The organism is Myxococcus llanfairpwllgwyngyllgogerychwyrndrobwllllantysiliogogogochensis, assembly GCF_006636215.1.
Lineage (GTDB): Bacteria > Myxococcota > Myxococcia > Myxococcales > Myxococcaceae > Myxococcus > Myxococcus llanfairpwllgwyngyllgogerychwyrndrobwllllantysiliogogogochensis.
This window is the reverse complement of record NZ_VIFM01000007.1, coordinates 1-56,035: the sequence shown is the minus strand read 5'-3', so window position 1 is coordinate 56,035 and position 56,035 is coordinate 1. Positions and strand designations below refer to the sequence as shown.

The following is a 56,035-nucleotide window of genomic DNA, read 5'->3' as shown; positions in this document are numbered from 1 at the left end:
TAGGACTCCAGCGCGTGGGAGAGCACGTCCAGGCCGCTGGCGGCCACCACTTCGCCCGGCAGCGTCGCGGTGCAGTCCGGGTCCACCAGGGCCTCGGTGGGACGCAGCGCGTGCGAGGCGATGCCCGTCTTCGCGCCCAACGAGAGCAGATCGAAGATGGTGATGCCCGTCACCTCGCTGCCGGTCCCCGACGTCGTGGGGCAGGCGATGTGGGGCTTGAGGGGACCGGGCACCGGCCTGCCCTCGCCCACGGGGGCATTCACGTAGGTCAGGAAGTCCGAGGGCCACGTCGCATAGAGGTTCGCCGCCTTGCACGTGTCGATGACGGAGCCGCCTCCGAGTGACACGTAGCCATCCGGGCGCAGGTCCGCGGCGAACCGCACTGCCTCCAGGAAGGAGCGGTCCGTGGGCTCGACGCGAACGTCCGTGAAGACGCCGACCTCGAGTCCGGCCGCGAGCAGCGAGGCGCGCACCTTCTCGAAGTGCGGCAGTCGGGCCACGCCCGCATCCGAGAACAGCGCCACGCGCCTCATGCCGAGCGCCCGGGCCCGCTCGCCCACCTCCGACAGACACCCTCGGCCGAAGGTGACGCGCGACGCATCCATCGTGAAGGCGGAGTCACACCCCTCGCCCACCGACTGGTAGTGGCAACAACCAAAGCCCATGACAGTCCTCCCACGCCGGTTGCAGCCGCAATCTAGCGTGGGTGGGAGGAAGAACGGGCGACATCCTCCAGGTCCAGGGTCTCGCGGCGGGAAAGAGGTACGGACGGCACAGCCCATCCCGAAGCGCGGGAGGGCCATCGAACCCCTCCGCGCTCGTGGCTCGGGGTCCTGCATTCAACCCCTGAGGACTCCACCAAGCCGTGCTCAGCAGTCGTGGTTCGGAGGCGTGCCTCCGTCCGCCGAGCCCCTCCACACGCGTGGCGAGGAACTCCATCGAGCCGTGCTCAGCAATCGTAGTTTGGAGGCGTGCCGCCGTCCTCGACGGGCACCGGCGCGGGTCCGCCCTGCTTCGCGAGCGACTCCCCACAGTCCAGCGAGGCCTCTCCCGAGAGCGTGCGATAGAGCACACACGACGCCCGCTCGACGAAGAACGCCTGTCGCGGCCAGTCCGGTCCGCGCGCCGCGAGGATGGCCACCGCGTAGTGGCCACCATCCGGCAGCCGCACCAACCCCACCTCGTTGAGCACGTTGTAGCGCGAGTCATCCGAGCAGCACCCTGGAGGCAGCCAGCCCGCCTTGTGGCGCATCGAGGCCCGGACCTTCGCGGGCAGGAGCGTCCCCAGCCAACCACCACACCCCTCGCGAGGCGTCAGCTCCATCCACGCGAGCATGCGCGAGGTGGGCTTCGGCTTCAGCAATTCGCCCGCGCTCAAGCGATGCAGGAAAGACACCGCGTCCGCAGCACAGAGGTAGTTGTCATTCCCCATCACCTGGGGCGAGTTCGTCGCGCGGCGCGGCTTGCCGTAGTTCCACTTCGTCAGCGCGGTGTTCTTCACGTCCAGCGAGCGCAGATAGTCATTGATGGCGTCCGGCCCGCCCACCAGGTCGATGACCGCGCCCGAGGCCTCGTTGTCCGAGGTCCGGAAGACCTTCTCCGCCAGCGGCGCCACCTTCGACTCCTCGGCCTTCTTCAAGGCCGCCGCCACCCAGAACACCTTCGCCGAACTGGCTGAGATGTGCGGCACCGTGTCGGAAGACCCCGCGTACTCTCCGGTGCGCAGGTCCTTCACCGCGATGGCCACGTCCGCTCCCGGAGCCAGGCGCGCGGCCTCCGCCGCCAGCGAATCCACAACGGACCGAAGTGCCTCGCGCTTCGGAGCCCCTGCTGCCGGAGCCGCCAGGGCGCTTCCCATCGTGAGCCAGGACAGCGCCAAGGCCCCAAACCAACCACGCGGCACGAACCACGTTGTCATCATCGTCCTCCAGGAAGTGCTGCCCCCCCGCGGGAGCCGCCGAGCCCGCCACGAAGGCCCCCAGGGCATCCGCGACGCCCAGCCGGGACGCTCTCTCGTAGTCGAAGTCCACCACGCCCGCCAGGGACACACCAGCGCCACCACGACCAAAGCCGGGGACGTAACGCGCCCGTCCGAGCGCGTGTCCAGTCACTGTTGACTCCCGGGTGACAACGACAGCCCTGCTTCAAGATTTCTCGGGAGTCTCGTGGAAGAGCCGCGCGAGAAAGCGCGTAAAGCTGAGGGAATCGCCCGAGGAGACGGCCCGTTCCGCTTCCAGCTCTCTCCAACAGAGGGTGATGCACTCGCGCCGGAGGCGGGCGATCTCCTGGTCCACCTCGACCAGCTCCACATGGTGCTCCCTCAATTGGTCGATGATTTGCTCGGCATGCGTCAGGGCCTTGCGGAACTCCCTCGACAGGATGCCATCCGCTCGCATCTGGACCGCCGCGGAGTCTTCTTCCAACTCCAGGGATTCACGCCGTGCGTCGAAGCGGGCCGCGAGCTCGTCGGCCTCGCGCTTGAACCGCAGTCGCACCTGTCTCTTCTCTTCGTCGGGGAGCCGGGCCTGGAGCGCCGCGTCTTCCTCCCAGCACTTGTGCTCGGCCTCCAGGTCCTTTCGAGCGTTGAGTTCCTCTCGGTCCACCTGGACACGCCGTCCGTCGACGCGGTCGAGCGCCGAGCGATCCACGTCGTGGTTGCGCTCACGAACCTCCTCCATCCAGCCATGGAGCGACTCCTGCTCACCCAGGAGTCGCGCGTGGGCCGCCTGGGCGCGCTGCGCCACGGCCGGTCGGTCCACTCGAAGCTGTTGAAGTCGCGCCTCCACATCGCCTCGGGACGCACGGGACTCGGCCCATTGCCTTTCCAACCGCAGGTGTTCCTGGGCCACGGGCTCCTTCCGATACAGCAAGAGCGCGCGCGAAAGCCCCAGTCCACCCACGAGCCCCGCTCCCACCAACCACCACGGAGAAAACACCACGCCGGGGATGAGCCCCAGGATCGCGGTGACCAGCACGCCCCCGGTCATGCCGCGCTCCAGAGAGTCCTCACGAGAAAACTCGCGGGGGGCCAGCGAAGCTGGAGCGATGAAGCGCGCCAGCGCCCGCGCGTGGGCTTGCGCGCGCGTCGGCTGCGGTCCGGGCTCCGGAACAAGTCGCTTGTCCAGTCCTTCGTCCAGGGTCAGCTCCGGCAAGCGCGAGGGCGCGAGTGCCAGCAGGGACAACAGGGTTCTCGGCACGTACTCGCGGATTCGAGCATGAGGCGAAGTCAGTAGCGCCTGGAGCAATGGAGAACGGGTCGGCTCGACAAAGTCCTTCCGCCGGAACAGGAGGCAGTCGTCGCCCCCCTGGAACCGCTCCCAGAGCGACGGGTCGTGCGCGAGCGCGACCAGCGAGAGCCAGACCCCCCACGCGGGGAAGAGGTCCAACTGGAGGTTGAGCGAGCCCGAGTCGCGCGCTGGATGCTGGTAGTTGGCGTGCCCCCGCTCATGGCTCTCGCGCCCACGCAGCGAGAACACACACATTCCATCGTAGTCGATGAGCCGCAGTCCTGAGTCGGTGACGATGACATTGCCATGCTGGAGATCACCATGCGCGACAGCGGCGCGGCTCAGCGCCTTCACCAGGTCGAACCACTCGGCGGCGAGCTGGAACAGCTTCGCGGGCTCATGCAGGTGGCGCCCGACATAGCTCTCCAGGGACTCTCCCTGGACCCACTCCATCTTGACGATGGGCACCCACCGCCCTCGGACGTGGATGCCTCGGGGAAGGAACGTGAAGCCAACCATGTACGGCAGCCAGTGCTGCTCCAGATGACGTTGGATCTCCAGGTAGCGGGACTGCAAGTCGTAGGGAAACGGGCGGGTGAAGCAGCGCACGGCGTAGACCTTCTCGCCACACGTCACCTTGTAGATGGTCGCGAAGTTGCCCGCGCGCGGCCGCGGCAGGCCCGCCATCGCGCCCGTTCCCAGCTCGACGACACCCTCTCTCAACTCGGGGTCGGCGAACGCCTGCCGAGGATGCTGGAGCGCCGTCTGGTAGTCGCTGTCCGAAGGGAGAATCACGACCTCACGCTCCCACCGTCAAGCGAAGCAACGTGACGTCATCGTTGCGGATGACCTTGTCCGTCCGCAGGCCATCCACGAAGCGAGCAAAGGACACCGAGAGGTCCTCCGAGGTCCGCGTGGGAAGCGCGAGCCAGGGCGCGCCGCCCCGTTCGTGCTCGGACAGGAACCAGTGGGCCAGCGCATCGGTCATCAGCAACAGGAGGTCCCCGGGTCGCACGTCCCCCACTTCGCTCCGCGCCGCTTCGCCCACGCGCGCGTTCTGACCGGACTGAGTGGACACCAGGAACGGACGCGAGCCGAACGACGCGGCCGTCTCCAGGGGAAAGGACCGCACCAACCGGTCTCCTCGGACCTGGAAGAGACACGAATCCCCCACCGCCAGCGCCGTCCAGGCGCCCACCGCGTCGCCACCGCGCGCGGCCTCCAGGCGGACCCCCAAGAGCGTGGCGAACGCGCCCTCCAGGAGCTTCTCCCTCGCGTACCAGGGAAGCTCCCGACTCCCGACGTCCGCGTGCCATCGCCGCTGCAGCCCGGGCAGGGCCTGGAGCAGTTCGGAGGCCCCACCCATCCGCCCCTCGGCGAACTCCCGCGCGAGCAGCCGGGCCCACAAGCCAGAGAACAAACTCTCCGTGGCGCCATCGGCGACCGCGACGTGCAGCACCTCGCCCTCGAACGTGGATGACTGCTCCGGCGCGCACGCGTCCTCGTTCTCGGAGGGCGTGTTGCCCGCCTTCTGCACCCACACCGCCTCGAGCTGGATTCTCACGGTGACGACGTCCTGGCCAGGGCTACCGCAGGTTGCTGGGGCGCGTTCCGATGTTCAGGAACTTGATGAGCGACACGATGTCCGCGTTGAAGGCGAAGCCCCGGGCCCCCTCCCGCACCGCGTGCCCCTCCTCTCGCGCGGCGGCGAGCATCCCCGGGGTCAGCGGGCTGGACAGGTCGAAGAGCAGCCGCGCATGAGCGTCCGGAAGCCCCACCTCCGCGTCGGGGAACTGGATGGGCGTCGCCGGGTTCGATGACAGATGCACGTTGAGCAGCAGCACCGCGCCGTCGGAGCTTCGCAGCGCGCGCAGGGACGACGCGACGGCGGTCGGGTCTCCATCCGTGGGCTGCCCATCGGAGACGTTCACGACGATGGGAGGAAAGCTCTCGGGGTGCTCGCGCAGCCAGTCCCCCACCAGGGAAGACGCGCGGGAGAGCACCTCACACATCGGCGTGGGGCCGTGCGCCACCGGCTCGAACCAGACGGGGAAGCGGACCTTCTCCCGCACCAGTCCCCCCATGCCGTCCTCTCGCTCCCGAGTGCGCTCCTCCAGCCGCGCCGGTGCGTGACCAATCTCGCTGATGGGAACCAGCCCCCGACCCGCGAGCGGGCCCGAGAACGCGGAGCCCACGCGCTCGCCATAACCCAGCACGCCCAGGTGGAAGTAGTCCCGGATGCCCTCCTCGCGGGCACAGCGCACCACCAGGTTCTGGAGCAGCCGGTTGGTGACGTCCGCGACGCCCTCGGCCTTCTTCCGCGAGCCACCCGGTCCACCGAAGGGGTCATCCATGGACCCGGACTGGTCAATCAAGAGGAGGATGCACGCGGGCGCGGTGCGGCTGATTTCCGCCGAGTAGGCCATGGCGGACGAGCGTACCGGTTCAACCTTCCGTGCGCGACGACAGACGACAGCGGCCCCCGCGTCCCGCCGCGCCCTCGAGACGGGCGGCGCGACGGAACGGGGAGCCCAGCGCTTTCGAAACTAGGGGCCCGTCGGGCCCTTCGCCAGCTCCGCCACGAAGCCCGCGGCGATCTTGGAGAACTTGAGCGCGTGGTTGGCCGTGCTGCCGGACTTCGCGATGGTGTCGCCCGTCGTGTGGATGTAGGGATTGCCCTGGCTCACGACAGCCTCATGCGGGATGGAGGCCGCGAAGCCCGCGTTCGTCCACGACGCGTGGTCCGAGCAGGCATAGCCGCACGTGGTGTTCACGTGGGTGATGCCGGCACCGTAGGTGTTGATGACGTTGCGCAGGAACGTGTTCTGCGCGGAGTTGGTGTAGTCGGTGACGATGCCCACGTCGGCCGACGTGCCCCGGTAGTTGGTCATGTCGAGCTGGAGCACGCCCACCACGTTGATGCCGTTGTTCTTGTGATACGCGGCGATCTCCTTGGAGCCGCGCAGGCCCACTTCCTCGGCCGCGTAGCCCATGAACTTCACCGTGCGCTGCGGCCGGTAGTTGCACGCCACCGCCGCCCGGATGACCTCCGTGAAGGAGGCGATGCCGGAGGCGTTGTCATCCGCGCCCGGCGCCGTGCTGCCGGAGGAGATGGAGTCCAGGTGGCCACCCACCACGACGACTTCGTTGGGCAGCGTGGTGCCCCGGATGGTGAGGATGACGGAGGGCTGCGCCCAGGCGGTGTGCGTGAACAGCTCGGACGTGATGTCCGTGCGGCCGGCGGCCAGGGTCGCCCAGCGGCTGCGCAGCCAGTTCGCCGCGCTCACGCCCGTGCTCGACGTGTAGTAGCGCGTGGTGTACGCGGCCATCGAGTTGATGGTGCTGCGGACGTTCGCCTCCGTCATCTGGCCGATGAGGCAGTTGGCCGTGGTGGCGTTGTCGATGGTGTAGGTGATGAGGTCGCGCGTGGACGCGTCGGACGCGGGCACCAGCGACTGCTCCGCCTCGTCACGGCTCTCGAACGTCACGAACCCCGCACAGCGGTTGAACCGGTCGTGCATCACCTCGGCGATGCGCGACAGCTGCGACTCGCGCACGGGAATCACCACCACGTCCTCCTTCGACAGCGAGGGCGCGGGGACGCTCCAGCCTTCACGAGCGAAGGCCTCCGAAACAGGGGCCAGGGCGTCGGAGCCCAGCGAAATCCACAGCTCTTTGTCCTCGGCTTCAGCGAAGGCCGCGGTGGGGCTCAGCAATAACAGGGCAAACGGAATCAACCGCTTCATGGGCAGCGCTCCTCGGTGGGTGGGTGGTGCGACGCGGATCACCGCGGGCGGCCGCATCGCACGGCCTCCGCGTGTGGTCCCCAGGACGTGCGCAACGCCAACCCGCGCGCGTCGACGGAGACGGACCCGCACTTTCCGTTTTTCCGGTGAATACCGGCAACACACCCCTCCCCTGAGCACGGGAAGGAAGTGTTCACCGGTCAACAGAAGCCCCTCGCCCGGCTGCGTCACCCTCCTGGACCGACACCGGCCCCCTTCGTGGAGAAGTCCTTCAGTCGCCAGATCGCACGGCCAGGGCGCCGAGGCCCGGACGGACCGCGGCCAGGGGCGAATCGGACTCGGCGAGGCTCGCCTCGGTGCGCACCATGGGCAGGCCGTGGGGCTGCCCGCGAAGGAAGGCCATGAGCTTCTCGCGGACGATGCACCGCAGCTCGAAGGCCTTGCCGGAGTCCGACGCACTCACCAGCGCGCGCAGCTTCATGGTGCGCTCGGAGAGGTCCGTCACCTGGAGCGCCTGCACCTTGCCGTCCCACAGGCCGTTGGACTCCTGCTCCAGCACGCGCTTGAGCTCCGCGCGCACCGAGGGCACGTCCGTGCGGAAGTCCACGTACAGCTCCGCGGTGCCCATGATCTCCGGCGACACCTTGCTCCAGTTCTGGAAGGGCTTCTCCAGGAAGTGGCCCATGGGAATCACCAGCCGCCGCAAGTCCCACACCTTCACCACCACGTAGGTGAGCGTGATTTCCTCCACCCAGCCCCACTCGTTCTCGACGATGACGGTATCGCCGATGCGGATGGGCTGGGTGATGGACAACTGGATGCCCGCGAGCAGCGTGGAGATGGACTTCTGCGCGGCCAGGCCGATGAAGAGGCCGGCGATGCCCGCGGAGGCCAGGAGCGACACGCCCACGTTGCGCACCGCCTCGAACTGGAGCAGCAGCAGCGACGCGCAGATGAGCACCACCGCCACTTCAATCACCCGGCGCAGCACCGACAGCTGCGTGCGCAGCCCGCGCGCGCGGGCCACGTTGCCGCCCTGCTCCTCGCGCGCCACCGTCTGCTCGACGAAGCCCGCCGCCAGCTTCACGAAGCGCAGGAGGAACCACCCCACCGCGGCCAGCCCCACCGAGCGGGCCACCAGCTCCACGCCATGCTTCGCCACGGGTGGCAGCTTCAACGCCCACAGCCCCGAGGCCACCAGCACGACGAAGAGCAGGTAGCGCACCGGCCCTCGCGCCGACGCCGCCAGCTGGTCATCCCAGCCGGACTTCGTCATCGACGTGGCCCGGTCCACCAGCCGCATCACCAGCCACTCCACGCCCCGCCCCAACAGCCACGCTCCCGCCACCAGCACGCCCAGCCCCGCCCACTGCCACAGCTCCAGTCCACCCCAGGAGCCCTCCGGCACCGGCACCGGCAAGGGCGGCGCGGCCCCTTCCACACCGGAGGCCTCGGTGGGCAGGGCGAACAGCAGCGACTGCAGGGAACTTGTACGAACCATGTCTCGGGCCTCTCGTGGCGGGACGCGTGCGAGCCAGCGCGCACCGGACGGTGTGCCCTGGCGGGTGCCTCCACCCTTGGGTGAATGTTTGAGGTCAAACCTACTAGCGGTATGAGTGGGGCGCGTCCATGAACTTCTCCGAGCCCGGACGCCCTGCGGCCCACGAGGCGTCAGCTCGGGCACAGCGACTCCCGGGGTCCAAACGACCCGGCGCGCTTTCCTGGGATGGCGGGGCTGAGCGACACTCGGGGTTCGTGCAGAGAGCCCTCGGGGCGCGCGGCGCCTGGCCGTGCGCTCCCTCATGGAACGCGAGGAGTCGACGATGAGCATCTGGAATGTGGCGGGTCGCTGGGCCCGGAACGTCCTTCAGCAGCCGGCCGCCGCCCCTGTCGGCAACGAGGCCCGGGCGAAGAATGGAAGCGCCGCGGAGACGCCGAAGGACTCCTTCACGCCGTCGCCGTCGCCGGGACCCAGTCCCACCCGGCCGGAGCTGAACCCCGCGCCGCCGGAGGGGTACTCGAAGCCAGTGAAGGCGAACGAGCTGCCCGACGTGGGCAACGGCTCTGGCGTGCTGACGCTGAACCTGGCCAACGGCGCGGGCTCCAAGTACCGCACGGAGGACAACCGCGAGGACCAGGCCCGGCTCATCCGCGAGACGGGCGCGAACATCGCGGGCTTCCAGGAGGTGGACATCAACGTCGACCGCAGCGGCAACGCCAACACCGCGCTGAGCGTCGTCACCCACCTCAACCCCGCGTTCGAGGCCTTCAAGTCCGGCACGGTGCCCACGGTGCCCATCGGCGAGGACGCGCCGGCGACGGCCATCCGCAAGGGCAACGACGGCACCACGCTCTACCAGACGCCCGAGGGCACGCTGGTGACGGGCGAGTCCTTCTCCGGTGATGACCGGAACATCAAGGGCGACAGCGGCGCGGACGCGACGTACGGCAACGCGGTGTACGTGGGCGCGCCGGACAAGGTCGTCGACGCGTACACCATCACCCTGCCCGCCGCCGAGTCGGGCGGCCCCACGGTGTCCTCGCCGGAGCAGCTCGCCGCGCTGGGCGACGGCAAGGTCACCGACGCGGAGCGCAACGAGCTGGGTCAGCGCAACGAGGCGCTGCGCAAGAACAGCCCCTCCGAGCCGCGCACCGCGCTGGTGACGCGCGTGGTGGGGCCGGACGGCAGGGAGAAGAGCATCATCAACGTGCACCTCGCGGCGGGCAGCGAGTCCAGTGGGCTGCGCGCGAAACAGCTCGCGTACCTGGCCGACATCGCCCGGGCGGAGGCGAAGGGCCCTCCGGCGCGCGAGCTGGTGGTGATGGGCGACTTCAACGACTCCACGAAGAACGTGGGCGACGCGCTGGAGGGCGCGGGCCTGCGCCGCGTGGTGGGCGGCAAGAAGGCCAACGGCGACAACTTCGACCAGGTCTGGGTGTCGGGCGGGTTGGACACCGACACCAGCGCCCAGGTGAAGACGGAGGGCGTCAGCGACCACGCCCACGCCGGCTACACCGTCATCCGCTGAGCACGGCCCCGCGTGACGGCTGGCGGGCTACTTCTTGCCAGTCGTCGCGGGAGGCGCGGCCTTGGGAAGTCGCGAGATGTGGCTCGCGGCAATCCGCCAGCGCCCGTCGCGCTTGATGAGCGTGTCGGTGAAGCGGAAGTCCACGTCGAAGGGCGAGCCACCGGAGACGCCCTTCACGGAGGTGATGCCAATCACCACCGCCGTGTCGCCATAGAGGCGGACCTTCATGTCGTGGTTGCGGAAGACCTCGTAGCGAGGCTCCTTCGCACGGACCTCGGCCAGGGTGGCCGCGCGGTCCGTCACGTTTCCCGCCGAGTCCATCTGGGTGAAGCCGTCGGCGAGAAAGCCCTCCAGGAAGGCGACATCGCCCTTCTGGAAGGCCTCGCACGCGGCGTGGAGCCCGTCGAGCACGGCCTTCTCATCCGCGCTCGGAGACGCGGCGAACGAAGGAGACGACAGCGCGAGGACCAACAGGGTGAGCATCGACTTGAGCATGGAGGGCCTTCCAGGAAAGGCCCTCGACGTACAGGGGATGCCACCGGCTGTCGAACCGTCGTTGCTTCTTGAAGCTCAGTCGTCGCTCGACGCCCGCTGGCGCAGCACGAGCAGCCTCGGCTCGGTCATGTCCTCGATGGCGTACTTCACGCCCTCCCGTCCCAGCCCCGAGCCCTTCACACCGCCATAGGGCATCGTGTCGACGCGGAAGCTCGGCACGTCACCCACCACGACTCCGCCGACCTCCAACTCGTCCCACGCCCGCATCGCGCGCGACAGGTCATTGGTGAAGAGGCCGGCCTGCAAGCCGTAACGGCCCTCGTTCACCGTGCGCAGGGCCTCGGTGAAGGACGTGAAGGACTGGAGCAACACCACCGGCCCGAAGGCCTCCTCCGCGCAGAGCGGCTCGTCCGCGGGCACGCCCTCCACCACGGTGGCCTCCAAGAGCGCGCCCTTGCGACCACCGCCTGTCAGCACGCGAGCGCCTTTCGCGACCGCGCTCTGAATCCAGCCTTCGAGTCGCCGCGCCGCAGGCTCATCAATCATGGGGCCGAGCGTCGTCGCCTCGTCCCGGGGGTTGCCCGCGAGCAAGGCCTGGGCCCGGGTGACGAGTCGCTCCTTGAGCGCCTCGTAGTGCGAGGCATGCACGAGCACGCGTTGCACGGAGATGCAGCTCTGCCCCGACTGGAAGAAGGCGCCATGCGCCACCCGGTCCGCGATGACGTCCAGCGAGGCGCCGGGCTCGCGGTCCACCACGCAGGCCGCGTTGCCACCCAGCTCCAGCACCACCTTCTTGCGTCCGGCGCGGGCCTTGAGGTCCCAGCCCACCTTCTCCGAGCCGGTGAACGACAGCAGCTTGAGTCGCTCGTCCTCGATGAGCGGACCGATGTCCGCGAGCGAGGGGGTGATGACGGAGAAGGCGCCTTCGGGCAGGGCCGTCTCCGCGAGCACCTCCGCGAGCAGCATCGCGCTCACGGGTGTGCGGTCCGACGGCTTGAGGATGAAGGGGCAGCCCGCGGCGATGGCGGGGGCGACCTTGTGGGCGACGAGGTTGAGCGGGAAGTTGAAGGGGGTGATGAGCGACACGGGGCCCACCGGCACGCGGCGGGTGAAGCCTCGGTAGCCCTCCGCGCGCGGCGACACCTCCAGGTCCATCACTTCGCCCCCACCCCGCACGGCCTCCTCGGCGGCGGCCTTGAAGGTCTCGATGAGGCGCGTGACTTCACCGCGTGCGTCGCGCAGGGGCTTGCCCGCCTCGATGCAGAGCACCTGGGCCAGCTCCTCCGCGCGCTCCTGGAAGCGGCGCACGCAGTGTTCCAGGACGGACTGTCGCGCGTGGGCCGGCAGCTTGCGCATGGGCTCGGCGGCGCGAACAGCGGAGGCGATGGCCTCCTCCACGGCGGCGGCGTCCGCGAGCGCGACCCGCGTCACCACCTCTCCGGAGTACTTGTCGACGACGGGCAGGTCCGCGTTGGGCCGGCGAGGACGGTTGGCCAGATAGTACGGGTAGCGTTCAGCCAGCATGGAGCACCTCGAGTTCCTTGTCCCCGACGCCGAGCGCGCGGGTGTTGTCCGAGTAGTCGATGGGCAGGTCGATGACGTGGACGCCGCCCGCTTCGAGGCTGCGCGCCAGCGTGGCGCCGAACTCCGACGCGCTCGTGGGCCGGTGGCCCCTGGCGCCGTAGGCCTCCGCGTAGCGGACGAAGTCGGGGTTGCCCAGGGCCATGCCGAAGTCTGGCAGGCCCATCTCCCCCTGCTTCCAGCGAATCATTCCGTAACCATCGTCGCGTACGACGATGACCACCAGGTCCAGGCCCAGGCGCACCGCCGTCTCCAGTTCCTGCGAGTTCATCATGAACCCACCGTCTCCGCAGACCGCGACCACCTTGCGTCGGGGGTGCACCAGCCTGGCGGCGATCGCCGACGGGAGCCCCGCGCCCATCGTCGCCAGCGCGTTGTCGAGCAGCAGCGTGTTGGGCCGCCGCGTGCGGTAGTAGCGGGCGAACCACAGCTTGTACATGCCGTTGTCCAGGCAGACGATTCCGTCGTCCGGCAGCGCGCGGCGCACCTCCGCCACCAGTCGCGCGGGGTAGATGGGGAAGCGGTCATCCGCGAAGCCTTTCGCGAGCTGCGCCTCCAATCCCGCCCGAGCCTTCTCGAACGGCGTGAAGTCCCAGTTCGTGCGCGAGCCCAGTCCCTCCGCGATGCGCCACACGGCGTTGGCGATGTCGCCCGTCACCTCCAGCTTCGGGAAGTAGACGGGGTCCACCTCCGCCGAGGAGAAGTTGAGGTGGACCACGGCGCGGCGGCTGTCGCGCATGACGAAGGGCGGCTTCTCGATGACGTCGTGGCCCACGTTGATGATGCAGTCGGAGGCTTCGATGGCGCGGTGGACGAAGTCGCCGTCGGACAGCGCGGCGGTTCCCATCCACAGCGGGTGGGACTCATCGACGACGCCCTTGCCCATCTGCGTGCTGGAGAAGGGAATGCCCACCCGGTCCACGAGGACGCGGAGCATCTCCGACGTGAGCTTCCGGTTGGCGCCCGCGCCAATCATCAGCAGGGGCCGCTTCGCGGAGGCGATGGTCTCCACGGCCTGCGCGATGGAGCCTTCATCCGCCACGGGCCGCTTCCAGGCGCTGGGGGCCAGGAGCGCGGCCTCGGTGGAGTCACGCGCCACGTCCTCGGGCAACTCCAGGTGCGTCGCTCCGGGCCGCTCCTCTTCCGCGCGTCGGAAGGCCTCGCGCACCGCCGACGGGATGTGCTCCGCGGAGACGAGCGTGCGCGTCTGCTTGGTGAGCGGGCGCATCATCCCCACCACATCGACAATCTGGAAGTGGCCCTGCTTGCTCGCCTTGATGGGCTTCTGCCCGGTGAGCATCACCATGGGCATGGCGCCGAGCTGCGCGTACGCGGCGGGCGTGACGAGGTTGGTGGCGCCCGGCCCCAGCGTCGCCAGGCACACGCCCGCGCGCCCCGTCAGCCGCCCCCATGTCGCCGCCATGAAGCCGGCCGCCTGCTCATGCCGGGTGACGACCAGCCGCAGGCCGGAGGCACGCATCGACTCCAGCAGGTCCAGGTTCTCCTCTCCGGGGAGTCCGAAGACGCAGCGCACGCCCTCCGCTTCGAGTGCTTTGACGAACAGGTCCGAGGCCTTCATCGCAGTCCTTCCTTCCGTGACAAGGGAAGTTCTACGGTCCGGGCTCGATTCGTACATTCGTTTGTTCGCATGGAGTCGATAGGCACCATCTATGATGGCGCCATGGAGCTCAGGCACCTGCGCTACTTCACCGCCGTCGCCGACACGCTGCACTTCGGCCGGGCCGCGCGGCGGGTCCACGTCTCCCAGCCCACGCTGTCCCAGCAGATTCGCCAGCTCGAGGAGGAGCTTGGTACACCCCTCTTCGAGCGGGCCAGGACCGGGGTGCGGCTGACGCAGGCGGGGGAGCTGTTTCGCACCTATGCCTCGCGGGCACTGGAGGATGTGGACGCGGGTCGGATGGCGGTGGGCGCGCTGCGGGGCCTGGCGACGGGCTCGCTGCGCGTGGGCTATCCACCCAGCATGCGCGGCCTCGTCGTGCCCGCGCTCGCGGCCGTGTTGCGCCGCCATCCAGGGCTGGTGTTGAGCGCGGAGGAAGCGGTCGTGCGGCGGCTGGAGCGACGACTGGCGGATGGAAAGCTGGACGTGGGGTTGGGCTATGCGCCGGCGCGCTCGCCGGACCTGGACACGGAGGCCGTGTTCGACAGCCGGCTCGCGCTCGTCGTGTCGCGCGGGCATGTGCTCGCGTCAGCGGAGTCGGTCGGGGCCCGGCAGCTCGCGAGCGAGCCCTTCGCCCTGCTCTCCCCCGGGCTGCGCGTGCGCTCTCGCGTGGATGCGTACTTCGCCACGCTGCGCCTGTCCCCGCGCATCGCGCTCGAATCGAACGCGGTCGCCACGGTGCTCGCCATCGTCCGCGCGGGGCTGGCCGTCACGGTGCTGCCCGAGCCCCGGCTCGCGGACGTGGAGCGACTGGTGGTGAAGCGGCTGGCGCCCGCGCCACGCTCCGAGCTGGCCGCCCTCCTCTGGCGCAAGGGCGCGCCCCGTGCTCCCGCCGCCGAGCTGTTCGCCTCCGAGGTCCGCGCTCGCGCGAAGGAGACGGGCGACTGAGTGAAGCGCGTCCCGCATACTCACAACCAGGTGGTTGACTGTCACTTCGTCGCCGCTATGCTCAACAAAGTGGTTGAACGTCGTCCGGATGCCCCGTGGCGACTCCATCACCTCCCGAGGGAACGATGCGAATCCCCTTCTGCAGTCTGTTCGTCGATAACCAGGAAAAGGCGCTCAAGTTCTACACGGAGAAGATGGGCTTCGTGGAGAAGGTGAACGTTCCCGCGGGAGGTGCGCGGTGGATCACCGTGGTCTCCGCCGAGGACCCCAATGGCACCCAGCTCGTCCTGGAGCCCACTGGGCACCCGGCGGCGACGACGTACCAGAAGGCCCTCTTCGCGGATGGCATTCCCGCCACGGCGCTCATGTCCTCGGACATCCAGAAGGACTATGAGCGGCTGAGCGCCCTGGGCGTGGAGTTCCGGCAGAAGCCCACGCAGATGGGGCCCGTCATGGGGGCCATCTTCGACGACACCTGCGGAAACCTCATCATGATCAACCAGCTCTGATTCAGGGTCCGAGGGGTGCGAACATCGCGCCCCCAGGCACGTCGGGCCGTGACAGCATCGCGACGAATCACCCCACATATCTGGGATTGCCTCGCCTCGTCTGACTCCGTCACGCTCCCTCTCAACCCGGGAGGAAGACATGCGAGCAGAACGGAGTCTTTGCGGCGCACTGGGGATGGCCACCCTCATGCTGACGGGCTGCGCCCCTGACGAACTCTCGTTCGAGCACGAGGAGACGCTTCTCGGCGACAGCGAGCCAGCGCTGGTTCTCGATGACTCGGGAACCGCTGAGGACGCCGGAGAACCCGACGCAGGGGAGGAGGATGCGGGAGACCCAGACGCGGGCGACGAGGACGGGGGCTCGCCTGATGCCGGGGAACCCGACGCAGGTGAGCCAGGCCCCAGCGGCCCGACCCCGGACTACTGCTTTGGAAACTGGGAGACCTACTACTATTCCGACTACTTCTACAGGACACCCGTGGGGAGGGCCCGATGCAACTGCGGCTACTTCGCCCAGTTTGGCGAGACGAGCTACTGGAGCATCTCCACCGACCTCGGCGCCTGTCTGAAGTAAAGACAGATGGATGAAAGGGCTGTCACGCGCTTGGAGACTCGCACGGCTCCAAACAGGCCTCTCTTACCTGGAAGGAACATCGGCTGAGGGTGCATCCGGGCCGTCGCCGGCTGTGCATTCGTCAGAAGGTGTGCAGCGCACTGCACGTTTCTCGTGCAGAATGTTCGAATGGATTCTTCTCCCAGTGCATCCTCCACGCCCCCCACTCCCAAGCAAGCGGACCCGGTCGTCGTCGCGAAGTTCCAGAAGCAGATGCGGTGGATGTGGATCCATTACGTCGGATGGTTGAGCCTCATCTTCCTGGTGTACGGCCCCTTCAATGTCTTCCCCGAGGCATACGTGGACCTCTTCTTCTGGGCCTGCGTCGCCTCCTCTGCGGTATGCACGTTTCTGCTTTATCGGTGTCCCTCGTGCAGACGCAGCCTCGTGGGCACGCCGTTCCCCGTGGCGTGTCGACACTGCGGCAGTTTGCTGATGTCAGCGCGCCGGTGACTCCATTGCCGTCGCGACCAGGTACGGATCCTCGAAGCCGTGGGAGACGAGCGGCCAACCACTGTCGAGATTGACGACCTTGGCGTCCCGCCCGGGCTTCCCCAAGAACGGTTTGTCCGTCTCATCGACAAGGGGCCATGAGGAGTATTTCCGACGTCAGTGTTTGTACCCCTCGGTATGTGCGTGGAAACCTGGCAATTACATGCCGCCACATTTCTTTCGGCCCCCTTGGGGCCCCGAAGCAGCGCTTCGGCATCGGAGGCTGTGAGTCTTCTCGGCGAAGAGTACGATGGAGGCTGTCAGGGCCAACGAACCGTGCTCGTCGCGACGCTACCCATGACCGCTCCCCACCCTGCCCCCATGTCTGTTCTGAGCGATGCCCAGGTCCAACAGTTCATCGAGGATGGCTTCGTCCGGCTCGATGACGCATTTCCCAGACAGGTCGCGGACGCCGCGCGCGACATCCTCTGGCGCGATACGGGCTGCGCCCCGGAGGACCCATCCACCTGGACACGTCCCGTCATCCGGCTCTGTGAATACATCCAGGAGCCCTTCCGACAAGCAGCCAACACTCCACGATTGAGGGCCGCGTACGACCAACTCGTCGGTCCGGGGCGATGGGCTCCCCGGATGAGCCTGGGCAGCTTTCCTGTCCGCTTCCCCAGCGCCGAGAACCCCGGCGACGACGGTTGGCACGTCGACACCAGCTTCCCGCCTCCAGATGGCGGAACGGGCTCCTTCTTCGAGTGGCGCGCCAATGTCGCCTCCCAGGGGCGCGCGCTGCTGATGCTGTTCCTGTTCTCCGACGTCGGAGAGCACGACGCCCCTACTCGCATCCGCGTCGGCTCCCACCGGGACATCGCGAGACTCCTCGCCCCGGAAGGCGCCGCGGGACTGAGCTTCATGGAGATCGCGAGCAGGCTCGACACCACCACCCGCTGTCCTGAAGCGCTGGCCACCGGTGACGCGGGAACCGTCTACCTGTGCCACCCCTTCATCGTGCACGCGGCGCAGCCCCACCGGGGTACCCGGCCACGCTTCATGGCCCAGCCTCCGCTGTTCCCCTCGGGGCCCAGGACGCTCGAAAGCAGCGACAGTGACGAGTTTCCCGTCACGCGGGCGATTCGCCGGGCACTCGGCGCGACTCCCGCGCCCTGACGAACCGTCCGCCGCGTTCGAACATGGAGCGTGGAGCCGCCCCCCGCGGGTCGGCTCCACGCTCCCGTCGAATCCCAACCGCAACGGTCATCCCGCCCCGGACCCGCACCGCGTGGGGTGTGAGGAAGCAAGGCACGCTCCGGGGTGCATCTCCTGGAAGACACGGCCCGCGAACAGGTGGCGCATTTCTCGCGAGAGAATCTCCACCCGCGCCACAACCCCCTGGTTTCCCAGCGCTTTCGCCAGCAAGTCCCCTGAAGGGATTCAGGTGGGCGTCGCGTCTCGCATGACGCTGCGGATGCTCAGGTCCAATTGGCTCTGGAGCACGCGAAGCAGGCTGCTGAGCCCCTGGGTGTCCTCGCCCAGTCGGGCGGCGAGGCGCTGGCGCACATCATCACGCAGCCGCTCCCGCGACTGCGCCAGCCACCGCTTCACCGTGGACCGGTCCACCTGATACGCGCGGGCAATCTGCGCCGTCCCCAACCCCTCCACCAGATGCAGGCGCAGGAGCGTCCGTGAGCGCGGCTCCAGCGCCTTGAGCGCCTCCTGGAACGCCGCCGCGAAGTCCTCGCGATAGTGCTCCTGGATGAACCGCCGGTCCGCGTCCACCTCCGGCTCGCTCGTTTCCGCGAGCTTGGAGTCGTCCAGGTCGAACGAAATCCGCCGCTCCCGCATCAGGTTGAGCGCGGTGCGCAGCGCCGCGACACGGAGCCACGCCAAGAGAGTGCCCTCTCCCTCGTAATCCGCGATTCGCGGAGCGCGATCCCCGCTGGGAAGAAAAAGCTTCACGCGCAGCACCTGGAGCGCCTCGTCCACCACCGAGACTTCCATTCCTCGGTGCAGCAACGCTTTTCGGAGCTGTGGGACGTAGCGGGCCTCGAACTCCGCAAGGGCCTGCGCATCACCGCGAGCGCAGGCTCGCGCGAAAGACACGTCTACTTCATGGTCGGTGCCATTCATCGTCATGACCGCCCACGTCGGTTATCGTCCTCGCGTCATGGAATGCCTCGAGACGCGACGACTCTTCGCCTTCGCACAGGGTGAACTGGACGCAGAAGCCGCGCACCAGGTGGAGCAGCATCTTGATTCCTGCGCCTCCTGTCGAGCACTCGTAGGGGAGGCGGCCCGCACGGAGGACGGGGAAGCAGGCTCGTCCACTCCGTCCCCTTCCTCGTCGGTCCCCCCGCTCTCCTGGCTCGAGCGCGGCGCGCTGCTGGGCCGCTACGTCGTGCTCGAGCGCATCGGAGCGGGCGGCATGGGCGTCGTCCACGCCGCATATGACCCGGAGCTGGACCGTCGCGTCGCGCTCAAGCTGATCCGCATCGACTCGACAACCCCCGCCCACCTGGAGCGCGCGCAGGCCCGACTGCTGCGCGAAGCCCAGGCCACCGCGCGCGTCATCCACCCCAACGTCATCACCATCCACGACGTGGGCCGCTTCGGGGAGCACGTCTTCCTCGCCATGGAGCTGGTGGACGGCACCACCCTGCGCTCGCACATCCGCGCTCACAAGGGACGCAATGACTGGCGCGAGACACTGAGCCTCTTCATCCAGGCGGGACGCGGTCTCGCCGCCGCGCATGCCCAGGGACTGGTCCACCGCGACTTCAAGCCAGACAACGTGCTCGTCGGCAAGGACGGCCGCGTGCGCATCACCGACTTCGGACTGGCGCGCATCGTCGAGGGCATCGACGACACGCCCACGCCCCCGGGCTCCTCGTCTCCCGTTCCCCTGCGCTCCGAGTGGCACACCCGCTCGGACATGGTGCTGGGAACTCCCGCGTACATGGCTCCCGAGCAGAAGCGCGGCGAGCCCTCCGATGCGCGCAGCGACCAGTACAGCTTCTGCGTCGCGCTCCATGAAGCGCTCTACGGCAAGCGGCCTTTCGCCAAGCCCGCAGCGGTGGTGAACGCCACGCCTGAGGCCCCCCTTCCCGAGCCAGGGCCGCGCCCGCCGCAGGGCTCGGATGTTCCCGCCTGGGTGCATCAGGTGATTCTCCAGGGACTCTCCGCGTCACCCGACGCGCGCCACGACTCCATGGAGGCGCTGCTGCGCAGGCTCGGCCATGCCCCGGGAGAAAAATGGCGGCGCGCGGTGCTCGCCGCGAGCGCGGGCCTGTTGCTCCTCGCCGGGGGCGCGGCCCTTCACCGCTCCACCTCCGGAGACCCCTGCGCGGGCAGTGAGCAGTCCCTCATCGGCATCTGGGACGCCTCCCGCAAGGCCACCGTCCAGACCGTCTTCAAGAGCAGCCCCCTCCCCTACGCCGCCGGAGCCTGGACCGAGGTGGAGCGCACCCTGGACGGCTTCGCGCGCAACTGGGTGGCGGCGAGTCACGAGGCCTGCGTCGCCACACGAGTGAAGGGCCAGCAGACCGAACGCCTGCTCGAACGGCGCGTCATCTGCCTGGACCAGCGACTCAAGGACCTGGGCGCCGTGGTGGACACGCTCGCGACCGCGGACACGCAGGTCATCCAGAACTCGCCGCGCATGGCGCACGGCCTGGAGAACCTCTCGGTCTGCGCGAACCTCTCCGCGCTCGCCGCACCGGAGCCTCCGCCCACCGACGAGTCGAGCCAGAAACACATGGAGGCGGTGCGCGCCCAGCGCGCGCAGGTCCGCGCGAAGCTCACCGCGGGCCAGCTGGCCCCCGCCCTCGCGCTCGCGACCGAGGTGGCACGCGAGGCGCACGAGATTGGCTACGGGCCCCTGGAGGCCGAGGTCCTGGACCTCGTCGCCGAGTCCCAGGGAAAGAACCTCGCCTACCGCGACGCCATCAAGACCCTGCACCACGCCATCCAGGTCGCCACCGCGAGCCGTCATGACCGCCAGGCCGCCGAGTCCTGGGCGGGGATGATCCGGCTCATCAGCCTGGTGGGGCCCGAAGTGGACCCCGATGGCGTGGCCCCGGCCCATGCGGAAGCCGCCCTCAAGCGGCTGGGCGAAGACGCACGCATCGAGGCGATGTACTTCCGCAACCTCGCCAGCCTGCACCGCACCCGAGGCCGCCCCGCGGAGGCGCTGGCCGCGAGCGAGAAGGCGGTGGAGCTCGCCCGGAAGGTCTACACCGCGAACGAACCCGAGCTCGGGACGGCGCTGCTCACGATGAGCCACGCCCTCCATGAGTTCAATCGCCACGCGGAGGGCCTGCGCTACCTGCTCGAGGCGGAGGCCATCTACCGGAAGACCTACGGCCCCAACCATCCCTATCTGGCGACCGTCCTTGGCAACCTCTCCGTGTTCAGCATCCGGGTCGGCGACTCCGAGAGCGCGCTGAAATACGCCAGGGAGTCCCTGGCCATCCACCAGGGCGCCTATGGCGAGGAGAGCGAGCCCGCCGCCAGCGTGCTTCACAACATCGGCGGCTTCCTGCTGGAGCTGGGGCGCACGGAGGAGAGCATCCAGCACTATCAGCGGGCGATTCGCATCCGCGAGAAGGTGATGGGCCCCGAGCATCCCGAGGTCGCCTCCTCCCTGTCGAGGCTCGGGACCGCGCTGGCCTCCCTGGGGCACTTCGAGGAGGCCTTGAAGCATCACCAGCGCGCCTTGCTCATCAACGAGAAGAGCCTGGGCCCCCAACACTCCATGGTGGCGCTCGACCTGCTCGGCATCGGCGATGACTACCAGGGGCTCGGAGCCCCGAAGAAAGCGATTCCCTTCCTCGAGCGGTCGGTGACGGTCTACGAGAAACAGACGTCGACGAAGAACGACGACTTCCTCGCGGATGCCCGGTTCTCCCTCGCGCGTGCGCTCATGAGCACGTCCAACGGACTGGAGCGGGCCCGCCAGCTCGCCACCGCCGCGCAGGAATACAACCACCGCTTCCCCAAGCCCCGAGCCCGGCAGGTCAAGGAAGTCGAGCAGTGGCTGGCGACCCATCGCGCGCCGGGCCCCCGCCAGGCTCCGAGCGAAGCCGAGACACGCGAACCCGGTCCCCATTATCCTCCGGCGCATGGCCAGCCCCTATGACGTGACACCGGTGCGCAGCCCCTCGGAGCTGCCGCGCATCCTCGACCTCCAGCGCAAGAACCTGCCCAAAGCCATCAGCGCGGACGAGATGCGCGCACAGGGATTCGTCACCGTGGAGCACGACGTGTCGGCCCTGGAGCGGATGCACGCCCTGGCGCCCAGCATCATCGCGAACCACGCGGGAGAGCTCGTGGCCTACGCGCTGACGATGCCCCGGGAGTGCCGCTCGCTGATGCCCGTGCTCGTCCCCATGTTCGACCTGCTGGACACGCTGGACTACCAGGGCCGTCCGCTGGGTGAGCAGCGCTTCTATGTCATGGGGCAGATCTGCATCGACAAGGCCCACCGGGGCGTGGGGCTGTTCGACCAGCTCTATGCCGGGCATCGCGAGCTGTACCGCGAGCGCTTCGACGTGCTGGTGACGGAGGTCGCGACCCGGAACACCCGCTCCCTGCGCGCCCACGAGCGCGTGGGGTTCAAGCCGCTGCACACCTACCGCGACGCGACGGACGAGTGGGCCATCGTCGCCTGGGACTGGAGCGAGCCCTCCGCGTAGCCCGCCGCTCCGGGCTCCGGCCGGCGCCCCGACAGCGGCGCGGCCGGCCCGTGATGCACGCGACGTCAGGACATCTTCGCCATGCGTCGGCAGGACTCGACGCAGCGGCGACAGGACTCCGCGCAGGCCTTCATCACCGCGTCGTCCGCCATGCGCTCGCACGCGACGGCACACCGCTCGCAGACCTCCGCGCAGACAGCGCACGTCTGAGGATGCAGCGGCGAGGTGCGCAGCATGAAGTCCGCGCTCGTCTTGCACATCTGCACACAGTCCTCCAGCAGGCGGATGGTGTCCGCCGAGGCCATCTTCCCGCCCTTCTGGAGGCAGTACGTCATCGTCTGCAGGCACACCGCCGCGCAGGACATGCAGTTGCTGATGCAGGCGCGCATGTCATCCGTGAGTTGATTGTTCGCGCCGACGAGGAACGGCTGCATCTGGAACTTCTGGGATTCCACCTGAGCCATGCGACAACCTCCGTGCGTTGGGTTCGCGTACAGGTGGGGAGCGACAGGGCGCTTCACAACGTCCGCGAGGGCTTCCCAGGGGCAAGCGGAGAGACAGGGCCTGGGCACCATGACTGGCGACCAGACGTGCTCGCGGTGGTCAGCGCGGGCCACCTGCTCATGAGGATGGGGGCGTGGCTAGAACCAGGCCGAGCACTGCCCGGAGCTGGTGTTGCACAGCCGCAGATGGAAGCGCGCGACGCCCGAGTAGCTCCCATTCCACGCGGCGTTGACGACCCACCCATCGGCGTAGAACTGGAGCTTGACGCCACTGCCGTGGCTGCTGGTGGACCACGTGCCCTTGTAGTAGCCGCCGCCCGTGGCCGTCCACGTCTTGCACACGCTCGCCTTCCTGCCGCCCGGCGCCGTCAACGTGGTGCAAGCCCTGGCGAGTTCGGCATCGGCGGACGCGTCCGGGGCGGCTTCGGAGACCGGGTTCGACCCGGCCACACCCGCCGCGGCCAGAATGCCTGCGAGGACCTGAAACATGGCGTGACGCTCCTGCCCGCATGGGGCCGTGCAGCCGATGCCGGCTGATGAGAGCGGCCAAGCTGTCGTCGGAGCGTCGGAGCGGCAATGCACCCCGGAGGGACCCTCGCTACCCGATGCGAGACACGCGATTGCGGGCCGGCGACCCGCACGCGGCCCCGCACCGCGACGCGGGCGCCGCGCCAGGGCCCGACGACGGAAAAACGCCGGCCCCCCCGAAAGTCCTGGGGAGGTCCGGCGTCGCGCGCGGCCAGGATGTTTTCCTGGCCCGGGTCGCGCTAGAGCGCGGTGGCCCAACGCGTGTCGTGGTCGCTCCAGAAGCGGTGCAGGTAATTGTCGGCCTGCTGGATGATGACGGCCTCCGTCCCGTCATCGAGGACGGCCGTCACGGTGATGGCGTTCATGTTCCAGTTGTCCCCCGTGGCGAAGATGTCCGGCTGGCCGGAGGTGAACTGGATGCTGAACTCGACGAGGTTGGCGAGCAGCATGCCCGTGGGCGTCACCATCGTCACGGAGTGCGAGGTCCAGTCGGGCCAGCGCGCGCCGTTGTTCAGGTTGATGCTGGCCGTGAGCTGGTTGCCGGACAGCCCCACGTACTTGATCGCGGCCACCGCGTGGCTGGCATTGCGCAGGTCGTCTCCGCCCGTGGCGACGGTGATGCGGAGCCGGGTGACGGAACGGAGTCCATCGTCGGCGTGCGCCATTCCAGGCAGCAGGAACAGCACGGCGGCGGCAAGCATCGCCATCAGGCTCGAACCAAAGCGAGGCGTCATCGCAGTGGGGAAAAGGGCAGCGGTCATCGTCGTCTCCTCTAGGGGTGGGTCACACTCGTGGGCATGGCGCGGCCCCAGGGGCCACGTCGCTCACGAAGCGAAGCCAAGGTGCCGCGAAGCCAGGAACCTGCCCACTGCCAGATTTCTTGCCCTGCCTCGGATGACGGCGAAGTGGAACCCTCGCGAGCATGGGAAGACTCGCGACACTCCCCCTGCTCCTGGGGCTGCTCTGGAGCACACCGCTGCTCGCCGCGACGGCCGAGGACTTCGGCGCACAGCCGGAGGCGCTGCGCATCCAGGTGGTGACCTTCGGTCCCGGCACATACGTCCAGGAGCGCTTCGGGCACAGCGCCCTCTGGGTCGAGGATACGCGGCTGGGTGAGGTCGCGCTCTACAGCTATGGCGTGACCTCCCATGGCCCCGCCGCCGAGGTGCGCTACCTCCTGGAGCGACCCACCTATTGGGCCGCCCGGCTCTCGGTGGAGCATTCGTTCTTCCTCTATCGCGCGCGGGGGCGCTCCATCTTCCTCCAGGAGCTGGACCTGTCCGTGGAGCAGCGACGCCGACTCCTCGCGCGCCTCGAACGGGACGTGAATCCCGAGACGCGCGAGTACGCGTATGACCCGCTGCGGGGAAACTGCGCGACGCGCCTGCGCGATGCATTGGACGACGCCCTGGGCGGAGCGCTGCACGCCCGGCTCGCGGGCCCCGCCGCGCTGACCCACCGCGAGCACCTTCGCCGCTACACCCGCGACACCCCGCTGTTCCAGTGGGCGCTGATGCTCTGGCTGAACGACGACGTGGACGCGCCGATGACCCGGTGGGAGGAGGCCGCCTTTCCCCTGGAGCTGGCCCGGGCACTCGCGGAGTTCTCCTTCATGAGCGAACTGGGCACTTCGACTCCGCTCGTGAGGCGAAGCCACGATGAGCACCTGACCACCACCATTCCTCCCCCGCTGGCCCCAGGCCCCACCTCTCTGACGCGAGGGATCCTCGCCCTTCTCGTGGCGGGCGCGATGGTCCTGCTCGCGGTGCCCCGCGCGCACACGCACCGGCGCGCCTTCCAAATCACCTTCGGCCTGTACCACGCGTTCATCGGCGCGACGCTCGGCACGGCGGGCGCCATCGGCTTCGTCCTGATGCTCGGCTCCGAGCACCCCTACTTCGGCCTCAACGAGAACCAGTGGCTGGCCCATCCCCTCTCACTCGCGCTGCTCCCGCTCGGCCTGGGCATCGCCTGGGGGAATGAGCGCGCCGAGCGCCGAGCACGTCACTGCGTCGGCGTGCTCGCCCTCGGCTCCCTGCTGGCGGTGCTGCTCAAGGTATCGCCCACGTCACATCAGGACACGCTCGAGCCGATGACCGTCCTGCTCGCCGCGAACGTCGGACTGGCGCTCGTCCACGTGAAGCGGTGGCGGGCCCCCCAGACGCTCACCCACCGGCGAGGAGCATCACTTCGACCCGAGCCCCTCCCTCCGGGAGATTCGACGCGCGCAGCGACCCTCCACTCGCCTCGATGAGCCCGCCCACCAGCCGCATCCCCAGGCCCGAGCCCTCCGACTTCGTCGTGCCTCCCGTGAGACGCGCCCCGTCCAGCAACCCCGCCCGGAAGCCCGGCCCGTCATCACTCACCCGCAGGAGGATGTTCCGCGTGCCGCCCTCCGGCTCGACGCTCACCTGGACGGTGCCGGCGCCACGTTGCCCATCCCCTTCACACGCATTCACGAGCAGGTTCGTCACCACGTGCGCCAGCCCCCGCTCGCCGCCCACCACCCAGACGCGCGGCCCCTGTCCCTCCGGTGCCCCGGGCCCGAGCAGGATTCGCACATGCGAGTAGCGCGTCTGGACCACGGCGGCCGCGTTGCGCAGGGTGGCGGAGACCTCGACGGGGGTCGCCTCGTCAATCATCGCCAGTTCGCCCAGGGCGCGTGACTTCACGCTCTCCACGAACTCCCACAGCTCGCGCAGGTCGGACGCCAGCCCCTGCACATGCCGCGAACACGAGGCACCTCCCGGGTCCCTCAGGAGCAGGTCCGCGCGAAGTCGCGCCGCCGACAGGAGCGTCCGCGCATCGTGGTGCTCGCGCAGGATGACGCTCAGGTTCGTGCGCGCCCGGCGAATCCTCACCCCCTCCGCACCGGACTTGAGGACCATCCGGCGCGCCACGCCACACGCGACCGCGGCCACACTCCCCGCGCTGCCGACGAAGATGACGAGCAGCGCGACCTCCGAAACGCCATACGTCAGTTGACTGGCATTGAACCGGAAGTCGAGGGCGATGAGTCCCCCCAGGAGCAGCAGGTTCGCGCCGGTGCCCACCCAGGCGACACGAGGTGACAATCGCAACGCGGTGATGAAGACCACCGCGATGACGGCGGAGGGGTCCGGCATCCGCAAGAGGCCGGTGTAGCTGTCGCCATGCCACAACAACGTGGACAGGAGCGTGCCCTGAGCGACGACGGCATCCAGGAGCGCGGAGGCCACCAGCAGCCTCGGACCGAACAGTCGCCGCCGTCCCGCCCAGAACGCGACGACGGACAGCGTCATGCCCGAAAGCAACAAGGCCAGCTCCAGCACCGCGGCCGGCCAGCCCCCATCCGCGGCCACGCCCCCCAACGCCAGGAAGCGCGCCATGACCAGCGCGCAGAAGACGATGCGCACCGCGCTCACCAGCACCTCGCCATCGTTGGACGCATCGGTGAGGACCTTGCGTGTTATGCTTTCCTGTATGGCCATGGTCCAACACCTCCTGCTGATAGAGGACTCGGTCAGCCTGGCGCGCGTGCTCGAAGACGTCCTGCAATCCCGCGCTGAACGAATCACGCACGTCACCACCCTCGCCGCCGCGCGCGAGGTGCTGCGAACCCAACCTCCCGACGCGGTGCTCCTGGACGTCAGCCTTCCGGACGGCACCAGCGACTCCCTGCTGGATGACCTGCTCGCGGTGGAGCCCCTGCCGTATGTCATTGCCATCAGCGGCAGCGCGACGGCCGAGCAGGCCTTCCGACTGGCCGCCAGTGGCGTGCGCGCCTTCGTCCCCAAGCCGCTGGACCTCGCGCGGCTGGAAGCCGTGTGGACCCAGACGCTGTCAGGCCCTCCGGAGCTGGGCCCCGCGTTGAGGGCGAGCGCCGGCAAGGTGCCGCTGCATCACTTCGAGAGCCTGGTCCGCGACACCCTCGTGGACGAGGCCCTGGCCAAATCCGGAGGCAGCGTGCGCGGCGCCGCGAAGCTGCTCCAGATTTCCCGCCAGCTCCTCCAACACATTCTCAACGCCCGGGATTGAGTCGGGCCTCCTCGCGGCTACCTCCGGTCCGGCGTTCCGGCGAATCACCTGCGCTCCCTGGGACGAACGGCTCCCGCCCACAATCTTCAAGCGGCGTACCAGGGACGCGACGCGGCGTTCTCCCCCACGAGCGGCCTCGCGAATCACTCCCGCGCGAGCACTCACGCGTGGCCCCGAGGACAACCCGTTGGCCCGGTCCGTTGCCTCACGGGCCACAACCACCATCGCGATTCCATCCTGGCGGAAGCGATGAGCCCCCACGAAGCACCTGCCCGGAGATCCATCTTCCGCCCCGGGTAGGAACCGACCGGGGGGAATCCGCGAGAGGCCAATCCCACCCCCTACCACCCAGCGTTGCTGCACCCTGGCGCTCCGCATACGCCACGTGCGAATGAGCGCTGCGTTCCGGGTGGAATCGCGGGCGTCACGGCTCCGAATCCCAGCGCCGCGCGGCTTCTTCCCCTCCGGCCATGCGAGCGCGGCCGCCGCCCCACCCCTCTCGGCCCGGTGCGGGCGCGGCGTAGCATGGCCGAGTGAATACGGAGGCCCCTTGGCTCGTCCTCCGAGGCAATCCTCATTGGAGCCAATTGTCTCGTATATGATGCTTTGGTAGAGGACCGCCGCACGCAGCATCCGCCTTTTTCCCTGCCATCATGGTTTTTTCCGTCCACCACTGGGCCGCGTGGGCTCCCGGGCTTGTCGGGCAAGACGCCTGGCGGTCCTGGCTCTCACAGCCGCATCCGCTTCCGGCCGAGGGCACCCCGCCCTTGACCGAGATGCCGGCGATGATGCGCCGTCGGGTGGACCGGCTGGGTCGCATCGCGCTGCAGGCGGCCTACTCGTGCCAGGCGGACGCGCCTCCGTGTCCCATGGTGTTCGCGTCGCGCTACGGGGACATGGGCCGCTCGGTGGAGCTGCTGGAGCAGTTGGCCCAGGCCACCCCGCTGTCGCCCACGTCCTTCAGCCTGTCGGTGCACAACGCCATTGGCGCGCTGTACTCCATCGCCCGGGGTGACCTGACGGCGCAGAGCGCGGTGGCCGCGGGCGCGGAGACGGTGGAGGCGGCCTTCGTGGAGGCGTGCGGCCTCTTGGCCGAGGGCGCCCCCGAGGTCCTCGTCGTCGTCTATGACGAGCCCCGCCCCGCCCCCTTCGCGCACTTCCCCGAGCAGGTAGCGCTCCCGCATGCCTGGGCCTGCAGCGTGCGGGCGGCCGGAGAAGGCCCCACCTACCAGCTCACCTGCGGCGCCTCGGAGGGCGCACCGGAGCGGACGTCCGTGGACCCGCTGCCGGAGGAGCTCTCCGTGCTGCGCTTCCTCGTCTCCGGCGAGGCGCGCTTCGAGCACCACACGGGCTCCCGACTCTGGCGGTGGCATCGCGATGCTTGAGCGATTGGAGCGCGGCTGGCGGGTGATCGCCACGGGCATCTCCTTCGCCACCTTCGGCGTGGGGGGGCTGGCGCTGCGCCTGCTGTTCTTCCCCCTGCTGTCGCTCCTGGTCCGCGACAGGCCGCGCCGCACCCGGCTGGCGCGACTGGCGGTGCACCACTCGTTCCGCTTCTTCGTCGGGCTGATGCACTTTTTGGGGTGCCTGGACTACCGCGTCGAGGGCGTGGAGAAGCTGGCGCGCCCCGGGCTGCTCATCCTCGCCAACCACCCGACGCTCATCGACGTCGTGTTCCTCATCTCGCTGGTGCCCAACGCGGACTGCGTGGTCAAGGCGAGCCTGGCGAACAACCCCTTCATGCGCGGCCCCATCGAGGCCACTGGCTACCTCTGCAATGACTCCGGCCCGGAGCTCGTAGAGGCCTGCATTGCGTCCGTGAAGGCGGGCAACAACCTCATCATCTTCCCGGAGGGCACCCGCACGCCCTTGTCCGGCCCCATGAAGCTGCAGCGCGGGGCGGCCAACATCGCGGTGCGAGGCCCGTGCGACATCACCCCGGTCACCATCCAGGTGGCGCCCATGGCGCTCACCAAGGGGATGCCGTGGTGGCGCGTGGCCCCCACCCGGATGAAGTTCAACATCGTGGTTCAAGACGACATTCGCGTGTCGTCGCTGGTCGAAGAGGCGCACGGAGAGGCCCTCGCGGCCCGCCATCTCACCGAGAGATTGCACGACTACTTCTCCACGGAGACACAACGCCATGCAGGCGCTTGAGCAGGAAATCAAGAAGCTGGTCATCGAGACGCTGAACCTCGAGGACCTCAAGCCGGAGGATATAGACCCGGCGGCGCCGCTGTTCGTCGAGGGGCTGGGGCTCGATTCCATCGATGCCCTGGAACTCGGCCTGGCGCTCCAGAAGGCCTATGGGGTAGCGCTGGCGAGCGACTCCAAGGAGAACCGCCGTCACTTCGCCAGCGTGCGCGCCCTCGCGGATTTCGTGAGCGCCCACCGCAAGTCCTGAGGACCCGCACCACCCATTCGAGGGGGATATGCACATGACCAAGACCCAGCTCTTCGAGAACCTGCGCACGCTCCTGCAGGACACCTTCGACATCGACCCGGCCCGGATTACCCCCGAGGCCCGCCTCCGCGACGACCTGGACATCGACAGCATCGATGCCGTGGACCTGCTCGTGAAGCTCAAGCCCGTGACGGGCAAGCGGCTTCCGCCGGAGGTCTTCAAGTCGGTCCGGACGATTCAGGACGTCGTCGACGCCCTGCACAGCCTGCTCGACGAGTCCGTGGCGGCGTGAAGCTTCTGCGTCCAGCGCTGCTCGGCGTGCTGAGCCTCGCGTATCCGCTGCTGGTGTACTGGGGCCTGGGCCGGTTCGAGCCTCGCTGGATGGCGGTGCCCCTGGCGGGCATGGCCGTCGTGCGGGCCGTGGCCACGCGCGAGCGTGTCTGGCTCGTCACGGCCGCGGGGGCCCTGGTCCTCGCGAGCACCAGCCTGCTGGGCAACCACGCCCTGCCGCTGAAGCTCTATCCGGTGCTCGTGAACACGATGCTGCTCACCGTCTTCGCCACCAGCCTCGTGTCCCCTCCCAGCGTCATCGAACGGCTGGCGCGGCTGCGCGAGCCGGAGCTCCCTCCGTCCGGCGTGGCCTATACGCGGCGGGTGACGCAGGTGTGGTGCGGGTTCTTCGTCGTCAACGGGAGCATCGCGCTGGGCACCGCGCTGTGGGCCAGTGACGCCACGTGGGCGCTGTACAACGGGCTCATCGCCTATGGGCTGATGGGCGTGCTCTTCGCCGGGGAGTGGCTGGTGCGCCGACGCGTGAAGGCAAGCCACGCCCATGGCTGAGCGCATCGCCATCGAACACCTCCTCAGCCGTGGACGCCCCGCCGACTTCCCGGTGGCGTTTCGCGAGGGGCAGGTGCTCACCTTCGCGGACTTCGAGGCCCGGGCCGCCGGCTGGCGCGCCGCGTACGAGCGGCACGGGGGCCACCGCTTCGCCCTCTCCTTCGAGGACACCTTCGAGTTCGCAGCGGCCCTGCTCGGCGCCTGGCACGCGGGCCGGTGCGTCTATCTTCCCTCGGAGATCCAGCCCACCACGCGCGAGAAGCTTCGCGGCGAGGTGGACGGCTTCGCCGGCCAGATTCCCTCGTCCACCCCGCTCCTGAAGTTCCAGGAGGGCGCGCGCGCGGAGTGGACGCCGCTCTCCCCGGAGGCCCAGGCGCTGGTCGTCTACACCTCCGGCTCCAGCGGAGAGCCCGCCGCCATCCCCAAACACCTGGGGCAGCTCACCCGGGAGGTCGCCACGCTGGCGGACCTCTTCGATGACAGGCTCGGTCCCAGTCCCTGCCGCGTGCTCGCCACGGTGTCGCACCAGCACATCTACGGCCTGCTGTTCCGGGTCCTCTGGCCGCTGACGTCGGGCAGGCCGTTCCTGGCCCGGAGCCTGCCGTACCCCGAGGACATCGTCGCCGAGCTTTCGCACGGGCCGGCGGCGCTCATCGCCAGCCCCGCCCACCTCAAGCGGCTGCCGGACACGTTGGACTGGGCGGGCGTGCGGGGGAACCTTCGCTCGGTGTTCTCCTCGGGGGGCCCCCTGTCCACCGACGCTCTGCACGCCTGTCGCGGGCTGCTCGGGCAGGCGCCCGTGGAGGTCTACGGCAGCTCGGAGACCGGGGGCATCGCCTGGCGCCAGCGCACCCAGGACGAGGCGCTGAGCTGGAGGACGATGCCCGGTGTGGAGGTCCGCCTGACGGAGGATGCCCTGGCGGTCCGCTCCCCCCACCTGCCGGACGGGAACTGGTTCCAGACGGAGGACCGGGCCCGGCTGCTGCCGGAGGGCTTCGAGCTGCTGGGGCGCATGGACCGGTTGCTCAAACTGGAGGAGAAGCGGGTCTCCTTGAGCGCCATGGAGCGGGCCCTGCTGGAGAGTGACCTCGTCCGCGAGGCGCGGGTGGTGCCCCTGTCCGAGGGAAACCGCTCGGTTCTGGGGGTGGTGGCCGTGCTGGGGCCCACCGGCCGGCACCTTCACGCCGACAGTGGAAAGCCCTTCCTGAACCGGGCCCTGCGAAAGCACCTGTCTTCCCAGTTCGAGCCCAGTGTCCTTCCGCGTCGATTCCGGTATCTGGAGGCGATGCCAGTCAACTCCCAGGGCAAATCCACCGAGGCCGCGCTCGTCGCCCTCTTCGACTCCCGCCGCCCGCCCCTGCGGGTGCTCGAGCACACCGCGGACCGCGCCGTGCTGAGCATCGAGACGCCGGCGAGCCTGCCGTACTTCAAGGGCCACTTCCCGGAGAAGGCCATCCTGCCCGGCGTGGCGCAAATCGAGTGGGCGCTCCATCTGGGCCGGGAGTTGTTCACGCTCCCGCCAGAGTTCCTCCGCATGGAGGCGGTGAAGTTCCAGCAGCTCATCGTCCCCGAAACGCTCCTCACCCTGGAGCTCACCTGGACACAGGCCAAGGGCAGCCTCCAGTTCAAGTTCACCTCCGAGGCCGGCACCCACGGGAGCGGCCGCATCCTGCTCGGTGAGGTCCGCGGATGAAGCTCTGCGTGGTGATTCCCGTCTACAACCACGGCGAGGCGGTGGGCGCGGTGGTGAACTCCGTGCGCGCGCACGGGCTGCCGTGCCTGCTGGTGGATGACGGCAGCGAGCCGGGCTGCGCGAAGGTCCTGGACACGCTGGCGGAGGCGGACAGGTCCGGCATCGAGCTGGTGCGCCTGCCCAAGAACGAGGGCAAGGGCGGGGCGATGATGGCGGGCTTCCGGGCGGCGAAGGCCTCCGGCTTCAGCCACGCGCTGCAGATTGACGCCGACGGCCAGCACGACACCCGGGACATCCCCCGCTTCGTCGAGTTGGCGGCCTCGGCCCCGGAAAAAATCATCTGTGGCACGCCCATCTACGACGAGTCGGTGCCCAAGGGCCGGCTGTACGGCCGCTACGCCACGCACATCTGGGTGTGGATCAACACGCTGTCACTGGCCATCCGCGATTCGATGTGCGGCTTCCGCGTGTATCCGCTGACGCCCACGCTCGCGCTCATCGACTCGGTGAGCATTGGCAGGCGCATGGACTTCGACGTGGAAGTCATCGTGCGGCTGTACTGGCGAGGGGTGGGCATCCTCAACCAACCCACCCAGGTGCGCTACCCCACCGACGGCATCTCCCACTTCGACGTGCTCTGGGACAACGTGCGCATCTCCCGCATGCACGCCCGGCTCTTCTTCGGGATGTTGCTGCGGCTGCCGCTGCTCTTGTGGCGGAAGGTCTCCGCATGAAGCCGCGGCATTGGGCGGAGATGGGCGAGAGCACCTTCGTGCTCGGCATCTGGCTGTTGTACTGGGTCCACCGGCTGCTGGGGCGCTGGCCGTTCCGCCTCTGTCTGTACCCCGTGGTCCTGGTGCACTGGCTGGCCCGCCCCGTGGTGCGCAAGGCATCGCTCCAGTACCTCTCGCGGGTGGAGCAGGCCACCGGCGCGCTCGGGCGCAAACCCGGGCGAGGCGACAGCCTGCGCCACATGGTCACCTTCGCGGAGACGATGCTCGACAAGCTCCTGGCCGTCAGCGGGAGATACCGCTTCGAGCAGGTCCACACCGAGGGGCGCGAGCAGTTCTACGAGGTGGTGAAGGCGGGCAAGGGCGGCATCATCGTCACCGCGCACATGGGCTGCCTGGAGCTGTGTCGCGCCATGGCGGAGAAGCGTGGCGAAGTGAAGCTCCACATCCTGGTGCACACCCGCCATGCCGAGCAGTTCAACCGCCTGCTCAAGCGGCTCAATCCGGACAGCGGCTTCCAGTTGGTGGAAGTCACGGACATGGGGCCTGGGACAGCCGTCGCGCTGGAGAAGTACGTGACGGAGGGCGGGTTCGTGGTGATTGCCGGAGACCGGGTGCCGGTGAGCGCCAGTCAGACGGTGGACGTGGACTTCCTGGGGCACAAGGCCGCCTTCCCCGTGGGGCCCTACGTGCTGGCCTCGCTGTTCAAGTGCCCGCTGTACCTGCTGGGGTGCATCCACGAGAACAACGGATACACCATCCATTTCGAGACCCTGGCCGAGCGAGTCGAGCTCCCCCGGGGCAAGCGCGCGGCCGCGTTGACGGGCCACGCCCAACACTATGCCGAGCGGGTGACGGCGCTGCTGAAGCGCTCTCCGTTCGATTGGTTCAACTTCTTTCCCTTTTGGGATCAGGCGAATGCCTCCGCCAGGAATCAAGAATGAGCGTGCGGTCCGGTTCGATGGGAGCCGGCTCGCCATTGAAGACGTGTCCGCGCTGTCGCGCCGGGAGCGTGACGCCGAGCTGAGCACTTCCACCGACTTCCGCCGCAGAATCACCCGGGGCGCGGAGTTCCTGGACCGGCTGCTGGCGGAGGACGGGAACATCTACGGCGTGACGACGGGGTACGGAGACTCGTGCACCGTCTCCATTCCGCCCGAGCTGATCGCCGAGCTGCCGCACCACCTCTACGCGTACCACGGCATTGGCGCGGGCCGCTTCCTGACGCCCGAGGAGACGCGCGCGGTGCTGGCGGCGCGGCTGGCCTCGCTGGCCCAGGGTGTGTCCGGCGTGGGGCTGGGGTTGCTCACCCAGTTGGAGCTGCTCCTGCGCCACGACATCCTGCCGCTGATTCCCGCCGAGGGTTCGGTGGGCGCCAGTGGCGACCTCACGCCGCTGTCCTACGTGGCGGCGGTGCTCTGCGGAGAGCGAGAGGTCTGGTACCGGGGCGAGCGACGTCCCGCCGCGGAGGTGCTCGCGCGGCACGACATGAAGCCCCTGAAGCTGCGCCCCAAGGAAGGCCTGGCCATCATGAATGGCACGGCGGTGATGACCGCCCTGGCCTGCCTCGCGTGGGAGCGCGCCGAGTACCTGGGACGACTGGCCACCCGACTCACCGCCTTCAACGTGGTGGCGAGCGCCGGCAACGCGCACCACTTCGACGAGGCGCTGTTCGCGCTCAAGCCCCACGTGGGCCAGCAGCGCGTGGCCGCGCGACTGCGCGTGGACCTGGCCACGGACCGGCCGAGCCGCAACGAGCAGCGCTTGCAGGACCGCTACTCCCTGCGCTGCGCGCCTCATGTGATTGGCGTGCTCGAGGACGCCCTGCCCTTCTTCCGGGCGCAAATCGAGAACGAGCTGAACAGCGCCAACGACAACCCGCTCATCGACCCCGACAGCGAGCGGGTGCTGCACGGCGGCCACTTCTATGGGGGCCACATCGCCTTCGCCATGGACGGGCTCAAGACGGCCGTGGCCAACGTGGCGGACCTGATGGACCGGCAGCTCGCGCTGCTGGTGGACACCCGCTACAACCACGGGCTGCCCTCCAACCTCTCCGGCTCCACGGGGCCCCGCGCGGCCATCAACCACGGCCTCAAGGCAGTGCAGATCAGCGTCTCCGCGTGGACGGCGGAGGCCCTCAAGCAGACGATGCCCGCGTCCGTGTTCTCCCGCTCCACCGAGTGCCACAACCAGGACAAGGTGAGCATGGGCACCATCGCCGCGCGCGACTGCCTCCGGGTATTGGAGCTGTCCGAGCAGGTGGTGGCGGCGATGCTCATCGCGGCGCGTCAGGGAATCACCCTGCGCGGCCGGATTGCTCAAGAAATGAATCTGGCGCCGTCTCTTGCGTCGATGCAGGCCGATCTGGAGCAGCGAATCCCGCTGGTGGTGGAGGACCGAGCGTTGGACAAGGAGCTGCAAGGGCTGCTGGGCGCCATCCGCGCCCGCGAGTGGGGGCTCTATGAGGCCTGACCTCAGCCATGAAATCGAGCTGTCGCCGCCCTTCCATGACATCGACCTGATGGAGGTCGTCTGGCATGGCCACTACGTGAAGTACCTGGAGCTGGCGCGGTGCGCGCTCCTGGCGAAGTTCGACTACGACTACCCGCAGATGCTGGCGTCCGGCTTCGCGTGGCCCGTCGTGGACATGCGGCTGAAGTACGTGCAGCCCGCGCTCTACGGAAAGACGCTGAAGATTCGCGCCGAAATCACCGAATGGGAGAACCGGCTCCGTATCGACTATGTGATTCGAGACGCCTCCACGGGCCGCAAGGTGAACCAGGCCCACACCGTCCAGGTCGCCGTGTCGATGGCCACCAAGGAGCTCCAGTACATCTGTCCGCCGGTGCTCTGGCAGCGGCTGGGGGTGAAGCCCGAATGAAGCGCGCGCTCTTGCTGGTGATGCTGCTGGTGGGCTCGACGGCCAGCGCCGGTGACGACATCGTCGCGGGGGTCCGAGCCCGGCTGGCGGACGTGCCGCTGTTGCGGGGGGACTTCGAGCAGAAGAAGACGGTGGCCGGCTTCAAGAAGCCGCTCGTCTCGCGCGGGGCGTTCCTGCTGTCGCGGGAGCACGGCGTGCTGTGGGACACGCGAGTGCCCTTCGCGTCCACGCTCACGCTGACGCGCAAGTCGCTGAGCGCCGAGCAGGGCACGGGCGCGGCGGCCTATCACCTGGACGCGAGCAAGGAGCCGGGGCTCGCGGCGGTGAACGAGGTGATGTTCGCGCTCCTGTCCGGTGACGTGGCCGCGCTGTCCAAGCGCTTTCGCGTCGAGGGCGAGCTGGTGGGCACGGCGGGCTGGAAGCTGACCCTGACGCCCACTGACGCGGGCCTCGCGCGCGTCTTCAAGAGCATCCACCTGGAGGGAGACTCGTACGTGCGGCAGGTCAAGCTGGACGAGGCGCGCGGCGACACCAGCGTCATCCAGTTCGACAAGCTGAGCCAGACACCCGCCCCCAGTGACGCGGAAGCCGGGCGTCTTGCGAAATAAGGCCGCCATCCTCTGGCTGTTGGTGGTCCTGGCCGTGGGTGTGCACCAGGTCCAGTTCTGGCGCTCGGCGCGCCTGGACACCGACGTCCTGGCGCTCCTGCCCGAGGACGAGCAGGCCCCGGAGGTCGATGCCGCCACGCGCAAGCTCGCGGACCAGGCGGGCCGGGAGCTGGTGTTGCTGGTGGGTGCTCCCGACTGGGAGTCCGCACAGCGCGCGGCGGACCTCGTCACGGCGGAGCTGTCGAAGGACGCCTCGCTCCTGAGCCCCTCCGCCCTGGACGCGTCCTCGCTGGATGCGGCGCTGGAGCTGTACCGTCCCTATCGAGACAGGCTGCTGACGCCCGCGCAGCGCACGTGGCTTTCGCGGGCGACACCGGAGGAGCTGGGCGGCACGGCGCTGATGAAGCTGTACCAGCCCGCGGGGCCCCACCTGACGGACTGGGAGGCGGACCCGCTGGGCCTGTGGCCGGACTGGTGGGCAGCGCGCGCCTCCGAAAGCACCGCGCGCCCGCGCGACGGTCGCCTCTGGCTGTCTGGCGAAGGCCGCGAGTGGGTGCTCCTGGCGTGGCACAGCCAGGTCTCCGCCTTCGCGCTGGGCGCCGACGGAAACATCACCACCGTGGTGGACCGCGCGCGGGCCGCCGTGACGACGCAGGTGCCCGGCAGCCGGCTGGTTGCCGCGGGCGTGCCGCTGTACGCGGAGGCCGCCGCGTCCCAGGCCAGCGACGAGATGTCCACCATTGGCATCGGCTCGCTGGTGGCGGTGCTCGTGCTGGTGTGGCTGACGTTCCGCTCGGTGCGGCCCATCGTCCTGGTGGGTGTGTCGCTGGGCATCGGCTGCGCGGTGGCGATGAGCGTCACGGCGCTCGTGTTCGAGCGGGTCCACCTGCTCACGCTCGTCTTCGGCTCCAGCCTGGTCGGCGTGGCGGAGGACTACGGCTTCCACTACTTCGCCGCGCGCCAGGGCAAGCCGCCCTCCGAGCGCGGGCCGCTGATGCGCAGCCTGCTGCCGGGCATGGTGATGGCGCTGCTCACCAGCGTGGTGGCGTATCTGGCCCTGGGCGTGGCGCCCTTCCCCGGGCTGCGGCAGATGGCGCTGTTCTCCGCCACGGGCCTCGTGGGCGCGTTCTTGACGGTGGCCTGCTGGTTCCCGACGCTGGACACCGGCGCCCTGCCCGTGACGTCCTTCTCCACGCGCTTCGCCACGTCCCTGGCGCGCTGGCCCCGCTTCGCCTCCACCCGCGCGTGGTGGGTGGGGACCGCGGCGCTCGTCCTGTTCATCATCGGAGGGCTGTGGCGCGTGCGGACGCGCGATGACGTGCGACAGCTCCAGGGCGCGCCGGCGAATCTCATCGCCGACCAGCGCGAGCTGGGGCGGCTCCTGGGGCTGCCCAGCCCCGCCCAGTTCTTCCTCGTGGGAGGCCAGGACGAGGAGCAGGTGCTCGCGCGCGAGGCTTCGCTGAAGGCGCGCCTGGACCCGCTGGTGACGGACAAGGTCCTCGCGGGCTATCGCGCGGTGTCGGACTGGTTGCCCAGCGCGGAGCAGCAGCGCTCGGACGCGAAGCTGAGCGCCCGCGCGGAAGCGCAGGCGGTGGCCGCCGTGGCCCAGGCCACGGGCGAGGAGCCCACCCGCGCGCGCTTCGCGGACGACGTACTCACTCCGGAGCGGCTGCTCGCCAGTCCCGCCTCGGCGGCCATCCGGCAGCAGTGGCTGGGGCGCCTGGGCGAGAAGCACTTCAGCATCGTCATGCTGCGCGGGCTGAATGACCCGTCGGTGCTCCCGCGCATCGCCGACGCCGCCCAGGGGCTGGAGGGCGTGCGGTGGGTGGACAAGACGCAGGAGATCTCCCGGCTCCTGGAGCGCTACCGCCGGCTCATGGGCGGGCTCATCCTGCTGGGCTATGTCGCGGTGCTGTTGCTGCTCGTCGTGCGCTTCCGACGCGAGGCGTGGCGGGCCTGGCTGCCCACGGTGGTGGGCACGCTCGTCACGCTGGCGGTGTTCGGCTGGGTGGGCGAGCCGCTCCAGCTCTTCAGCGTGCTGGGCCTCATGCTGCTGCTGGGCATGGGCGTGGACTACGGAATCTTCATGTTGGAGCACCCGGGTGAGGGCTCCGCCTGGCTCGCGGTGGCACTCGCGGGCGTGAGCACCCTCCTCTCATTCGGTCTCCTGGGGCTCTCGGCCACTCCGGCCCTGCGCTCCTTTGGTCTCACCATGCTACTGGGCGAAGTCACCATCTGGTTGCTCACGCCCTGTTGCAGACTGCCTCCTGGCAAGGACGTGTCGTGAAGGTAGAAAAGACAGAAGTCGTCATCATTGGGGCGGGCCCCTCTGGCTCGGTGGCCGCGGGGATTCTGCGCAAGCAGGGTCGTCAGGTGTTGATCCTGGAGCGCGAGCAGTTCCCTCGCTTCTCCATCGGAGAGAGCCTGCTGCCGCAGAGCATGGAGTACATCGAGGAAGCGGGGATGATTCGCGACGTGGTGGAGGCGGGCTTCCAGTTCAAGAATGGAGCGGCCTTCGCGCGCGGCGAGACGTACACGGACTTCGATTTCCGCGACAAGTTCTCCAAGGGCTGGGGCACCACGTACCAGGTGCAGCGTGGAACCTTCGACCACGTGCTGGCGCTCGCCGCCGAGCGCATGGGCGCCACCCTGCGCTTCCGCCACACCGTCGAGTCCGTGGATGTCACCGGCGCGGAGCCCGAAATCACGGTGCGCTCGCCCGAGGGCGAAACGTACCGCGTGCAGGCGCGCTTCCTGCTCGACGCCAGCGGCTTCGGCCGTGTGCTGCCCCGCCTGCTCCAGTTGGAGACGCCGTCGAACTTTCCGGTGCGCGGCGCGCTCTTCACGCACGTGGAGGACCGCGTGCCGTCCGGCGGCAACTTCGACCGCAGCAAGATTCGAGTCACCGTGCATCCCAAGCACGTGGACGTCTGGTACTGGACCATCCCCTTCTCCAACGGGCGCTGCTCGCTGGGCGTGGTGGCCAAGCGCGAGTACCTGGAGCAGTTCCAGGGCACCGAGACCGAGCGGCTCAAGGCCATCGTCGCGGATGACCCGACGCTGTCGAAGCTCTTGAAGGACGCCGTCTGGGACACGCCCGCGCGCAGCATCACCGGCTACGCGGCGAACGTGAAGTCGCTGTGGGGCAACGGCTTCGCGCTCCTGGGCAACGCGGGCGAGTTCCTGGACCCGGTGTTCTCCTCGGGCGTCACCATCGCCGTCAAGTCCGCGAGCCTCGCATCCAAGTGCATCGGCCGTGTGTTCGCGGGCGAGACGGTGGACTGGGAACGCGACTACGCGGTGCCGCTCAAGGCGGGCGTGGACACGTTCCGCACCTTCGTCGAGTCCTGGTACGCGGGCGGCTTCCAGAACGTCATCTTCCACCCCAACGCGTCCCCCGAGGTGCGTCGGATGATCTCCGCCATCCTGGCCGGCTACGCCTGGGACAAGGAGAACCCCTTCGTGGCTGACAGCCGGCGACGGCTCGGCGTACTCGAGCAGCTGTGCGCCGCCTGATTCCCATCGTCGTCCTGTTCGGGCTCGTCTCCTGCGTCACTTCGCCCCCGCGGCGGGTGGCGCCGGAGGTGGCCCTGCCCACGCTCACGCTGGCTCCGGCGACGTTCGGAGGCAGCGTGAGCCTGTCGCAGCGCTTGAGCTTCGCGCATGACGCGGACCCGGGCGGACCTCGCTCGCTGGAGGCGCTCGTCGAAATCGACGCGTCGTCGCTCCAACTGGCGGGGTTCGCGCTGGGCCAGCGCGTCTTCACCCTGCAGTGGGACGGCGCGAAGCTGGACGAGCAGCGGGACGCTCGCGTGCCCGAGCAGCTCCAGTCGCGCACGGTGCTGCGGGACCTCCAGTTGGTCTACTGGCCGGCCCCGGCGGTGCGCGCGGCCCTGCCGCCGGACTGGACGCTGGAGGATTCGCCGGGCGTGCGCGTGCTGCGCCACGCGGACAAGGACTGGCTCACAGTGCGTTATGATGGAGAGCCGCGTTGGGTGGGCCGCGCGGAGCTGGTCAACCTGGCGGAGCATTACCGGCTGACCATCGAGTCACGCCCCTCGGAGGAATGAGCTCATGATTCCGCCCGTCTTCCTGAATCAGCTCGGCCTCGTCTGCGCCCTGGGACAGGGCCTGCTCGAGGTGGCCACGGCCCTCTTCGGTGACAGGCCCACGGGCGTCTCCGAGCGCTTCGACTTCGCGGACCGTCCACTCCACGTGGGGTACGTCACCAAGCCGCTCCCCCCCACGGACGAGCTGCCGGTGCCGCTGCGCAGCCGGAACAACGCGCTCCTCCTCTCCGCGCTCTCCCAGGTGCGTCCCGCCGTGGACGAGGCCATGCGGCGCTATGGCCCGGAGCGCGTGGCCGTGGTCCTGGGTACCAGCACCTCCGGCATCGGGGAGAGCGAGGCCGCCATCGTTTCGCGCGCGGCCACGGGCCAGCTCCCCTCCAACTTCGATGTCCGTCAACAAGAGTTGGGCTCTCCCGCCATGGCGCTGAACCATGTGCTGGGCGTGAAGGGCCCCTCGTTCGTCATCTCCACCGCGTGCTCGTCCAGCGCCAAGGCCCTGGCCACGGCGGCGCGGCTCTTGCGCTCCGGCGCGGCGGACGCCGTCATCACGGGCGGCGCGGACGCGCTGTGCCGCTTCACCATCGCGGGTTTCACGTCGCTCGACTCGGTGAGCGACGCGCGCTGCAACCCGATGAGCGTCCACCGCAGGGGCATCAACATCGGCGAGGGCGCGGCCCTGTTCCTGATGACACGCGAGCCTGGGCCCGTGCGGCTCGCGGGTTGGGGCGAATCCTCCGACGCGCACCACCTCTCCGCGCCCGAGCCCGGGGGCCGGGGCGCGCTCATCGCCATGAGGACGGCGCTGGAGCGCGCGGGCATCACCCCGGCCGACGTGGGCTACGTCAACCTGCACGGCACCGCGACGCCGCAGAACGACGCCATGGAGAGCCGGGCGGTGAGCGCGCTTCTGGGGGGCAGTGTGCCGTGCAGCTCCACGAAGCCGCTCACGGGCCACACGCTGGGGGCCGCGGGGGCGCTGGAGGCGGCGCTGTGCTGGCTCACCCTCACGGACGACGCCCAGGGGCGGCTGCCTCCGCACTGGTGGGATGGAGTGGCCGACCCGTCACTGCCCGCCCTCGCGCTGGTGAAGCCCGGTGAGGCGCTCGGGCGCCCGCCGCGCTATGTCCTGAGCAACTCGTTCGCCTTCGGTGGCAGCAATGCCGCCCTCATCCTGGGAAGGGCCTGATGCGCACGCCCATTGCCTTCGACATCTCCGAGATTGTGCCCCACGCCGACCGCATGCGGCTCATCGACCGCGCGGTGGAGGGCGACGAGGAGAGCCTCGTGGCCGAGGTGACGCTGCGCGAGGACTGCCTGTTCCAGGAGTCCGGCGCCGTGGGCGGTTGGGTGGGCATCGAGTTCATGGCCCAGGCCATCGCGGCCTACGCGGGCTGGCGTCAGCGGCTGCAGGGGGAGACCCAGCGGATGGGCTTCCTGCTCGGCACCCGTCGGTATGAGTGCAGCCGCCCCGCGTTCAAGGTGGGCGAGCAGTTGCGCATCGAGGTCCGCCGGCAGTTCTGGACGGACAACGGGATGAGCCAGTTCGATTGTACGCTCGGGATTGGAGGCGAGACGGTGGCCACGGCCGCGCTGACGGTGTTCCAGCCCCCGGCCTCGATGGACGTGATGAAGGCGGGCACGGATGAGTGAGAAGACGGTACTGGTGACGGGCTCCAGCCGGGGCATTGGCCGCGCGGTGGCGCTGCGGCTGGCGCGCGACGGCTTCGACGTCGTGGTGCACTGCCGCGCGAAGGTCGAGGAAGCGGAGGCGGTGGCCGCCCAGGTCCGCGAGCTGGGCCGGGCCTCCCGCGTGCTGCGCTTCGATGTGGCGAACCGAGCCGAGACGGAGAAGGCGCTGCTCGCCGACGTCGAGGCGCACGGCTGCTACTACGGCGTGGTGTGCAACGCGGGCATCGCCCGGGACAACGCCTTCCCCGCCATGCCGCCCGAGGACTGGGACGCGGTGATTCACACCAACCTCGACGCCTTCTACAACGTGCTCAACCCCCTCTCCATGCCGATGGTCCGCCGGCGCAAGCCGGGCCGCATCGTCACGCTGTCCTCCGTCTCCGGGCTTACCGGCAACCGGGGCCAGGTGAACTACAGCGCGGCGAAGGCCGGCATCATCGGCGCCACGAAGGCGCTCGCGGTGGAGCTGGCGAGCCGGGGCATCACCGTCAACTGCGTGGCGCCCGGTTTGATTGACACGGAGATGGTGGAGCCGCACATCGTGGAGGAGGCGCTGAAGTTGATTCCGGCGAAGCGCCTGGGGCGGCCCGAGGAGGTCGCCGCCGCGGTGAGCTTCCTGATGAGCGAGGACGCGGGCTATGTCACGCGGCAGGTCATCTCCGTGAATGGAGGGCTGTTCGGATGAGGCGCGTCGTCGTCACGGGCTTTGGAGCCCTCAGCCCCCTGGGTCACGACTGGCCGCAAGTGGAGGCGCGGCTGAAGTCGCTGCGCAACGCGGTGCAGGTCATCGAGGACTGGAAGCAGTACGAGGGGCTGAACACGCAGGTGGGTGCCCCCGCCGCGCCCTTCGTGCTGCCGCCGCAGACGTACTCGCGCAAGACGATGCGGGGCATGGGCCGGGTGGCGCTGCTGGCCACGCGCGCCAGCGAGCTGGCGCTCGTTGATGCCGGGCTGTTGGGAGACCCGCTGCTGTCGAGCGGGAAGATGGGCGTGTCCTACGGCTCGTCCACGGGCTCGCCGCCGAGCATCGGTGACTTCGGCCGGATGCTGGTGGCCAAGAGCACCGAGGGCATCACCGCCACGTCCTACGTGCGGTCCATGTCCCATACCGCCGCGGTCAACATCGGCGTCTTCTTTGGCCTCACGGGCCGCATCATCACCACCTCGAGCGCGTGTACGTCGGGGAGCCAGGGCATCGGGTACGCGTACGAGGCCATCAAGATGGGCCGGCAGGTGGCGATGCTCGCGGGCGGCGCCGAGGAGCTGGATGCCACGGGGGCCGCGGTGTTCGACACCCTGTTCGCCACCAGCACGAAGAACAACGGCACGCCCGAGCTGACGCCCCGGCCCTTCCACGCGCAGCGCGACGGCCTCGTCCTGGGTGAAGGTGCCTGCACGCTGGTGCTGGAGGAGCTGGAGCACGCCAGGGCCCGAGGCGCGCGCATCTACGCGGAGCTGGTCGGCTACGGTACGAACAGCGACGGGCGACACATCACCCAGCCCCACGCGGAGACCATGGCCCAGGCCATGCGCCTGTCGCTGGAGGACGCGGGCCTGGAGCCGGGCGTCGTGGAGTATGTGAATGCCCACGGCACGGCCACCGACACGGGCGACGTGGCGGAGACCACGGCGACGCAGCAGGTCTTCGGTGAGCGGATGCCCATCTCCTCCCTCAAGAGCTACATGGGGCACACCCTGGGGGCCTGCGGGGCGCTGGAGGCGTGGATGACCATCGAGATGATGCGCTCGGGCTGGTTCGCTCCGACGCTGCATCTGGACGCGGCCTCGGTGGATACGCGCTGCGCTCCGCTGGACTATCTGGTGGGAGATGGCCGAAGAATCCAGACCGAGGTCGTCATGACCAATAACTTCGCCTTCGGCGGCATCAACACGTCGTTGATCTTCCGCCGGTGGCAGTGACGGAGAACCCCATGAAGAAGGCAATGCTGCTGTCGCTGCTCGCGCTCACCGTCTCCAGCCCCGCGCTGGCGCGAGACACCGTGACGATGATTCCGCTCGCCTCCGTCCTGTCGATGCCGCAGGCCCAGGGGAAGCTGGATGGCACGGTGAAGTTCTACCTGGCCGGCGCGAAGACGCCCGAAGTCACCAAGGAACTGGGCGAGGACGTCTCCAACAAGAAGACCAGCGGCGTGGGCAAGTCCGACGAGGAGGGCTGCAAGTGGGCCATCCTGTCGGCGCTGATTTCGCTCCAGGAAGGCGCCCAGAAGCGCGGCGCCAACGCCGTCGTCAACATCGTCAGCTATTACAAGAGGAACGAGCTGCAGAACGCCTCTGAAATCGAGTGCCATGCCGGCACCTTCGCCGTCGGCGTGACGCTCAAGGGCACCTACGCGAAGGTCGCGGGCAAGAAGTAGCTGTTCGCCGGGTCGATGACGCGAGCAGACCTCGCGTCATCCCCGGGGCATTCACGGCGGCCCCATCCTCCTGGATAGGCTGCAATTCGCGAGTACCGAGGTGTCTGGGTTAGGCTTCCGGGCCGTGACTCCCTACACGATGCTGCACCTGGCGCTCGCGGGGGCATTCTTCGTGCTCGCGCTGGTGCATTTCGCGACCTGGGCGGCGGTGCGCTCCCAACGTGTCCAGCTATGGCTCGCGACGAGCTTCCTGGGCTTCGCGGCGCTGAGCCTCTCCGCGGGGGCCACTCGGCACGAAGTCGGGTGGATGTTCGTGGACACGCGTCCGTGGTTGTTGCTCGGCGCGCTGTGTTCCATTCCCCTGCCCTACACGTTGCTGCGAGTCCTCTGGGCCTTGCTGGACGTGCCGTTGACGCGCTCGCGGCGGGTGCTGCTGGGTGTCGCGGTGGCGTTCGGAGCGATGCGGGTCGCGGACGTGCTCGGGTCCGTGCTGGCGACGTCGGGGCCCCGGATGACGTCCGAGGACCTGTCCCGCGCGACGGTGGGCTTGGGGCTGCCGATGTTCTGGCTGCTGGCGGTGACGGTGGGAGGCACGTGGGCCCTGGAGGCCGTGCTGACACTGAAGCGTCGGGGCGCCATGGCCGCGGCGGTGCTTGGGGCCGCCCTGCTCGCGCTGGGCATCCTGGGGCGAGAGCTGGCGGTGGACGTCGGGTGGATCTCAGGTCCGCCCCTGTTCGCGCTCGTGGGTCTTCCGTTCCTGCTCCTGGCCACCACCTCGCTCGCCATCCTCACCGCTCGGTCCTTGAGGGGCGCGGACCTGGGCACGGGGATTCATCGCTACCGACGGCTCTCGCGCCTCGGACGTGGCGGCATGGGCGAGGTCTGGTTGGCGGTGCGCACGGGCCGCGCGGGGTTTCATCGGCTGGTGGTCCTCAAGCGGATGGTCGACGAGGACAGTGAAGACCCGGCCGTCCGGCTCCACCGTTTCATTGGAGAGGCCCGCACCGCCGCGCGCCTGCACCATCCGAACATCGTGTCCGTGCATGACCTGGGACAGGTGGACGGCGCGTGGTTCATCGTCATGGAGTACCTGAGCGGGGTGAACGCGCTGAAGCTCGCGCGGCTGGTGCGACGCGGGGGCGAGGTGCCGCTCGAGGTCGTGGTGGAGATCTGCCTGCAGTCCCTGAAGGGGCTCGCGTACGCGCACGAGCGAGGCGTCATCCACCGCGACATCAGTGCGGACAACCTGGTCGTGACGTTCGACGGGGTGGTGAAGGTCGTCGACTTCGGCATCGCTCATGGGGTGGGCAGTCCGCAGGAGCATCTGGCTTCGCGTTCAACGGCGTCTCTACCTCCGGTGAGTCGGCTCACCCAGGCCGGCGATGTCATTGGCAAGCTCGCGTACATGCCGCCGGAGCGCAGGGCGGGCGCGGAGGCGACGACGTCGGGTGACATCTACGCGCTCGGCTGCGTCCTCCATGAGCTGCTCTGGGGAGACCTGCCGGGCATCAGCCTGAGCCTGCAACAGCGCGCGCGGTGGGAAGGCCCGGAGGCTCCCGCCGTGAATCGGCTGCTTCGTGGGATTGTGGAGAAAGCGCTGCACCTGACGCCCGCGAAGCGCTTCTCGGATGCGAGCGAGTTGGAGCAGGCGCTGCTCCCCGTGAGGCAGGCGCTTCCCGTGGTCGACCTCGCGAGCTGGCTGCGCGAGAACTACCCAGAACGCTGGTCTCATGAGCGCGAACTGTCCGAGCTGAGTGACCCAACGCCCGAAGAGGTGCAGGCCCTGCTGTCCCGTGCGCCACCTTCCGCTCCTGCCGAGTTGGAGCCCACCCAGCTCATCTCGCCGAAGGAGAAGCCACCCGAGGAGGAGGCAACCCGGCGCCTTGGGGGACCGGGCTGAGGCACGAGAGGCACCGGCGGCAGAAGAACTCGGGAGCCGTGCCAGCACGTGGGGCGGCGCTCAGCATTCCGCCAACAAAGACATATCAGCGGCTCGAAGCGTCCGAGTCGAACGGACCCGGGCGAAGAATCCCGGTGTCTCGCGTTCGATTCCTGCGCGCGGCCCCCTGTCCCTCTGGATGGCGCCTCGCGTCCGCCAAGGGAAAGTCATGTTCATCGAGACATCAAGGCACCGAAACACCGGGCTCAGTGGAGCCCGAGGGCTCCTCCTCACCATGGGCGCAGGACTGCTCGTCGCGTGTGGCGCCCCCATGGACTCCACTCCGACCTCCGACGCATCCCTCGTGGCCATCGGCACGTCGGAGCAGTCGCTGTATGTCGACTCGGACGAAGTCTGGGGGCGCCCCAACCTGACGGTGTGCTGGGACACGCCGGGCTTCGCCACCGAGAAGGAATGGGTGCGCACCTCCATCCGCGACACCTGGGAGAAGGAGAGCAACCTGGTGTTCTCCGGTTGGGGTGCCTGCCCCAGCTCCGCGGACATCCGCATCACCATCAGCGACGAGGGTCCTCACACCGAGGGACTGGGCACTGAAATCGAGGACGAGGACGAGGGCATGGTGCTCAACTTCACGTTCGCCAACTGGAGCCCTTCCTGTGCATCCAGCGCCGCGCAGCGTGAGCACTGCATCCGTTCCATCGGCGTTCACGAGTTCGGCCACGCCCTGGGCTTCGCGCATGAGCACAACCGTGGAGACACACCGTCCACCTGCACCACTCCGTCCCAGGGCAGTGACGGGGACACCTACGTGGGCGCGTGGGACTTGATGTCGGTGATGAACTACTGCAGCCCGACCTGGAACAACGGCGGGCAGCTCAGCACCACGGACATCCAGGGCGTGCGGCAGTTCTACGGGCAGCCTCGCGGGGCCGACCAGCAGTTCCACGTGGCCAAGGTGGACTCCGACTTCCGCGCGGACATCCTCCAAACGTATCGGGGCTGGGGTTCGATTCCCATGTGCCGCTCGACGGGCAGTGGATGGACGTGCACCAACCCTTCCGCGACTGTCTACAACTGGGGTTCTCCTGAGCAGCGGTACGTCACGGGTGACTTCAATGGCGACGGACGCACGGACCTGGTGCAGACCTATCGCTTCTGGGCCAGCTACCCGGTCTGTTACTCCACGGGCCTGGGGGCCTGGTCCTGCGCCAATCCCTATGCGGACATCTACAACTGGGGAACCGGGAGCCAGCGCTTCATCACCGGCGACTTCAGCGGTGATGGGAAGACGGATATCGCCCAGGCGTACCACGACTCGTCGATGCTGCCCGTGTGTCGCTCCACTGGCACCGGCTGGTCCTGCAACAACCCGGCGGCCACACTCCGCACGACGGACTCTCCCGAGGTGCGCTACCTGTCGGGAGACTTCAATGGCGATGGACGGGATGACATCGCGCAGGCGTATCGCCGCTGGTTGACGCAGCCCGTGTGTCTGTCGACGGGCACGGCCTGGTCCTGCAGCAACCCCAGCGTCGCCATGTACGACGCGGGCAATGCCGAGCAGGACTTCCTCACCGGCGACTTCAACGGCGACGGGCGGGACGACGTCCTCCAGTCCTATCGCGGATGGAATGCCATGCCGCTGTGCTACGGCCTGGCCTCGGCGACCTGGTCCTGCAACATCCCGTCGGGCACGTTCTACAACTCGGGCTCGCATGAGCAGCAGATGCTGACGGGCGACTTCAACGGCGACGGACGCACGGACATCATCCAGACCTACCGTGGCTGGGGGAGCATCCCCACGTGCTACTCCACGGGCTCGGGCTGGAGTTGCAGCAACTCGCCGGCAACCATTTACAACTCGGGGTCCTCCGAGCAGCGGTTCATGGCGGCGGACGTCAACGGCGATGGCCGCACCGACGTCGTCCAGGTCCACCGCTCCTGGGCGCGCTACCCGGTGTGTCTGTCGACGGGCACTGGCTGGAATTGCGGCAACTGGCTGTCGACTGTCTACGACATCGGGACGTACTGAGCAGTCGAGTCTCGCTACTGCTCGGGTCGCTGCCTCACGGAGAAGATCCACCCCTCCCCCGTGCTTGCCGACGTGGGAGGGGCGCCGGTGAAACCCGAGGCCCACGCCGACGCGGCGGACAGTGCGGCCAGCAGTGCATCGAGCGCATCTCCGTCCGCGTCAGAGACCATCGTGAGCAGGTCGCTGTCGGGGATGAGGAGGTCCGTGGATGCGCGGACGCGCCGGAGGATTTCTCGCCGGCGTTCCTCAACGCCTCGGCCCTTGTAGGTCTTGGGCAGGCCGAGCCATCGGACGACTTCGGCGGGAAGTACCTCCACCAGGGCCGGCCTGGGACTCGTGCTCCAGGGAGGAAAGGCGCCGCGACAGGAACCGAGTGCCCGCAGGCCCCAATAGGTCTGCTTGTACATGCGCAGGTTGGTGGGCGCGAACGGCGCGGAGCACGCCACCTCCGTGACGCGCTTCTTCTCTGGCCCGACGGCGGCCCTGAACGACTCCGCCGAGTCGAATGTCGCGCTGATGGCCCGGCCCAGTTCCTGAGGGCCCGTGGTGGGGAGCCCCAGCGAGGCCAGTTGGCTGACTTCGAGGCTGAAGCAAAAGTCGAGTCCGACCACATCGGCGTCCTGGGCCGACAGCCATGGGCCCAGGCCCTCCGACACCGTGTTCGCCCCTTTCGACGTGAAGGGCCGCTGGAGGCACTGGAGGCGACCCTGCCCTCCCTGGAAGCACAGGGTCGCGGCCCAGACCTTCCGGTGCGCATGAGCCGCACCGCTCCAGTCCACGCCCACCGCCCGCCCCTGGTGGGGCAGCCACATGCGGCAGGAGCTCAGTCGCGGCGTCACATGCCTCTCCTGGTTGATCTCGACCGGGCCTCGCAAACTTCACGGCTGCAGCATGGCGCTCGGGAGTCTATCGCAGGGGCCACATCGGCCCGCGTCCGCGCGGGACTCGTTCTTCGGTCTCCGCCCGGTGTCACGGTGCCTTCGCGACACTGGGAGGAGACCTCCCGCGCCGGGCCTGGCAGGGCCTGACGCAGGAGCGACTCAGCAGTGGATCACGCGGCCTGGCTGTAGCGGTCGCAGATGGCCAGATACTCGTCGCTCGACATCTGGACGGCGGCGACGCGCAGCTGCTTGGCCTTGGGCTTCTTCAGCGTGGTCTTCACGACCACAGACTTCCCGATGGGGATGCCCATGTACGACTGGTCGACGTAGGTGTTCTCCTTCATGTCGTCCCAGGCAATCAGCACGCCATCCGGGAAGAGGATGCCGTCCCGGCCGATGGTCAGCACGGGCGTGTCCAGGCTGCCCAGCGGCTTGACACAGTTGAAGATCATCCAGATGGACGTCGCCGTGATGAAGCCGCAGAAGGCCATGACGCCCGTCTCGCCAATGGAGCGGTAGGTGAGCGCGCCGAAGAAGGCCGTGGACAGCGTCCAGATGACGGCGCCCACGATGAGCTTCGTGCGCGAGTAGTAGAACGCGTGCGGCTGTTCCGACTTCGCCTTCGTCTTGGCAGAGCTATAGATTTCCATGAGGTGATGCCTGTTCGGGGTTGGGGGAAAAAGTCACGGCTCGAGACGGTCGGTCAGGTAGGCCAGGAGCACCGGGGCGTTGACGATCTTCTCCTCGTCGATCTTCCGGAACCTCCCGTGCGCCGTGATGATCAGCTCCCGAGTCGACACGCCCTGGTCGTGCCCGTCCTGGAAGCGGATGCTCTCGATGTCATCCCAGCGGATGAGCTGCTTCTTGTGTGTCAGTCCCTCGGAGCTGAGCGTCAGCGGGCCGAAGGCCACGGAATGACCCGAGGCGACCTGGCGGCGCACCTTGTCCAACAGCGCGGCGACGACACGGTCCGTCACCTCGGCCTCGAGTTCGTCCGAGTCGCTCCACAGGTTCAGCCGCAGCCGGTACTTGCCGCCGCGGTGGAGAAGCACGAGGCGGTCATGGTTGTGCTGGCGGACGATGCTGCCCACGTTCCCCCAGGCCAGCGTCGTGTCACCGGACGTGAGCCGCAGCGAGTCCACCGTCAGTGATTCAGGGGCGCGCAGCCAGACGAACAGGTCGCTGGCGCGCCACCCGATCACGTAGATGCCGCAGGGGATGCCCAGGATGAGGATGAAGAACCCGAAGTAGCTCCGCAGCAGGTCATGAACCATCGACAGCGGGAGCAGGTGGATGGACATGGGTGCGAGCACCGCCGCCATCACCACGTAGATGAGGATGAGGCCCACCACGAGCCAGTAAACGGCCGGCGTGGGGAAGACCAAGGTGTGTACGCGCTTCAGGGGACAGCTCCCAACGGGCCGGATGGGTTCACCGAGGGCCACAAGTCCCGGTGAATGAATGTTCGTTCACCCCTTTATAGACAATGACAGTCGCCTTTTCGACCACCAAACACTTGAGCGCCCGCAGACAGTCGGTGAAGTCACGCATTCCCTGGCAAGCTGAGGAAACCCAATCAATACAACACGCCAAACACTTCCAGCCTCTCATTCACTGAGAGAACCCTGAGCAGGACTTCACGCGTTGTGTGTTTTCAATCCCGTCGTGTTTCACCTCGGTCAGCGCCACGGAAAGGAGGTGGGCACTCTTCGCTTTCGCAGAGCACAAGAATGTCGCTCGCCTGCCCACGCAGACAGTCCCACGCGCGCCACACGTGTCCTCAGCGACAGGTCGCGAAGCGAACGACAGCGCCCATTGCGACACGAACGAGCCCACCTCGTCCCATCAATGAAGCCGATGCCAGGTCGGCGGGAACTTCGAGCCGAAGCAGCAGTCGCGCCCATCACCATCAGGCAGTGACTTGATGAAGAGCTCCACGGGAAGGTGAACGTGCTCGCCCACGGGCTTAGAGGCGCGATTCTTCCTGAAGGCCACGCACCATCTCCGCCACAAGGGACGAGCGCTCCTGGCCTGCGATGAGCGCGAGGTCCGGAACCAAGAGCCTCGGCCTCACGAGGAGCGACAAAGGGCCCAAGACCCGTGTGAGAGCGCGTCACCCCCAACAGGACAAAGGAGGAGTCGCGCACTCTCGCGACAGACGTGAGCGGCGCCCGCGACTGCTGCGGACCACCTCGCGCTCCGGATCCGAAGCAGCGCTCGCGCCCTCTCCCCGAACGACGGAACACTCGCTCCCTCTGCGCCAGGGACGTCCTCATCGCCTTCGCAGGCCCCACGGCAACCCCGACCCCTGAAACGACAAAAGCCCCCGAGTCTTTCGACTCGGAGGCTTCTATCGGAGTGCCCAGGGCGGGATTCGAACCCGCACACCTTTCGGCGCCACCCCCTCAAGATGGTGTGTCTACCAGTTCCACCACCTGGGCGTTTCTGCGCGGACCATCTACAGGACCGCACCGGATCACGCAACGAGTTTCTAACCGCTGCGTGCTCCAGATTTATTCGACGGGCTCTTACGGAGCCGGAGTCGGCGCCGCCGGCTGAGCAGGGGCCGACTGGCCCTCCGCCGGAGCCGCCGGAGCCTCACCACGAGGCTGCTCGACCGCGCCAGGCGCCGACTGCTCGCCCGCCGGAGCCGCCGCGCCCGGGGTCGCCGGAGCCGAAGCCGCCGGAGGAGGCGAAGCCACCGAACCACCCGCCGCCACCGAGGAGCGAAGCCCCACGAAGGAGAGGCCGAGCGAAGTGAAGAAGAACATCGCGGCACAGACGCCCGTGAGCTTGCTCAGGAACGTCACGGCACCACGGCCACCAAAGGCGCTCGTGGCCGCGCCGCCGCCGAGGGCCGAGCCCATGCCAGCGTCCTTACCCGGCTGCAGCAGGATGACGAAGATCATGAACACGCAAACGAGGACGTGCACGATCGTGACGAAGGTCAGCATGAGAGATCTTTCGAACGTTCCGTGAAAAGGAGGCGCACCCTACACAAACTGCCGAATGGGTGACAACTTCTTCCGCCCGCCAGTGAGCCTACTCTAGGTGGCCGCCTTGATGATGGCCGCGAAATCGCCCGCCTTGAGGCTCGCCCCGCCGACGAGCGCCCCATCAATGTCCGGCTGCCCCAGCAATTCCGCGGCGTTGTCGGGCTTCACACTGCCGCCGTACTGGATCCGCACCCGCCCGGCCGTCTCCCCGTCGTACAGCCGACCGAGGAGCCCTCGGATCGCCGCGTGGACCTCCTGCGCCTGCGCCGACGTCGCATTGCGCCCCGTGCCGATGGCCCACACCGGCTCGTACGCCAGCACGAAGGTCGCCACGTCCTTCGCCTCGAAGCCCGCCAGCCCGCCCCGGACCTGACGCTCCACGACGTCCAGTGTCTGGTTCGCCTCGCGCTCGGCAAGCGTCTCGCCCACGCAGAGGATGGGCTTCATGCCAGCGGCCAGGACGGCCCGGGCCTTCTTGTTCACCGACTCGTCCGTCTCGCCGAACAGCTGCCGGCGCTCCGAGTGCCCCACGATGACGTAGGCGCACCCCAGCTCCGCCAGCATCGGCGCGGACACCTCGCCAGTGAAGGCACCGGACGACTCCCAGTGGCAATTCTGCGCGGCCAGCTGCAAGGGCGCCCCTTCCAGGGCGACATGCAGCGGCTGCAGCGCCAGGAACGTCGGCGCCACCACCACCTCCACCACATCTCCGACGGCGGCCACGGTCCCCCGCAGCTCGCGCACCAGTGCCAGCGCCTCCGGCACCGTCTTGTTCATCTTCCAGTTGCCGGCGACGATCTTCCGACGACGAGCCGAGACGGCCATGAATCGCTCCCCCAGAGGTGTGGTGGTGTTGCTTGGCGGCGCGGAGACTACCGCGTTTCCAGCGCCTTGATGCCCGGCAGCTCGCGACCTTCCAGGAACTCCAGAGAGGCGCCTCCGCCAGTGGACACATGGCTGAGCTGATCCGCCACGCCCATCTGCTCCACGGCCGCCGCGCTGTCGCCGCCGCCGATGACGGTGACGGCCTGCTTGTTGTTCGCCATGGCCGTGGCGACCGAGCGGGTGCCCTCGGCGAACTTCGCCACCTCGAACAGGCCCATGGGGCCGTTCCAGATGACGGTGCGCGCGTCGCGGATGTGCTGGGTGAAGATGGCGCGCGTCTTCGGGCCGATATCCAGGCCCATCATGCCCGTGGGCACCACGTTGTCCGGCGTCTCGAGCGCGAGGCTCTTGTCCGTCAGCTCCGTGCCGACGATGTGGTCCACCGGCAGGACGATGGGCGTCTTGAGCCGCTGCGCCGCATCCAGGATGCGCGTGGCCAACGACAGCTTGTCCTCCTCGACGCGGGACTTGCCGACCTCCACGCCCTGCGCCTTGAGGAAGGTGTAGGCCATGGCGCCGCCGATGAGCAGCGCGTCCACCTTGGGCAGCAGGTTCTCGATGACCTTGATCTTATCGCTGACCTTGGAGCCCCCGAGGATGGCCACGAAGGGCTTCTCCGGGTTCTTCAGCACGCGGCCCAGGTACTCGATCTCCTTCTTCATCAGGAGGCCCGCGGCCTTCTCCTTCACGAAGGGCACCATGCCCGCCGTGGAGGCGTGGGCGCGGTGCGCGGTGCCGAAGGCGTCGTTGATGTAGACGTCGGCCAGCGCCGCCAGCTCGCGGGCGAAGGTCTCATCGTTGGCCTCCTCTTCCTTGTGGAAGCGGAGGTTCTCCAGGACGACGACCTGGCCTTCCTTCAGCTCCTTCACCTGCTTCTTCACGCCGTCCCCGATGCAGTCATCCGTGAGGATGACCTCGTGCTTGGGGCCGAGCAGCTCGGCCAGTCGCGCGGCGACCGGCTCGAGCGACAGCTTGGGGTCCGGGCCCTTGGGGCGGCCCAGGTGGGAGGCCAGCATGACCTTCCCGCCGAGCTCCAGCGCTCGCCGGATGGTGGGCAGCGCCTCTCGGATGCGGGTGTCGTCCGTCACGCGCCGCCCCTCCAGCGGGACGTTGAAGTCCACGCGAATGAAGGTGCGCTTGCCGGTGAGCTGCAGCTCGTCGATGTAGCGGATCATCTGGTCTCCCCTGGGCCCCTGACGGGGACTAGACGCCCTTGGACACGAGGAACTTCGCCGTGTCCACCATGCGGTTGGAGAAACCCCACTCGTTGTCGTACCAGGCCATGACCTTGACCATGTTGTCGCCCATCACGAAGCAGTTCGTGGAGTCGAAGATGGCCGAGTGCGGGTTGCCGTTGTAGTCCACCGAAACCGTCAGCGCGTCGCTGAACTCCAGGATGCCCTTGAGGGGGCCAGCGGCGGCCTTGCGGAACGCCTCGATGATGGCCTCGGCCGTCACGTTCTTGGTGGTGTTCACCGTCAGGTCCACCAGCGACACGTTCGGGGTGGGCACGCGCACCGACATGCCGTGCATCTTGCCCTTGAGCTGCGGCAGCACCTCGCCAATGGCCTTCGCGGCGCCGGTGCTGGAGGGAATCATGGACAGCGCGGCGGCGCGGGCGCGACGCATGTCATCGTGGGTGAGGTCCAGGATGCGCTGGTCGTTGGTGTAGCTGTGGATGGTCGTCATCAAGCCCTTCTCGATGCCGAAGCCATCCAGCAGCACCTTGGCGACGGGCGCCAGGCAGTTGGTGGTGCACGACGCGTTCGAGACGATGTGGTGCTTGGACGCGTCGTACTCGCCGTGGTTGATGCCGTAGGCGATGGTCAGGTCCGGGCCCTTGGCCGGCGCGGAGATGAGGACCTTCTTGGCGCCCGCCTTCAGGTGCTTCTCGGCGCCCTCGCGGCTGGTGAAGCGGCCGGTGCACTCCAGCACCACGTCCACGTTCATGCTCTTCCACGGCAGCACCGTGGGGTCCTTCTCCGCGGTGACGGTGATCTCCTTGCCGTCCACCACGATGCCCTTGTCCGTCGACTTCACCTCGCCCGGCCAGGTGCGGTGCACGGAGTCGTACTTGAACAGGTGCGCCAGCGCGGCGGGCTTGTCGAGGTCGTTGATGGCGACGATCTCGAGGTCTTCCTTGCGGCTGAGGGCGGCGCGCAGGATGCAGCGACCGATGCGACCGAAGCCGTTGATGGCGATGCGGGTGGCCATGTTCGTGTCTCCTTGGGAGAGGTGGGCGCGGATGGGGCGCCCACGGGTCATCACGTCAGAAAATAAGGGCCGCCGACCGTAGGCACGCGGCCCCGCCGAGTCAACGCTTCACGTCGCTCGCGCGACGACGCGCGCGCCGAAGCTGAACAATCACCCCGAGCAACAGCCAGAGTCCGGTGCCCGTTCCCGCGCTCGCCCCACAGCCGCAGCCGGAGTCACCGAGCGGATAGAACTGCGGCAGCACGTCCAGGACAATGGGGGCCGGAGGCTCGGGCGGCTCCGGAGGATGCGGGTCCACCCCGCGCGGCGCCACGCATCCGCTCAGGAGGCCTGGGCCCGAATCGCCAGAGTCCCCTACGGGCGGCGTGGCCGGCGCGGGGAAGCCCGCGCGCACCAGGAACGCGGACAAGAGCCTCGCCCGGGCCGCCCGGTCCACCACCGACTCGAAGGGAACGCTCAGCAGGAGCACCTGTCCCCCCGGCATGGAGAACACGCCGGCCGACAGGTTCGTCCCCGCGTACCGCAACACCGCCGAGCCCCCCGACGCCGGGGTGAGCACGTCCGTCACTCCCACCGGGTAGGCCCCCCGGGTGCCGTCGTCCAGCGTCAGCCCGGTCAACTCGGAGAGGAAGTCCCCCGGCATGCCCTCCACGCTCAAGGGCGGAGTGCCCGTGCCAGGCGAGGCCCGGAGGATGTCCGCGAGGAACGCCTTGTCGTCCGCGTCCCCCACAGACAGCGCGGAGGTCAACTGACCACCGGACAACAACAGGTGACCGCCCCCCGTCACGAAGGCGCGCAGCGCGTCCTGCTCCGCGCGCGTCGGACGGGCCCCCACCTCGCCACCCCGGCCGGTGAACCAGTCCACCACCCGATACCTGTCTTTTA

The 56,035-nt window shown here is 68.6% G+C and carries 53 protein-coding genes and 1 tRNA gene (1 of these 54 cut by a window edge); 30 read left to right on the top strand and 24 right to left on the bottom strand.

The annotated features are described in order from the left end of the window. From FJV41_RS03190 to FJV41_RS03160, 7 genes are all read right to left on the bottom strand, one after another. Positions 1 to 665, bottom strand: the 5' portion of a protein-coding gene (locus FJV41_RS03190; RefSeq protein WP_141640901.1) for a hydroxyacid-oxoacid transhydrogenase. It extends 649 nt beyond the left edge of the window; the window shows 665 of its 1,314 coding nt (coding positions 1-665); its start codon is at positions 663 to 665; the stop codon falls past the left edge of the window. 284 nt (positions 666 to 949) lie between these two features. Next, the gene (locus FJV41_RS03185) at positions 950 to 1,921 is read right to left on the bottom strand and encodes a serine hydrolase (protein ID WP_246136964.1); all 972 of its coding nucleotides are present in this window, start codon (positions 1,919 to 1,921) and stop codon (positions 950 to 952) included. Positions 1,922 to 2,144: 223 nt separating this feature from the next. Beyond that, positions 2,145 to 4,022, bottom strand: coding sequence for a hypothetical protein (locus FJV41_RS03180; protein ID WP_141640900.1), 1,878 nt, complete (start codon positions 4,020 to 4,022; stop codon positions 2,145 to 2,147). Positions 4,023 to 4,026: 4 nt separating this feature from the next. Further along, positions 4,027 to 4,791 (bottom strand): protein phosphatase 2C domain-containing protein, encoded by a 765-nt coding sequence (locus tag FJV41_RS03175; RefSeq protein ID WP_141640899.1) that lies wholly within the window; start codon positions 4,789 to 4,791, stop codon positions 4,027 to 4,029. A gap of 22 nt (positions 4,792 to 4,813) precedes the next feature. Then, positions 4,814 to 5,653 carry a VWA domain-containing protein gene (locus FJV41_RS03170; protein ID WP_141640898.1) on the bottom strand — a complete coding sequence of 280 codons (840 nt, stop codon included), beginning with the start codon at positions 5,651 to 5,653 and terminating at the stop codon, positions 4,814 to 4,816. A gap of 120 nt (positions 5,654 to 5,773) precedes the next feature. Then, positions 5,774 to 6,973: a M20/M25/M40 family metallo-hydrolase gene (locus tag FJV41_RS03165; RefSeq protein ID WP_141640897.1), complete on the bottom strand. Its 1,200-nt coding sequence runs from the start codon at positions 6,971 to 6,973 to the stop codon at positions 5,774 to 5,776. A gap of 271 nt (positions 6,974 to 7,244) precedes the next feature. Further along, complete coding sequence (locus FJV41_RS03160) at positions 7,245 to 8,474, bottom strand: mechanosensitive ion channel family protein (protein ID WP_141640896.1); 1,230 nt, start codon at positions 8,472 to 8,474, stop codon at positions 7,245 to 7,247. A 322-nt stretch (positions 8,475 to 8,796) separates the two neighbouring features. Between FJV41_RS03160 and FJV41_RS03155 the strand changes: the two genes are divergently transcribed. Continuing rightward, positions 8,797 to 10,002, top strand: coding sequence for an endonuclease/exonuclease/phosphatase family protein (locus FJV41_RS03155; protein WP_174487186.1), 1,206 nt, complete (start codon positions 8,797 to 8,799; stop codon positions 10,000 to 10,002). Positions 10,003 to 10,029: 27 nt separating this feature from the next. Here the strand turns inward: FJV41_RS03155 and FJV41_RS03150 are convergent, their stop codons facing one another. The 3 genes from FJV41_RS03150 to FJV41_RS03140 form a co-directional block, all read right to left on the bottom strand. Continuing rightward, complete coding sequence (locus tag FJV41_RS03150; RefSeq protein WP_141640894.1) at positions 10,030 to 10,497, bottom strand: nuclear transport factor 2 family protein; 468 nt, start codon at positions 10,495 to 10,497, stop codon at positions 10,030 to 10,032. Positions 10,498 to 10,572: 75 nt separating this feature from the next. Continuing rightward, a complete protein-coding gene (locus FJV41_RS03145) occupies positions 10,573 to 12,021 on the bottom strand; it encodes an aldehyde dehydrogenase family protein (protein ID WP_141640893.1) in 1,449 nt (482 codons plus the stop codon). Then, positions 12,011 to 13,657, bottom strand: coding sequence for an acetolactate synthase large subunit (locus FJV41_RS03140; protein ID WP_141640892.1), 1,647 nt, complete (start codon positions 13,655 to 13,657; stop codon positions 12,011 to 12,013). The genes FJV41_RS03145 and FJV41_RS03140 overlap by 11 nt, the downstream gene beginning before the upstream one ends. Positions 13,658 to 13,759: 102 nt before the next feature. Here FJV41_RS03140 and FJV41_RS03135 point away from each other — a divergent pair, with 102 nt between their 5' ends. The 4 genes from FJV41_RS03135 to FJV41_RS03120 all read left to right on the top strand — a co-directional run bounded on the left by FJV41_RS03135 (position 13,760) and on the right by FJV41_RS03120 (position 17,377). After that, positions 13,760 to 14,644, top strand: a complete 885-nt coding sequence (locus FJV41_RS03135; protein WP_141640891.1) for a LysR substrate-binding domain-containing protein — start codon at positions 13,760 to 13,762, stop codon at positions 14,642 to 14,644. Between the two features lie 125 nt (positions 14,645 to 14,769). Next, entirely contained in the window at positions 14,770 to 15,153 is a 384-nt protein-coding gene (locus FJV41_RS03130; protein WP_141640890.1) for a VOC family protein, read from the top strand. 175 nt (positions 15,154 to 15,328) lie between these two features. Next, the gene (locus FJV41_RS03125) at positions 15,329 to 15,727 is read left to right on the top strand and encodes a hypothetical protein (RefSeq protein ID WP_141640889.1); all 399 of its coding nucleotides are present in this window, start codon (positions 15,329 to 15,331) and stop codon (positions 15,725 to 15,727) included. Between the two features lie 852 nt (positions 15,728 to 16,579). Beyond that, entirely contained in the window at positions 16,580 to 17,377 is a 798-nt protein-coding gene (locus tag FJV41_RS03120) for a phytanoyl-CoA dioxygenase family protein (protein WP_141640888.1), read from the top strand. A 264-nt stretch (positions 17,378 to 17,641) separates the two neighbouring features. On the opposite strand, the gene FJV41_RS03115 is transcribed toward FJV41_RS03120, so the two are convergent. Beyond that, the gene (locus tag FJV41_RS03115) at positions 17,642 to 18,337 is read right to left on the bottom strand and encodes a sigma-70 family RNA polymerase sigma factor (protein ID WP_254627669.1); all 696 of its coding nucleotides are present in this window, start codon (positions 18,335 to 18,337) and stop codon (positions 17,642 to 17,644) included. A gap of 4 nt (positions 18,338 to 18,341) precedes the next feature. On the opposite strand from FJV41_RS03115, the gene FJV41_RS03110 reads away from it, so the two are divergent. Together FJV41_RS03110 and FJV41_RS03105 are read left to right on the top strand one after the other, a co-directional pair. Next, the gene (locus FJV41_RS03110; protein WP_141640886.1) at positions 18,342 to 21,344 is read left to right on the top strand and encodes a tetratricopeptide repeat protein; all 3,003 of its coding nucleotides are present in this window, start codon (positions 18,342 to 18,344) and stop codon (positions 21,342 to 21,344) included. Further along, positions 21,328 to 21,900, top strand: a complete 573-nt coding sequence (locus FJV41_RS03105) for a GNAT family N-acetyltransferase (protein ID WP_141640885.1) — start codon at positions 21,328 to 21,330, stop codon at positions 21,898 to 21,900. Before FJV41_RS03110 ends, FJV41_RS03105 begins: the two co-directional genes overlap by 17 nt. Before the next feature lie 65 nt (positions 21,901 to 21,965). Here FJV41_RS03105 and FJV41_RS03100 read toward each other — a convergent pair whose 3' ends face one another. The 3 genes from FJV41_RS03100 to FJV41_RS03090 all read right to left on the bottom strand — a co-directional run bounded on the left by FJV41_RS03100 (position 21,966) and on the right by FJV41_RS03090 (position 23,692). Further along, entirely contained in the window at positions 21,966 to 22,364 is a 399-nt protein-coding gene (locus FJV41_RS03100) for a four-helix bundle copper-binding protein (protein WP_220137827.1), read from the bottom strand. A gap of 177 nt (positions 22,365 to 22,541) precedes the next feature. Then, positions 22,542 to 22,892 carry a hypothetical protein gene (locus FJV41_RS03095; protein ID WP_141640884.1) on the bottom strand — a complete coding sequence of 117 codons (351 nt, stop codon included), beginning with the start codon at positions 22,890 to 22,892 and terminating at the stop codon, positions 22,542 to 22,544. A 278-nt stretch (positions 22,893 to 23,170) separates the two neighbouring features. Further along, positions 23,171 to 23,692, bottom strand: coding sequence for a hypothetical protein (locus FJV41_RS03090; RefSeq protein ID WP_141640883.1), 522 nt, complete (start codon positions 23,690 to 23,692; stop codon positions 23,171 to 23,173). 161 nt (positions 23,693 to 23,853) lie between these two features. Here FJV41_RS03090 and FJV41_RS03085 point away from each other — a divergent pair, with 161 nt between their 5' ends. Next, a complete protein-coding gene (locus FJV41_RS03085) occupies positions 23,854 to 25,185 on the top strand; it encodes a lipoprotein N-acyltransferase Lnb domain-containing protein (protein ID WP_141640882.1) in 1,332 nt (443 codons plus the stop codon). Here FJV41_RS03085 and FJV41_RS03080 read toward each other — a convergent pair. Beyond that, positions 25,097 to 26,401, bottom strand: coding sequence for a sensor histidine kinase (locus tag FJV41_RS03080; RefSeq protein WP_141640881.1), 1,305 nt, complete (start codon positions 26,399 to 26,401; stop codon positions 25,097 to 25,099). The genes FJV41_RS03085 and FJV41_RS03080 overlap by 89 nt on opposite strands. Here FJV41_RS03080 and FJV41_RS03075 point away from each other — a divergent pair. The 22 genes from FJV41_RS03075 (at position 26,400) to FJV41_RS02970 (ending at position 48,174) form a co-directional block, all read left to right on the top strand. Then, positions 26,400 to 26,948, top strand: a complete 549-nt coding sequence (locus FJV41_RS03075; RefSeq protein WP_246136963.1) for a response regulator — start codon at positions 26,400 to 26,402, stop codon at positions 26,946 to 26,948. The two genes, FJV41_RS03080 and FJV41_RS03075, sit on opposite strands and share 2 nt — an antisense overlap. 653 nt (positions 26,949 to 27,601) lie before the next feature. Then, on the top strand, positions 27,602 to 28,333 hold the full coding sequence (locus FJV41_RS03070; RefSeq protein WP_141640879.1) for a beta-ketoacyl synthase chain length factor: 732 nt from the start codon (positions 27,602 to 27,604) through the stop codon (positions 28,331 to 28,333). After that, positions 28,326 to 29,105, top strand: a complete 780-nt coding sequence (locus FJV41_RS03065) for a lysophospholipid acyltransferase family protein (RefSeq protein ID WP_141640878.1) — start codon at positions 28,326 to 28,328, stop codon at positions 29,103 to 29,105. The genes FJV41_RS03070 and FJV41_RS03065 overlap by 8 nt, the downstream gene beginning before the upstream one ends. Then, complete coding sequence (locus tag FJV41_RS03060) at positions 29,092 to 29,352, top strand: phosphopantetheine-binding protein (RefSeq protein WP_141640877.1); 261 nt, start codon at positions 29,092 to 29,094, stop codon at positions 29,350 to 29,352. The genes FJV41_RS03065 and FJV41_RS03060 overlap by 14 nt, the downstream gene beginning before the upstream one ends. 34 nt (positions 29,353 to 29,386) lie before the next feature. Continuing rightward, a complete protein-coding gene (locus FJV41_RS03055) occupies positions 29,387 to 29,644 on the top strand; it encodes an acyl carrier protein (RefSeq protein WP_141640876.1) in 258 nt (85 codons plus the stop codon). Further along, the gene (locus FJV41_RS03050; RefSeq protein WP_141640875.1) at positions 29,641 to 30,192 is read left to right on the top strand and encodes a COG4648 family protein; all 552 of its coding nucleotides are present in this window, start codon (positions 29,641 to 29,643) and stop codon (positions 30,190 to 30,192) included. Before FJV41_RS03055 ends, FJV41_RS03050 begins: the two co-directional genes overlap by 4 nt. Then, entirely contained in the window at positions 30,185 to 31,885 is a 1,701-nt protein-coding gene (locus FJV41_RS03045) for an ApeI family dehydratase (protein WP_141640874.1), read from the top strand. Before FJV41_RS03050 ends, FJV41_RS03045 begins: the two co-directional genes overlap by 8 nt. Continuing rightward, positions 31,882 to 32,619 (top strand): glycosyltransferase family 2 protein, encoded by a 738-nt coding sequence (locus FJV41_RS03040; RefSeq protein ID WP_141640873.1) that lies wholly within the window; start codon positions 31,882 to 31,884, stop codon positions 32,617 to 32,619. Before FJV41_RS03045 ends, FJV41_RS03040 begins: the two co-directional genes overlap by 4 nt. Then, on the top strand, positions 32,616 to 33,560 hold the full coding sequence (locus FJV41_RS03035) for a lysophospholipid acyltransferase family protein (protein ID WP_141640872.1): 945 nt from the start codon (positions 32,616 to 32,618) through the stop codon (positions 33,558 to 33,560). Before FJV41_RS03040 ends, FJV41_RS03035 begins: the two co-directional genes overlap by 4 nt. Next, a complete protein-coding gene (locus tag FJV41_RS03030; RefSeq protein ID WP_141640871.1) occupies positions 33,535 to 35,091 on the top strand; it encodes an HAL/PAL/TAL family ammonia-lyase in 1,557 nt (518 codons plus the stop codon). The genes FJV41_RS03035 and FJV41_RS03030 overlap by 26 nt, the downstream gene beginning before the upstream one ends. Continuing rightward, complete coding sequence (locus tag FJV41_RS03025; RefSeq protein WP_141640870.1) at positions 35,081 to 35,500, top strand: acyl-CoA thioesterase; 420 nt, start codon at positions 35,081 to 35,083, stop codon at positions 35,498 to 35,500. Before FJV41_RS03030 ends, FJV41_RS03025 begins: the two co-directional genes overlap by 11 nt. Continuing rightward, positions 35,497 to 36,108, top strand: a complete 612-nt coding sequence (locus FJV41_RS03020) for a LolA family protein (protein WP_141640869.1) — start codon at positions 35,497 to 35,499, stop codon at positions 36,106 to 36,108. Before FJV41_RS03025 ends, FJV41_RS03020 begins: the two co-directional genes overlap by 4 nt. After that, on the top strand, positions 36,098 to 38,395 hold the full coding sequence (locus FJV41_RS03015; RefSeq protein WP_141640868.1) for an MMPL family transporter: 2,298 nt from the start codon (positions 36,098 to 36,100) through the stop codon (positions 38,393 to 38,395). The genes FJV41_RS03020 and FJV41_RS03015 overlap by 11 nt, the downstream gene beginning before the upstream one ends. Next, positions 38,392 to 39,624, top strand: coding sequence for an NAD(P)/FAD-dependent oxidoreductase (locus FJV41_RS03010; protein WP_141640867.1), 1,233 nt, complete (start codon positions 38,392 to 38,394; stop codon positions 39,622 to 39,624). Before FJV41_RS03015 ends, FJV41_RS03010 begins: the two co-directional genes overlap by 4 nt. Beyond that, positions 39,612 to 40,178 (top strand): DUF3261 domain-containing protein, encoded by a 567-nt coding sequence (locus FJV41_RS03005; protein ID WP_141640866.1) that lies wholly within the window; start codon positions 39,612 to 39,614, stop codon positions 40,176 to 40,178. Before FJV41_RS03010 ends, FJV41_RS03005 begins: the two co-directional genes overlap by 13 nt. Positions 40,179 to 40,182: 4 nt before the next feature. Next, the gene (locus FJV41_RS03000) at positions 40,183 to 41,364 is read left to right on the top strand and encodes a beta-ketoacyl-[acyl-carrier-protein] synthase family protein (RefSeq protein WP_141640865.1); all 1,182 of its coding nucleotides are present in this window, start codon (positions 40,183 to 40,185) and stop codon (positions 41,362 to 41,364) included. Next, positions 41,364 to 41,828, top strand: coding sequence for a hotdog family protein (locus tag FJV41_RS02995; protein ID WP_141640864.1), 465 nt, complete (start codon positions 41,364 to 41,366; stop codon positions 41,826 to 41,828). Before FJV41_RS03000 ends, FJV41_RS02995 begins: the two co-directional genes overlap by 1 nt. Further along, on the top strand, positions 41,821 to 42,552 hold the full coding sequence (fabG, locus tag FJV41_RS02990) for a 3-oxoacyl-ACP reductase FabG (RefSeq protein WP_141640863.1): 732 nt from the start codon (positions 41,821 to 41,823) through the stop codon (positions 42,550 to 42,552). The genes FJV41_RS02995 and fabG overlap by 8 nt, the downstream gene beginning before the upstream one ends. Further along, entirely contained in the window at positions 42,549 to 43,787 is a 1,239-nt protein-coding gene (locus FJV41_RS02985; RefSeq protein ID WP_141640862.1) for a beta-ketoacyl-ACP synthase, read from the top strand. Before fabG ends, FJV41_RS02985 begins: the two co-directional genes overlap by 4 nt. A gap of 11 nt (positions 43,788 to 43,798) precedes the next feature. Continuing rightward, entirely contained in the window at positions 43,799 to 44,242 is a 444-nt protein-coding gene (locus FJV41_RS02980; protein ID WP_141640861.1) for an excinuclease ATPase subunit, read from the top strand. A 124-nt stretch (positions 44,243 to 44,366) separates the two neighbouring features. Beyond that, positions 44,367 to 46,142 carry a serine/threonine-protein kinase gene (locus FJV41_RS02975; protein ID WP_141640860.1) on the top strand — a complete coding sequence of 592 codons (1,776 nt, stop codon included), beginning with the start codon at positions 44,367 to 44,369 and terminating at the stop codon, positions 46,140 to 46,142. Positions 46,143 to 46,452: 310 nt separating this feature from the next. Further along, positions 46,453 to 48,174, top strand: a complete 1,722-nt coding sequence (locus tag FJV41_RS02970) for an FG-GAP-like repeat-containing protein (RefSeq protein WP_181790357.1) — start codon at positions 46,453 to 46,455, stop codon at positions 48,172 to 48,174. A gap of 14 nt (positions 48,175 to 48,188) precedes the next feature. Here the strand turns inward: FJV41_RS02970 and FJV41_RS02965 are convergent, their stop codons facing one another. The 9 genes from FJV41_RS02965 to FJV41_RS02925 all read right to left on the bottom strand — a co-directional run. Then, on the bottom strand, positions 48,189 to 49,013 hold the full coding sequence (locus FJV41_RS02965; protein ID WP_141640858.1) for a DUF429 domain-containing protein: 825 nt from the start codon (positions 49,011 to 49,013) through the stop codon (positions 48,189 to 48,191). A gap of 212 nt (positions 49,014 to 49,225) precedes the next feature. Then, on the bottom strand, positions 49,226 to 49,705 hold the full coding sequence (locus tag FJV41_RS02960) for a hypothetical protein (RefSeq protein WP_141640857.1): 480 nt from the start codon (positions 49,703 to 49,705) through the stop codon (positions 49,226 to 49,228). Between the two features lie 33 nt (positions 49,706 to 49,738). Further along, positions 49,739 to 50,440 (bottom strand): DUF6585 family protein, encoded by a 702-nt coding sequence (locus FJV41_RS02955; protein WP_246136961.1) that lies wholly within the window; start codon positions 50,438 to 50,440, stop codon positions 49,739 to 49,741. A gap of 974 nt (positions 50,441 to 51,414) precedes the next feature. After that, a tRNA-Leu gene (locus FJV41_RS02950) sits at positions 51,415 to 51,496 on the bottom strand. Positions 51,497 to 51,583: 87 nt separating this feature from the next. Beyond that, entirely contained in the window at positions 51,584 to 52,009 is a 426-nt protein-coding gene (gene secG / locus FJV41_RS02945) for a preprotein translocase subunit SecG (protein ID WP_141640856.1), read from the bottom strand. A 93-nt stretch (positions 52,010 to 52,102) separates the two neighbouring features. Continuing rightward, on the bottom strand, positions 52,103 to 52,876 hold the full coding sequence (tpiA, locus tag FJV41_RS02940; RefSeq protein ID WP_141640855.1) for a triose-phosphate isomerase: 774 nt from the start codon (positions 52,874 to 52,876) through the stop codon (positions 52,103 to 52,105). A gap of 47 nt (positions 52,877 to 52,923) precedes the next feature. Next, entirely contained in the window at positions 52,924 to 54,111 is a 1,188-nt protein-coding gene (locus tag FJV41_RS02935) for a phosphoglycerate kinase (protein ID WP_141640854.1), read from the bottom strand. A 28-nt stretch (positions 54,112 to 54,139) separates the two neighbouring features. Continuing rightward, positions 54,140 to 55,150, bottom strand: a complete 1,011-nt coding sequence (gene gap / locus FJV41_RS02930; protein ID WP_141640853.1) for a type I glyceraldehyde-3-phosphate dehydrogenase — start codon at positions 55,148 to 55,150, stop codon at positions 54,140 to 54,142. Positions 55,151 to 55,250: 100 nt separating this feature from the next. Then, a partial coding sequence (locus FJV41_RS02925; protein WP_246136960.1) for an MYXO-CTERM sorting domain-containing protein occupies positions 55,251 to 56,035 on the bottom strand: 785 nt, incomplete at its 5' end.

Excerpts from the sequence above, each read along its gene's own strand:
- FJV41_RS03185 (WP_246136964.1), bottom strand. The coding sequence starts at position 1,921 with ATGATGACAACGTGGTTCGTGCCGCGTGGTTGGTTTGGGGCCTTGGCG.
- FJV41_RS03170 (WP_141640898.1), bottom strand. The coding sequence starts at position 5,653 with ATGGCCTACTCGGCGGAAATCAGCCGCACCGCGCCCGCGTGCATCCTC.
- FJV41_RS03165 (WP_141640897.1), bottom strand. The coding sequence starts at position 6,973 with ATGAAGCGGTTGATTCCGTTTGCCCTGTTATTGCTGAGCCCCACCGCG.
- FJV41_RS03160 (WP_141640896.1), bottom strand. The coding sequence starts at position 8,474 with ATGGTTCGTACAAGTTCCCTGCAGTCGCTGCTGTTCGCCCTGCCCACC.
- FJV41_RS03155 (WP_174487186.1), top strand. The coding sequence starts at position 8,797 with ATGAGCATCTGGAATGTGGCGGGTCGCTGGGCCCGGAACGTCCTTCAG.
- FJV41_RS03150 (WP_141640894.1), bottom strand. The coding sequence starts at position 10,497 with ATGCTCAAGTCGATGCTCACCCTGTTGGTCCTCGCGCTGTCGTCTCCT.
- FJV41_RS03145 (WP_141640893.1), bottom strand. The coding sequence starts at position 12,021 with ATGCTGGCTGAACGCTACCCGTACTATCTGGCCAACCGTCCTCGCCGG.
- FJV41_RS03140 (WP_141640892.1), bottom strand. The coding sequence starts at position 13,657 with ATGAAGGCCTCGGACCTGTTCGTCAAAGCACTCGAAGCGGAGGGCGTG.
- FJV41_RS03135 (WP_141640891.1), top strand. The coding sequence starts at position 13,760 with ATGGAGCTCAGGCACCTGCGCTACTTCACCGCCGTCGCCGACACGCTG.
- FJV41_RS03130 (WP_141640890.1), top strand. The coding sequence starts at position 14,770 with ATGCGAATCCCCTTCTGCAGTCTGTTCGTCGATAACCAGGAAAAGGCG.
- FJV41_RS03125 (WP_141640889.1), top strand. The coding sequence starts at position 15,329 with ATGGCCACCCTCATGCTGACGGGCTGCGCCCCTGACGAACTCTCGTTC.
- FJV41_RS03120 (WP_141640888.1), top strand. The coding sequence starts at position 16,580 with ATGTCTGTTCTGAGCGATGCCCAGGTCCAACAGTTCATCGAGGATGGC.
- FJV41_RS03115 (WP_254627669.1), bottom strand. The coding sequence starts at position 18,337 with ATGAATGGCACCGACCATGAAGTAGACGTGTCTTTCGCGCGAGCCTGC.
- FJV41_RS03110 (WP_141640886.1), top strand. The coding sequence starts at position 18,342 with ATGACCGCCCACGTCGGTTATCGTCCTCGCGTCATGGAATGCCTCGAG.
- FJV41_RS03105 (WP_141640885.1), top strand. The coding sequence starts at position 21,328 with ATGGCCAGCCCCTATGACGTGACACCGGTGCGCAGCCCCTCGGAGCTG.
- FJV41_RS03100 (WP_220137827.1), bottom strand. The coding sequence starts at position 22,364 with ATGGCTCAGGTGGAATCCCAGAAGTTCCAGATGCAGCCGTTCCTCGTC.
- FJV41_RS03095 (WP_141640884.1), bottom strand. The coding sequence starts at position 22,892 with ATGTTTCAGGTCCTCGCAGGCATTCTGGCCGCGGCGGGTGTGGCCGGG.
- FJV41_RS03090 (WP_141640883.1), bottom strand. The coding sequence starts at position 23,692 with ATGACCGCTGCCCTTTTCCCCACTGCGATGACGCCTCGCTTTGGTTCG.
- FJV41_RS03085 (WP_141640882.1), top strand. The coding sequence starts at position 23,854 with ATGGGAAGACTCGCGACACTCCCCCTGCTCCTGGGGCTGCTCTGGAGC.
- FJV41_RS03075 (WP_246136963.1), top strand. The coding sequence starts at position 26,400 with ATGGTCCAACACCTCCTGCTGATAGAGGACTCGGTCAGCCTGGCGCGC.
- FJV41_RS03080 (WP_141640881.1), bottom strand. The coding sequence starts at position 26,401 with ATGGCCATACAGGAAAGCATAACACGCAAGGTCCTCACCGATGCGTCC.
- FJV41_RS03070 (WP_141640879.1), top strand. The coding sequence starts at position 27,602 with ATGGTTTTTTCCGTCCACCACTGGGCCGCGTGGGCTCCCGGGCTTGTC.
- FJV41_RS03065 (WP_141640878.1), top strand. The coding sequence starts at position 28,326 with ATGCTTGAGCGATTGGAGCGCGGCTGGCGGGTGATCGCCACGGGCATC.
- FJV41_RS03060 (WP_141640877.1), top strand. The coding sequence starts at position 29,092 with ATGCAGGCGCTTGAGCAGGAAATCAAGAAGCTGGTCATCGAGACGCTG.
- FJV41_RS03055 (WP_141640876.1), top strand. The coding sequence starts at position 29,387 with ATGACCAAGACCCAGCTCTTCGAGAACCTGCGCACGCTCCTGCAGGAC.
- FJV41_RS03045 (WP_141640874.1), top strand. The coding sequence starts at position 30,185 with ATGGCTGAGCGCATCGCCATCGAACACCTCCTCAGCCGTGGACGCCCC.
- FJV41_RS03040 (WP_141640873.1), top strand. The coding sequence starts at position 31,882 with ATGAAGCTCTGCGTGGTGATTCCCGTCTACAACCACGGCGAGGCGGTG.
- FJV41_RS03035 (WP_141640872.1), top strand. The coding sequence starts at position 32,616 with ATGAAGCCGCGGCATTGGGCGGAGATGGGCGAGAGCACCTTCGTGCTC.
- FJV41_RS03030 (WP_141640871.1), top strand. The coding sequence starts at position 33,535 with ATGCCTCCGCCAGGAATCAAGAATGAGCGTGCGGTCCGGTTCGATGGG.
- FJV41_RS03025 (WP_141640870.1), top strand. The coding sequence starts at position 35,081 with ATGAGGCCTGACCTCAGCCATGAAATCGAGCTGTCGCCGCCCTTCCAT.
- FJV41_RS03020 (WP_141640869.1), top strand. The coding sequence starts at position 35,497 with ATGAAGCGCGCGCTCTTGCTGGTGATGCTGCTGGTGGGCTCGACGGCC.
- FJV41_RS03000 (WP_141640865.1), top strand. The coding sequence starts at position 40,183 with ATGATTCCGCCCGTCTTCCTGAATCAGCTCGGCCTCGTCTGCGCCCTG.
- FJV41_RS02995 (WP_141640864.1), top strand. The coding sequence starts at position 41,364 with ATGCGCACGCCCATTGCCTTCGACATCTCCGAGATTGTGCCCCACGCC.
- fabG (WP_141640863.1), top strand. The coding sequence starts at position 41,821 with ATGAGTGAGAAGACGGTACTGGTGACGGGCTCCAGCCGGGGCATTGGC.
- FJV41_RS02985 (WP_141640862.1), top strand. The coding sequence starts at position 42,549 with ATGAGGCGCGTCGTCGTCACGGGCTTTGGAGCCCTCAGCCCCCTGGGT.
- FJV41_RS02980 (WP_141640861.1), top strand. The coding sequence starts at position 43,799 with ATGAAGAAGGCAATGCTGCTGTCGCTGCTCGCGCTCACCGTCTCCAGC.
- FJV41_RS02970 (WP_181790357.1), top strand. The coding sequence starts at position 46,453 with ATGGACTCCACTCCGACCTCCGACGCATCCCTCGTGGCCATCGGCACG.
- FJV41_RS02960 (WP_141640857.1), bottom strand. The coding sequence starts at position 49,705 with ATGGAAATCTATAGCTCTGCCAAGACGAAGGCGAAGTCGGAACAGCCG.
- secG (WP_141640856.1), bottom strand. The coding sequence starts at position 52,009 with ATGCTGACCTTCGTCACGATCGTGCACGTCCTCGTTTGCGTGTTCATG.
- tpiA (WP_141640855.1), bottom strand. The coding sequence starts at position 52,876 with ATGGCCGTCTCGGCTCGTCGTCGGAAGATCGTCGCCGGCAACTGGAAG.
- FJV41_RS02935 (WP_141640854.1), bottom strand. The coding sequence starts at position 54,111 with ATGATCCGCTACATCGACGAGCTGCAGCTCACCGGCAAGCGCACCTTC.
- gap (WP_141640853.1), bottom strand. The coding sequence starts at position 55,150 with ATGGCCACCCGCATCGCCATCAACGGCTTCGGTCGCATCGGTCGCTGC.